Origin of the sequence: Syntrophothermus sp., assembly GCF_013314835.1 — a bacterium.
Taxonomy (GTDB): Bacteria; Bacillota; Syntrophomonadia; order Syntrophomonadales; family Syntrophothermaceae; genus Syntrophothermus; species Syntrophothermus lipocalidus.
Map to the genome: position 1 here is coordinate 1 of NZ_JABUEX010000012.1, position 57671 is coordinate 57671.

The 57671-nt window shown below is 48.2% G+C and carries 63 protein-coding genes and 1 pseudogene (1 of these 64 running past the window's edge); 6 read left to right on the forward strand and 58 right to left on the reverse strand.

Going from position 1 to position 57671, the window contains the following annotated elements; all coding sequences use genetic code 11:
* Window positions 1–153: 153 nt before the first annotated feature.
* From HPY90_RS05480 to HPY90_RS05710, 47 genes are all read right to left on the reverse strand, one after another.
* Window positions 154–480 carry an EamA family transporter gene (locus HPY90_RS05480; protein ID WP_353733641.1) on the reverse strand — a complete coding sequence of 109 codons (327 nt, stop codon included), beginning with the start codon at window positions 478–480 and terminating at the stop codon, window positions 154–156.
* Between the two features lie 6 nt (window positions 481–486).
* The gene (locus HPY90_RS05485) at window positions 487–1089 is read right to left on the reverse strand and encodes a hypothetical protein (RefSeq protein ID WP_287192080.1); all 603 of its coding nucleotides are present in this window, start codon (window positions 1087–1089) and stop codon (window positions 487–489) included.
* Between the two features lie 51 nt (window positions 1090–1140).
* Window positions 1141–2637, reverse strand: coding sequence for a hypothetical protein (locus HPY90_RS05490; protein WP_287192082.1), 1497 nt, complete (start codon window positions 2635–2637; stop codon window positions 1141–1143).
* Complete coding sequence (locus HPY90_RS05495; protein WP_287192084.1) at window positions 2616–3995, reverse strand: hypothetical protein; 1380 nt, start codon at window positions 3993–3995, stop codon at window positions 2616–2618. The genes HPY90_RS05490 and HPY90_RS05495 overlap by 22 nt, the downstream gene beginning before the upstream one ends.
* A 68-nt stretch (window positions 3996–4063) precedes the next feature.
* The gene (locus tag HPY90_RS05500) at window positions 4064–6190 is read right to left on the reverse strand and encodes a glycoside hydrolase family 78 protein (RefSeq protein ID WP_287192086.1); all 2127 of its coding nucleotides are present in this window, start codon (window positions 6188–6190) and stop codon (window positions 4064–4066) included.
* 88 nt (window positions 6191–6278) lie between these two features.
* The gene (locus HPY90_RS05505; RefSeq protein ID WP_287192089.1) at window positions 6279–6947 is read right to left on the reverse strand and encodes a hypothetical protein; all 669 of its coding nucleotides are present in this window, start codon (window positions 6945–6947) and stop codon (window positions 6279–6281) included.
* A complete protein-coding gene (locus HPY90_RS05510) occupies window positions 6886–7293 on the reverse strand; it encodes a hypothetical protein (protein WP_287192092.1) in 408 nt (135 codons plus the stop codon). The genes HPY90_RS05505 and HPY90_RS05510 overlap by 62 nt, the downstream gene beginning before the upstream one ends.
* Window positions 7294–7307: 14 nt before the next feature.
* Window positions 7308–7487 carry a hypothetical protein gene (locus HPY90_RS05515; RefSeq protein ID WP_287192095.1) on the reverse strand — a complete coding sequence of 60 codons (180 nt, stop codon included), beginning with the start codon at window positions 7485–7487 and terminating at the stop codon, window positions 7308–7310.
* Between the two features lie 65 nt (window positions 7488–7552).
* Window positions 7553–7753, reverse strand: a complete 201-nt coding sequence (locus tag HPY90_RS05520; protein ID WP_287192098.1) for a Flp family type IVb pilin — start codon at window positions 7751–7753, stop codon at window positions 7553–7555.
* Between the two features lie 27 nt (window positions 7754–7780).
* Window positions 7781–8542, reverse strand: a complete 762-nt coding sequence (locus HPY90_RS05525) for a hypothetical protein (RefSeq protein WP_287192100.1) — start codon at window positions 8540–8542, stop codon at window positions 7781–7783.
* A gap of 48 nt (window positions 8543–8590) precedes the next feature.
* A complete protein-coding gene (locus HPY90_RS05530; protein ID WP_287192102.1) occupies window positions 8591–9499 on the reverse strand; it encodes a type II secretion system F family protein in 909 nt (302 codons plus the stop codon).
* On the reverse strand, window positions 9487–10821 hold the full coding sequence (locus tag HPY90_RS05535; protein ID WP_287192105.1) for an ATPase, T2SS/T4P/T4SS family: 1335 nt from the start codon (window positions 10819–10821) through the stop codon (window positions 9487–9489). Before HPY90_RS05535 ends, HPY90_RS05530 begins: the two co-directional genes overlap by 13 nt.
* Window positions 10760–11476 carry a CpaB family protein gene (locus HPY90_RS05540; protein ID WP_287192107.1) on the reverse strand — a complete coding sequence of 239 codons (717 nt, stop codon included), beginning with the start codon at window positions 11474–11476 and terminating at the stop codon, window positions 10760–10762. The genes HPY90_RS05535 and HPY90_RS05540 overlap by 62 nt, the downstream gene beginning before the upstream one ends.
* Window positions 11477–11495: 19 nt before the next feature.
* A complete protein-coding gene (locus tag HPY90_RS05545; RefSeq protein WP_287192110.1) occupies window positions 11496–12017 on the reverse strand; it encodes a prepilin peptidase in 522 nt (173 codons plus the stop codon).
* 5 nt (window positions 12018–12022) lie between these two features.
* Window positions 12023–12739 carry a hypothetical protein gene (locus tag HPY90_RS05550; protein ID WP_287192113.1) on the reverse strand — a complete coding sequence of 239 codons (717 nt, stop codon included), beginning with the start codon at window positions 12737–12739 and terminating at the stop codon, window positions 12023–12025.
* 32 nt (window positions 12740–12771) lie between these two features.
* Window positions 12772–13644 carry a ParA family protein gene (locus HPY90_RS05555; RefSeq protein ID WP_287192115.1) on the reverse strand — a complete coding sequence of 291 codons (873 nt, stop codon included), beginning with the start codon at window positions 13642–13644 and terminating at the stop codon, window positions 12772–12774.
* Window positions 13645–13647: 3 nt separating this feature from the next.
* Window positions 13648–15018: a CpaE/TadZ family protein gene (locus HPY90_RS05560; RefSeq protein ID WP_287192117.1), complete on the reverse strand. Its 1371-nt coding sequence runs from the start codon at window positions 15016–15018 to the stop codon at window positions 13648–13650.
* Complete coding sequence (locus HPY90_RS05565) at window positions 14996–15211, reverse strand: hypothetical protein (protein WP_287192120.1); 216 nt, start codon at window positions 15209–15211, stop codon at window positions 14996–14998. The genes HPY90_RS05560 and HPY90_RS05565 overlap by 23 nt, the downstream gene beginning before the upstream one ends.
* Before the next feature lie 21 nt (window positions 15212–15232).
* On the reverse strand, window positions 15233–15865 hold the full coding sequence (locus HPY90_RS05570) for an SAF domain-containing protein (RefSeq protein WP_287192122.1): 633 nt from the start codon (window positions 15863–15865) through the stop codon (window positions 15233–15235).
* Window positions 15862–16428, reverse strand: a complete 567-nt coding sequence (locus tag HPY90_RS05575) for a hypothetical protein (protein ID WP_287192124.1) — start codon at window positions 16426–16428, stop codon at window positions 15862–15864. The genes HPY90_RS05570 and HPY90_RS05575 overlap by 4 nt, the downstream gene beginning before the upstream one ends.
* Window position 16429: 1 nt before the next feature.
* Complete coding sequence (locus HPY90_RS05580) at window positions 16430–16843, reverse strand: hypothetical protein (RefSeq protein WP_287192127.1); 414 nt, start codon at window positions 16841–16843, stop codon at window positions 16430–16432.
* Window positions 16844–17309: 466 nt separating this feature from the next.
* Window positions 17310–19007, reverse strand: coding sequence for an SSO2105 N-terminal domain-containing protein (locus HPY90_RS05585; RefSeq protein WP_287192132.1), 1698 nt, complete (start codon window positions 19005–19007; stop codon window positions 17310–17312).
* Complete coding sequence (locus HPY90_RS05590; RefSeq protein ID WP_287192135.1) at window positions 18979–19635, reverse strand: IS607 family transposase; 657 nt, start codon at window positions 19633–19635, stop codon at window positions 18979–18981. Before HPY90_RS05590 ends, HPY90_RS05585 begins: the two co-directional genes overlap by 29 nt.
* A gap of 280 nt (window positions 19636–19915) precedes the next feature.
* Window positions 19916–20734, reverse strand: a complete 819-nt coding sequence (locus HPY90_RS05595) for a type II secretion system F family protein (protein ID WP_287192138.1) — start codon at window positions 20732–20734, stop codon at window positions 19916–19918.
* A 17-nt stretch (window positions 20735–20751) separates the two neighbouring features.
* Window positions 20752–21537 (reverse strand): type II secretion system F family protein, encoded by a 786-nt coding sequence (locus tag HPY90_RS05600; RefSeq protein WP_287192141.1) that lies wholly within the window; start codon window positions 21535–21537, stop codon window positions 20752–20754.
* A gap of 19 nt (window positions 21538–21556) precedes the next feature.
* On the reverse strand, window positions 21557–22894 hold the full coding sequence (locus HPY90_RS05605) for a CpaF/VirB11 family protein (protein WP_287192144.1): 1338 nt from the start codon (window positions 22892–22894) through the stop codon (window positions 21557–21559).
* A gap of 113 nt (window positions 22895–23007) precedes the next feature.
* Window positions 23008–23316 carry a hypothetical protein gene (locus tag HPY90_RS05610; protein ID WP_287192146.1) on the reverse strand — a complete coding sequence of 103 codons (309 nt, stop codon included), beginning with the start codon at window positions 23314–23316 and terminating at the stop codon, window positions 23008–23010.
* A 132-nt stretch (window positions 23317–23448) separates the two neighbouring features.
* A complete protein-coding gene (locus HPY90_RS05615) occupies window positions 23449–23952 on the reverse strand; it encodes a hypothetical protein (protein ID WP_287192149.1) in 504 nt (167 codons plus the stop codon).
* An 18-nt stretch (window positions 23953–23970) separates the two neighbouring features.
* Window positions 23971–24249, reverse strand: coding sequence for a hypothetical protein (locus HPY90_RS05620; RefSeq protein WP_287192152.1), 279 nt, complete (start codon window positions 24247–24249; stop codon window positions 23971–23973).
* Window positions 24212–25669, reverse strand: a complete 1458-nt coding sequence (locus tag HPY90_RS05625; protein ID WP_287192155.1) for a COG1361 family protein — start codon at window positions 25667–25669, stop codon at window positions 24212–24214. The genes HPY90_RS05620 and HPY90_RS05625 overlap by 38 nt, the downstream gene beginning before the upstream one ends.
* Before the next feature lie 14 nt (window positions 25670–25683).
* Complete coding sequence (locus HPY90_RS05630) at window positions 25684–26655, reverse strand: copper amine oxidase N-terminal domain-containing protein (protein WP_287192158.1); 972 nt, start codon at window positions 26653–26655, stop codon at window positions 25684–25686.
* A gap of 4 nt (window positions 26656–26659) precedes the next feature.
* A complete protein-coding gene (locus HPY90_RS05635; RefSeq protein ID WP_287192161.1) occupies window positions 26660–26884 on the reverse strand; it encodes a hypothetical protein in 225 nt (74 codons plus the stop codon).
* Window positions 26885–26919: 35 nt separating this feature from the next.
* The gene (locus HPY90_RS05640) at window positions 26920–28152 is read right to left on the reverse strand and encodes an RNA-guided endonuclease InsQ/TnpB family protein (RefSeq protein ID WP_287192164.1); all 1233 of its coding nucleotides are present in this window, start codon (window positions 28150–28152) and stop codon (window positions 26920–26922) included.
* 144 nt (window positions 28153–28296) lie between these two features.
* Window positions 28297–29517 (reverse strand): hypothetical protein, encoded by a 1221-nt coding sequence (locus HPY90_RS05645; protein WP_287192166.1) that lies wholly within the window; start codon window positions 29515–29517, stop codon window positions 28297–28299.
* 12 nt (window positions 29518–29529) lie between these two features.
* The gene (locus tag HPY90_RS05650; RefSeq protein WP_287192169.1) at window positions 29530–29718 is read right to left on the reverse strand and encodes a hypothetical protein; all 189 of its coding nucleotides are present in this window, start codon (window positions 29716–29718) and stop codon (window positions 29530–29532) included.
* Window positions 29719–29742: 24 nt separating this feature from the next.
* The gene (locus tag HPY90_RS05655) at window positions 29743–30201 is read right to left on the reverse strand and encodes a hypothetical protein (RefSeq protein WP_287192171.1); all 459 of its coding nucleotides are present in this window, start codon (window positions 30199–30201) and stop codon (window positions 29743–29745) included.
* A gap of 15 nt (window positions 30202–30216) precedes the next feature.
* Window positions 30217–31371, reverse strand: coding sequence for a M23 family metallopeptidase (locus tag HPY90_RS05660; protein ID WP_287192174.1), 1155 nt, complete (start codon window positions 31369–31371; stop codon window positions 30217–30219).
* Window positions 31372–31436: 65 nt separating this feature from the next.
* Window positions 31437–31973, reverse strand: coding sequence for a hypothetical protein (locus HPY90_RS05665; RefSeq protein WP_287192176.1), 537 nt, complete (start codon window positions 31971–31973; stop codon window positions 31437–31439).
* A gap of 18 nt (window positions 31974–31991) precedes the next feature.
* Window positions 31992–32399, reverse strand: a complete 408-nt coding sequence (locus HPY90_RS05670; protein ID WP_287192178.1) for a hypothetical protein — start codon at window positions 32397–32399, stop codon at window positions 31992–31994.
* Between the two features lie 54 nt (window positions 32400–32453).
* The gene (locus tag HPY90_RS05675; RefSeq protein ID WP_287192181.1) at window positions 32454–35153 is read right to left on the reverse strand and encodes a hypothetical protein; all 2700 of its coding nucleotides are present in this window, start codon (window positions 35151–35153) and stop codon (window positions 32454–32456) included.
* A complete protein-coding gene (locus tag HPY90_RS05680; protein WP_287192184.1) occupies window positions 35138–35629 on the reverse strand; it encodes a hypothetical protein in 492 nt (163 codons plus the stop codon). Before HPY90_RS05680 ends, HPY90_RS05675 begins: the two co-directional genes overlap by 16 nt.
* An 18-nt stretch (window positions 35630–35647) precedes the next feature.
* Window positions 35648–37615: a VirB4 family type IV secretion system protein gene (locus HPY90_RS05685; protein ID WP_287192187.1), complete on the reverse strand. Its 1968-nt coding sequence runs from the start codon at window positions 37613–37615 to the stop codon at window positions 35648–35650.
* The gene (locus HPY90_RS05690) at window positions 37615–38463 is read right to left on the reverse strand and encodes a TraC-like domain-containing protein (RefSeq protein WP_287192191.1); all 849 of its coding nucleotides are present in this window, start codon (window positions 38461–38463) and stop codon (window positions 37615–37617) included. The genes HPY90_RS05685 and HPY90_RS05690 overlap by 1 nt, the downstream gene beginning before the upstream one ends.
* Window positions 38456–38806 (reverse strand): PrgI family mobile element protein, encoded by a 351-nt coding sequence (locus HPY90_RS05695; RefSeq protein WP_287192192.1) that lies wholly within the window; start codon window positions 38804–38806, stop codon window positions 38456–38458. The genes HPY90_RS05690 and HPY90_RS05695 overlap by 8 nt, the downstream gene beginning before the upstream one ends.
* Before the next feature lie 12 nt (window positions 38807–38818).
* On the reverse strand, window positions 38819–39187 hold the full coding sequence (locus HPY90_RS05700; protein ID WP_287192193.1) for a TrbC/VirB2 family protein: 369 nt from the start codon (window positions 39185–39187) through the stop codon (window positions 38819–38821).
* Between the two features lie 92 nt (window positions 39188–39279).
* Window positions 39280–39621 carry a hypothetical protein gene (locus HPY90_RS05705; RefSeq protein WP_287192194.1) on the reverse strand — a complete coding sequence of 114 codons (342 nt, stop codon included), beginning with the start codon at window positions 39619–39621 and terminating at the stop codon, window positions 39280–39282.
* An 83-nt stretch (window positions 39622–39704) separates the two neighbouring features.
* Window positions 39705–40781, reverse strand: coding sequence for a LuxR C-terminal-related transcriptional regulator (locus HPY90_RS05710; protein ID WP_287192196.1), 1077 nt, complete (start codon window positions 40779–40781; stop codon window positions 39705–39707).
* 409 nt (window positions 40782–41190) lie between these two features.
* On the opposite strand from HPY90_RS05710, the gene HPY90_RS05715 reads away from it, so the two are divergent.
* The 4 genes from HPY90_RS05715 to HPY90_RS05730 all read left to right on the forward strand — a co-directional run bounded on the left by HPY90_RS05715 (window position 41191) and on the right by HPY90_RS05730 (window position 45240).
* On the forward strand, window positions 41191–41868 hold the full coding sequence (locus tag HPY90_RS05715) for a helix-turn-helix domain-containing protein (protein WP_287192198.1): 678 nt from the start codon (window positions 41191–41193) through the stop codon (window positions 41866–41868).
* A gap of 552 nt (window positions 41869–42420) precedes the next feature.
* Window positions 42421–43503, forward strand: a complete 1083-nt coding sequence (locus tag HPY90_RS05720) for a hypothetical protein (RefSeq protein WP_287192200.1) — start codon at window positions 42421–42423, stop codon at window positions 43501–43503.
* A 49-nt stretch (window positions 43504–43552) separates the two neighbouring features.
* A complete protein-coding gene (locus HPY90_RS05725; RefSeq protein WP_287192202.1) occupies window positions 43553–44341 on the forward strand; it encodes a ParA family protein in 789 nt (262 codons plus the stop codon).
* Window positions 44338–45240 carry a ParB/RepB/Spo0J family partition protein gene (locus tag HPY90_RS05730; RefSeq protein ID WP_287192204.1) on the forward strand — a complete coding sequence of 301 codons (903 nt, stop codon included), beginning with the start codon at window positions 44338–44340 and terminating at the stop codon, window positions 45238–45240. Before HPY90_RS05725 ends, HPY90_RS05730 begins: the two co-directional genes overlap by 4 nt.
* A gap of 28 nt (window positions 45241–45268) precedes the next feature.
* On the opposite strand, the gene hepT is transcribed toward HPY90_RS05730, so the two are convergent.
* Window positions 45269–45592: a type VII toxin-antitoxin system HepT family RNase toxin gene (gene hepT / locus HPY90_RS05735; protein ID WP_287192249.1), complete on the reverse strand. Its 324-nt coding sequence runs from the start codon at window positions 45590–45592 to the stop codon at window positions 45269–45271.
* Between the two features lie 120 nt (window positions 45593–45712).
* Between hepT and HPY90_RS05740 the strand changes: the two genes are divergently transcribed.
* On the forward strand, window positions 45713–47095 hold the full coding sequence (locus HPY90_RS05740) for a zinc ribbon domain-containing protein (RefSeq protein ID WP_287192206.1): 1383 nt from the start codon (window positions 45713–45715) through the stop codon (window positions 47093–47095).
* Between the two features lie 251 nt (window positions 47096–47346).
* Here the strand turns inward: HPY90_RS05740 and HPY90_RS05745 are convergent, their stop codons facing one another.
* The 5 genes and pseudogenes from HPY90_RS05745 to dinB all read right to left on the reverse strand — a co-directional run bounded on the left by HPY90_RS05745 (window position 47347) and on the right by dinB (window position 50407).
* Entirely contained in the window at window positions 47347–48219 is an 873-nt protein-coding gene (locus tag HPY90_RS05745) for a tyrosine-type recombinase/integrase (protein ID WP_287192251.1), read from the reverse strand.
* A 447-nt stretch (window positions 48220–48666) separates the two neighbouring features.
* Window positions 48667–48825 (reverse strand): hypothetical protein, encoded by a 159-nt coding sequence (locus tag HPY90_RS16100; protein WP_353733640.1) that lies wholly within the window; start codon window positions 48823–48825, stop codon window positions 48667–48669.
* A 7-nt stretch (window positions 48826–48832) separates the two neighbouring features.
* Window positions 48833–48943 (reverse strand): annotated as a pseudogene (locus tag HPY90_RS16105) (LexA family protein); the annotation flags it as partial.
* Window positions 48943–49233: a hypothetical protein gene (locus tag HPY90_RS05750; RefSeq protein WP_287192208.1), complete on the reverse strand. Its 291-nt coding sequence runs from the start codon at window positions 49231–49233 to the stop codon at window positions 48943–48945. The gene HPY90_RS05750 and the pseudogene HPY90_RS16105, both read right to left, overlap by 1 nt.
* A complete protein-coding gene (gene dinB / locus HPY90_RS05755; protein ID WP_287192210.1) occupies window positions 49223–50407 on the reverse strand; it encodes a DNA polymerase IV in 1185 nt (394 codons plus the stop codon). Before dinB ends, HPY90_RS05750 begins: the two co-directional genes overlap by 11 nt.
* Window positions 50408–50522: 115 nt before the next feature.
* Here dinB and HPY90_RS05760 point away from each other — a divergent pair, with 115 nt between their 5' ends.
* On the forward strand, window positions 50523–51188 hold the full coding sequence (locus tag HPY90_RS05760) for an SOS response-associated peptidase (RefSeq protein WP_287192212.1): 666 nt from the start codon (window positions 50523–50525) through the stop codon (window positions 51186–51188).
* A gap of 13 nt (window positions 51189–51201) precedes the next feature.
* On the opposite strand, the gene HPY90_RS05765 is transcribed toward HPY90_RS05760, so the two are convergent.
* From HPY90_RS05765 to HPY90_RS05785, 5 genes are all read right to left on the reverse strand, one after another.
* Window positions 51202–53823 (reverse strand): restriction endonuclease, encoded by a 2622-nt coding sequence (locus HPY90_RS05765; protein ID WP_287192213.1) that lies wholly within the window; start codon window positions 53821–53823, stop codon window positions 51202–51204.
* A 13-nt stretch (window positions 53824–53836) separates the two neighbouring features.
* Entirely contained in the window at window positions 53837–55690 is a 1854-nt protein-coding gene (locus tag HPY90_RS05770) for a site-specific DNA-methyltransferase (protein ID WP_287192215.1), read from the reverse strand.
* An 87-nt stretch (window positions 55691–55777) separates the two neighbouring features.
* Window positions 55778–56575 carry an AcrVA2 family anti-CRISPR protein gene (locus HPY90_RS05775; RefSeq protein WP_287192217.1) on the reverse strand — a complete coding sequence of 266 codons (798 nt, stop codon included), beginning with the start codon at window positions 56573–56575 and terminating at the stop codon, window positions 55778–55780.
* Window positions 56547–56837 (reverse strand): hypothetical protein, encoded by a 291-nt coding sequence (locus HPY90_RS05780; protein WP_287192218.1) that lies wholly within the window; start codon window positions 56835–56837, stop codon window positions 56547–56549. Before HPY90_RS05780 ends, HPY90_RS05775 begins: the two co-directional genes overlap by 29 nt.
* Before the next feature lie 7 nt (window positions 56838–56844).
* Window positions 56845–57671: the 3' portion of a nuclease-related domain-containing protein gene (locus HPY90_RS05785; protein ID WP_287192220.1), read on the reverse strand. Its footprint extends 139 nt past the window's final position; the window shows 827 of its 966 coding nt (coding positions 140–966); its start codon lies off the right edge, out of view; its stop codon occupies window positions 56845–56847.

Here is a 57671-nt window from a genome sequence, read left to right on the forward strand (position 1 = left end):
TTGCGATAATAGATAGTATCAAGGCTGTAACAATCATTGTGGAGTGTATGATATGCCAAAATTCATGGTATTTTTGAAAAATTTCATTATTGTTCCTTTGCTTGTTCTTGGCTTTTTCGCTAAAAATCACCAAATCTTTCCTGGTTCTCCTTTCTACTTTGCTAACATCCACACACCTATACCCACTGCAACTATTCCGGTTATCTGCATTGCGGTCAGCGTTTCGCCGCGAAACAGCCAGCCGGCGACTGCCACCAGGGCGTAGGTCAACCCTGCCGCCGGTACTGCTGCTCCAACCGGGCGTGCTGCCAGCCAGGGCAGGAATAATAAAAAACTCAAAAAATAGCAAAAAACCCCTCCGATAATGAAGGGATGAAACAGGGCGGAGATGTTTGCCCCCGCCTGGGTTACGCCTGCTTTTGTAATGAGGTGTCCTGCTGCACCTAAAATGATCGACGCGGCTAGGTATATGTAGGGAATAAGTGCTCACCAACCTTTCTGGTTAAGACTAGAATAATAGGTTTTGTATTTGAACCAGTAATCAACCAACTCGCCTACTGTCTTAACTTCAACGCCATTGCTTGGAGATAAATCACTCATTTCCAGGTTCAGTTTCTCATGCAAAAGTTTAAAGAAGATCCCCCGGGAGTATGGTCCTCTTAAGTAGACTCTTTTAAGCTCTGTCTCAGGAACAATCTCTGCAAGCGGAATGTCCTCATTAAACTGACAAATCTCATCAATGAGGAACTTGGCAAATTCCTTTTGTTCTCTAGTCCCCTCATACCGCCAGTCAAAGCATCGGATATTAAGGTCTGTTTTGAATAACGGCAACTTAGCAAACTTTAAAAGAACGGGCTCTTTTTCACTTCTCTCTATTGTGTCTGTGTTTATGTTCACAGGAAAATACAGAACGAAAAATAAGGCTACAATTCCTAACACTGTTAAGACTAAACTTATAATATCCCGCTCATTAACCACATTACCTTGCATTTGTTTCTGTATAACATAAGCAAATACAAAAATTATTACAGACATAAGAAACCAATCCAATAAAATCTCGACGGTGCTAGTTCCTCTTTGGTTGTTCATTTTTTGACCTCCCAGATCACGATCTTTTCGTTCTCAAAAACAGGTCCCTTCTTAGTTTTTGTTTTCCCAGATTACTATCTCGTCGTTTTCATAAACCGGCTCCCAACTGAGCCGAGGCACGTCTTTATCAACCTGTTTGACCAGCACCGCCCATTTTAACGGAATGTCCGCCTTCCCGTCTCTCAGAAAATACTGCCTGACCTTCTCAACTTTCTCGTCGTAGTTTATCGTTTCAGCTACATGGGCAACCCAAGGCCTGGGGTGTTCTATATATACTGGAATAAATATGCCGGACATCCAGGTGCAAATCACGCCGTCTTCCGGGTTGCTGTTGGCCTCCAGCCATTTCAACCCTTCTACCATTTGGTCGGAGTGATAAGAAGTTGTATCCGGAACGCAAAGTAATGGCACTACAGCCATACCGTAGAATGTACAAAGCAAAACCAGAACAGGCAGCATGTAGTTTCGTTTGGTAGTCGTAATCCGCTCGGAAAACTCAACCAGCCAGGGCGCTGCCAGAACTCCGATCGGGAGAGATAAAAAGAATCCGAACTCTCTTCTGTTCGGTAACGGCGCGAAAATCACCAGCAGCGCCGCCAGAACCATCCATATCCCGCTTACTTTTTCAACCATGCGGCACCTTAAAACTTCATCCAGGGCTTTGTCCCGCCTCATCACCCAGGGAATTCGCGCCCACGCGATTATCCCCGCCAGCCCAAATGAAAGCACCAACCTGAACAGGATCAAATGCCAGGGCATTGGGTAGTATGTCTGTTCCCGCCAGATTTTCAGCCATTCAATTTTCTGGTAAGCCAGATACATAGGCAGGGCAAACGGTAAAGCCCCTACTCCTGCTAGCAAAGCAACGGTAATTGCATCTTTCAGATATTCACGCCTGAACATTAAAGCATGAACCAGTATGATTACTGGAAACAAAATTAAAAGGAACGGGTGAACCATGCTCAATCCAATACCAGCCAATACCGCCAGCCAGTGCCTCATGGAAAGGTACGCTTCAAACAGGGCAAGTATTGCCATAAAGTCGATCGTGTAATGAGTAAACCCTAACAAGCAAGTATAAGCGGCATGACCCTGCACGTACATCTGATGAAAGAACAAGCTGCTACCTGGCTTCACATACCCGAACGAAGCAAATATTCCGATTAAAAACGCTACAACCGGATGCCTGACATGCTTTCGGCAGAACTCCCACCAGAACAGCAGGCACAACGCCCCAAGCACGCTCCGCGCCAGATGGAACACCCACAATAAAGACAGCCCGGTTAATCTGGCGATATGCCCCAACAGCAGGTAAAAGAAATAAATCGGGGCTGGTTCTGTCGGCTCTGTCGTAAACCGGTTGATGTAAGTCCAATGCCCCTGTTCGCCCCACTTCATTTTGGCTATGAACGTCAAATAATCTTCGTACCCGAGCAAATGCCCGGTTGGGACGTACCCTTCGGGCGTTAAGGCTACCTGAATAAGCCAGGGTAAAAGCAGAACTGCAAAAGCCGTTATAAAAAATATCAACCGTTGTTTGTTCGCCAAATTACTACCACCTCGTTCTCAAATGCTGGTGCTTCTTTTAGATGCGGGTAAAGGCCAGTTTTTTTGTTGATAACCGCCCACTGAACAGGCAGGGTTTGTTTACTCTCAAAAAAGAGCTTCGCCTGTTTTTCTTTTTCAGTAAAAAACAAGGTTTCCCGCGAATGGCCGATCCAGGGCCTGGGACAAGTTGCGTACATCGGTAAATAATTGCCTGTCTCCCAACTGCAAACCGCTACATCGTCCGGCAAGCTGTTAGCTTCCAGCCATTTGAAGCCTTCGACCAGCCCTTTGGGGATATACGCCCACTGGGGATCAGGCACAAACACCGACAGCGTGCTGCCGATATTAGGCAAGCACAGCAAAACGACTAACGCAGCCTGCATCAAATACGGTTTGCTTGCCCGATTTGCAAGACTGGCAACAACAGGCGCGGTCAGTATGCCAACCGGCAAGCTCAACAAGGAGGTAAACTCCCGTTTGTTCGGGATTGGCGTCAGTAAAGCCAATGCTACTGCCAGGACAATCCATACGCCTGCCAGTTTTTTTAGTCTGCCGCTTGATTTTAACGCGGTTATCCCCACCAGCAGTAACGCAATCGTGAGGATAACCATATACACAAGTTCAAATCCTGCCAAGCTGAACGGGCAAGCGGTCTGCTCACGCCAGACTTTCAGCCATTCAACCTTCTGATAGGCTATAAACAACGGCAGGACAAACGGGACTGCGCTCAATCCCGCCCATAAACAGCTATGTATGCCTGCTTTAATCTTCCCGGTTATTCCGGCATGGATTAAAACCACCGGCAAAAACAGAGCCAGCAGGAAAGGATGGACAACGCCTAACCCTATTCCTCCGGCATTGCTGTATAATGCCCTTTCTTTAAGGTACCCGCAAAAAAGCATGATGACAGCGATCATGTCAACAATATAGTGCGGCACGGCCAGAAGCCCGGTGTAGCTCATCCTAGTCTGGCCGAAAACTGTCGCCATGTTGCCGAATACCCCAAACCACATCCAGGCTCCCAGCACGAAAGCTGTTTTGGGGTGTTCAGTGAATTCGCAACAGAACTGCCACCACAAGATTAAAGCAACCGCGCCCAGAACGCTTCTTGCCAGATGGAAAACCCAAACGGTCGGCATCCCGGCCCAGGACGCGATATGACCTAAAAGAAGGTAGAACAGGTATATCGGCACCGGTTCGGTTTTTTCCGGAGTGTAGCGATCAATGTACGTCCAGTGCCCCAGCCTGCCCCATTCCATCTTGGCCAGAAAGGTGGAATGGTCTTCCAGGATGCCCCGGCATAAATATACCCGGTTGCGACATAATTGTTTGGAGTTAAGACAACCTGGATCAGCCACGGCGCCAGCAAAACCAGGAACGCTGTTATAAGAAAAACTAAGACTTTTTTGTTCGTTCTACCACCTTCTTAGTTTTTCTCCTTCAATATCACTATCCAGTCGTCCAGTACCGACCCTTCAATCTGCACAACGCCGCTGGCATAAGGCGGCGCGTTCAAGGTCGGATTGCCTTTCGGCGAAACTCCCGACCAGTTCATCTTCACTATCGTACCAGTCGGACAGTTGGCTACATTGTCGTCTGTCCAGAATTCGACCGACCAGCGGTTAACCGCGTTTCCCAGCGGGTATCCTGCCGAAAAGTTATCTGTCGTCGCCTGAGTAGATAGGTACGGGAAAGTTGCGTTTGCCGACATCAGCGGGCCTATGCTGTCGATCAGCAGCCTAACTTTAGCCCCGGCTTTGACTTTCGGCAGCACACTCATCCCCGGTGTGATCACTATATGCGTCGAGGCGGTGTTGGGATCGGGTGCTGTCTGTCCAGCTGGCGGGCTGACGATTTCAGCTATACGCGGGCGCTCAAACCCTACCACACAAAAATAGTTGCCGCCGAACCAGTCGGAAGCCACTCCTTTGGAATCCCAGACACGCCCGTATATCTTGAACTCGTATGTCCCGGCGCTCCAGAGCGGCCCGGACAGGTCGGGCTGGTTGGAAGTCGGGATCGTGTATGATAGGGTGCTGCCGGCAATTTTCCCGCTGTCGAATACTACGGTTGTCCCGTCCAGCTTGCGGACCTGGATCTGGTAAGCGCTCTGGGTGTCGCCGTCCGCATCGGAGAATGTCCAGTTTATCGTCGGCGTTGTTGTGACAAAGCAGCTCCCCGGCAGTCCGCTGAAACTGCCGGTCGGTTTGGAACTGGCTTCCCAGACGACCGCTACGCCGCCCTGAGCTATGATCTTCGGGGTTACGGAAGTGTCGGCAGTTGCCAGTTCTGCTTTCCAGACCACGCTGGTGCCGGCCGCAAGCTGCAACCAGAGTTCAGGTGTGTCTGACGAGGGACTGGCTTTCGTCATGTCGCCGAGCGGCGTCCAGGTTGCCCCGTTGTCGTTGGTGATCTCGCATACCGTTGAGCCGGCTAACCCTCTGACCCGCCACTTTTTGGTCCAAGTAGTCCCACCGTCAGCAGACACGCTCCAGGTCACACTGGTGTTGTTCGGCAGAACGTGGTACGCGCGCACCCGCACGTTGTCGCAGGGGTTGCCGGTGCTTTTGGCCAGCGACTGAACAACAGCCGACGGCGCGTATGAGCCGATACTGCTCAAGCCGGCCACGGTTGCCGAAAGGCTCGGGTTATAAACCAGCTGTGTGCCGTCCCACTGGTAGTATTTTACCTGGTCGCCGTCCACGATCAGCCGGTCGTAACTACCCTTTTTCAGAGCCACACAGGTCGGCGAATTTAAGCCGCTGGTCACCGACAATGCCGCGTTGTAGCTGAACGACGAACCGGCAAATGAATAGTGTTTTACCTGGTTTCCCGCAATAATTGCGATCTCCCCGTCTGCTGTGGCCACCGCTTTTGCGCCAGACAGTCCGGTGATCGCCAAAGCTGGCACTTCTGTCAGACCGGACCCGGTGAACGCAAAGTACCTAGCCCGGTCGGGCTCCAGGACAACGGCGTCATAGCTGTCCTGGCTGAGCGCAAAATCAATTGGGTTGGTCAGCCCCGATGTGATTGACAGTGCTGAAACCTGGGCCATTGAACTGCCCGTAGAAGCGTAATACTTCACCTGACCTTGATCCAGAACGCCTATATCCATGTCCCGGCTGCCGATTGAAACTATCCCGATCATTCCCGACACCGTTAAGACAGGGTTGCTGACCATGCTTGAGCCGGTAAACGAGTAGTGGGTTACTGTGGTCCCGTTGGCTACAATCACGTCTGGATATGGCGCTGACGCAATTCCCGCAACCGGGTTGGTTACGCTGACGCTTAAGATGGTGTTCTCCTGCACTGTCGAGCCGTTGAACGAATAATGGATGATTTTCGTCGGCGACAGCACCACGTAGTCCATTGATTCATCGGTGAAAGACGCGGTTTTCGGCGCACTGCGCGGCAGGATTATCTCATTGTTCGTTGTGTCTATTACCGCTGAGGTTTTGGAGGTATCTATCATAGTTGGCGTGTCTGTGGTGGTTACGCCGTAGCTCCAGGAACCGCCCGCTTGAACAGGGCTTGTCCAAAAAATCGCCCCCAAAAATGCTAGAATTGCCGCCAGGAATGTTTTTCTAATATGAGTAATAGTTTTATACCTATCCTCTTTTTTGGAAGGCTTACAGGTCAATTTAACGGTAATATATTTCTGAAGCCATCCAACGTGTTGATTCAATCGGGTCGTTGCCAATCACCTTCCTTGACTTGGCTTTGATCCAGACTACACAGCCGGGAGCGTTCATTGTAACTGTTGCAACCCCGCTTCCTCCCTGGGTAACATCGCTTTCCGTTATCGCAAAGGTGCAAGGAAAGTTCAAGGCGTTTAGACTGGTCTGGCTGAGGGTTGTCCCGTTGAAGTAATATTTCACTCCCGCCGGGCAGCCCCGGGCGGAATAGCTGTTGTCGCCGTTGTAGACAATAAGGATGTACCGGGGGGCTTCTTTCAGCGGCGAATACTGGGTCGGTGCAAGCGTCACCGGGTCAAGTTTTAACACCTGCGCCAGTATATTTTTAAAAGCTGCATGTGCTCTATCCGCGTGCACTTTCGAGTTTTTCGCCGCCTGCGACGCATCGTCAACCTGATAGTTAGCGGCCCGCACCGCGAAATCCAGCACATCTTTAAGGTTGTAGTCGGCATCGGTAACAGCCTGGGTGATGTCGCTCAAAAATATCCAGCTCATAATCAGTACGGGGATCATAAACATTAAAACCCAGACTATCACCATGCCGCTTTCGTCTCTAAGGATTGACGCGCTCTGAATATACCGTCGTTTCCACTTTGATCCTCCATGTATTATCAACCTGCTGCCCCCCTATCAGACTTCCGATTACAAACGGTTTCTGGGTTGGTTTGCATACCACGCTGATCGTTATCATACTGGCTGTCGGGTTCGACGGGTCGCGCAACACCCTTGCCTGCGGCTCCTTCACTGTTGTTATGCTTTCTACCGGTAATCCAATCTGACTGAACTTATTTACAAACATTGCTTCGTCAGCTGTAGAAAGCCGCCCTTCGTACCTCACCCGGTCAGCCATCTGTTTGAGCAGGTGTTTGGCCGCCTGGTGCTGGCCCATGATCAGGGCGGCATCGGTCGCTTCAAAACTGGCAAAAGCAATAATCGTAAACAGTATCAAAAATTCAACCAAACCGTACCCATGACTTAGTTTCCAGTAATTTTGGTGATGTTGTTGACCATTGCATCGTGTCCTACTTTTAAAGCTGAAGAAAGGTAGTTGCGGCAGACGTAAGCGGTAGCGGCCAGCACTGCTGTCCCGATCAGATACTCGATTGTGCTCCAGCCTTTTTCTTCTTTGAAAAAACAAAGTAACTGGTTCCACACCTCAAACACCTCCAAGTTTATTGGTTTGGAGGGAAGGAAAATCCCTTCCCTCCGCGGCAGGGTTTTTAAGTCCAGCTTGGAGCCATCTTAGCAGTAATGCTGTTGCCTAATCCAGAAGCACCTGACTTAAGCGGCGTGCCAAGGTTGTTAATGGCTACGTAGCATATAGCCGCTACTGCCCCGGCGTAGATCAACCCTTCCACTACAGTCATGCCTTTTTCGTCTTTAACATACTGCACGATAAACTGCCCAAATTTTTTCAGCATTGAAAATTAACCTCCTTTGATTTTTAACTAAAAGTAAAACAGCACTTGATTGAACCATGTCACCAACCTGACTACCAGCGGCCCGATAATCAAACCGCAGGCGCCAACTAATGGAAGCATTCTAAACACACTAAACACCAACGGACGGCCAGCAGCTTGCGATCTAACCAATGCCCGCCGCAAATTCTGCAGGTGGCGAGAGCCTTCGGCCATCGCGCCCTGCATCCGCCCGGGACCGGTTTCCACCACCTGCATGAGTATGGAGATTAAAGCGTCCGCTTCGGGCAGGTTGATTTTTGCCCCTAGATACTCCAACGCTTCATAAGGGTTTGACCATTTCTCCAGGCATCTTTCTATATGTTCCCTTAACACAGGCGTCATGCTGGCCGCTACCCGCAGGCTCTGCGGCAGGTTGTGGTTTGCTTTCAAGCCCAGTTCGACCAGCAAATACAGCAAAGCAGTTTCCCGCAAACGGATTGCCCTGACAGCATATTTTTGTATATAAAGATAAAGTTCTGCTACGCCAAACCCTATAAGCATCCCTAAAATGAGCAATCCCGGCGTGGCTTTGCCCTGCGATATTGCAAAAACTGCCAGCACGCCTCCGGATATGCCAAGCAGTTGGGGTTTGCTTGCATCGTTCTTTCGTTTTTGGTTTTTAGCCAGTTTCATTGTCCAGGACGATATGTCCGGTTTTTGGAAACCAAAACGGAATTTAACACGGCTGGCAATCAGGTAAACAATTAAAAAGGCCAACAGCCCCAGGCTCAAAGACATGATGGCGAGCATCTGAGAAAACCCACCTCCTTTCAGTGAATTTGTTGTTTGTTGCATTTGTTACAAAGGGCTTAACATCCTGTCCAGAAGCACGTTAGCCAGGGGAGCTGCCAGACACAGGCAGGCTACTGCCCTGCCAACCGTGTTTTCCACCAAAAATGGGTACGTCTCCGGCACTAAAGCCAGCATGATGAAAAGGATCGGGAACAGTATAACAATCGAAGCGATGGTCATAACCCTTTCGCCTGCCAGCGAACTCTGTTCGTCCAGAATATCGCTAAGCTGGGCGTTAATCTGCTCTGCCAGCCACCATAGAAGATCCCGCATCTTGTGGTCGTCCGCCACTAATCTTACTGTCTGGACAAACACCCGCCCGTACTCAAAATCCAATTCGGACAACATTTGGGCTAAAACGTCGTCCAGCGGGCGGTTTGCCAGGATACCGTTTCTGGCTTTTTCAAACACTCCACGAAGCGGGTATTCGAGCTTCGGTGTGACTTCGATTATTGCCCGGGTAATCTGTGGAGTACCGGCGTGTTCGGCCGCCAGCATCCGGATCGCGGATCCAAGCTGGGTTAACAGCATGTTTTTTCGTTTGGCAATCTGGTGCCTGACAATGTGTTCAGGAACGATTACTGCTGTCGCTACCAGTATCCCGAACGCCACTAAATTTTTTAATATAACCAATCCGACTAAAAATGCCAGTACCATCAAGACTGACATCAAAGAGATATAATGCACTAACCTGAATCCAATATTGCCGCGCTTCAGCCGTTCTTCGACTTTGTTTGCCCAGTCTTCTGCCCAGTTCGGAAGGACAGCGCCGGCTTTGAGCATAGCTAAGCGTTTTTTTAATGTCTTTTCTCTGGCTTGTTTTTTGTGTTTCTGCCAAATGCTTGCGGCTATATATACCACCCCAAAAATTATAGCGGCAGTGCTGAGGGATAAAAGAACAATTATTTCAGCCACCCCCGTTTCCGGGCTTCTTCCTCGGTCAGCCCGTTCCGTCTCATGCGGTTGAGCAAGTTCTCTGTCGGTGGATTGACAAACTCCCAGTGTCCTTCGTAATAGTCGTGCGGTGACGGGATCCATATGACCAAATCGCGGATCTGCACTTCTTCCCCAGCAGGGATCAGTTCCGCCACCCGGACGATTTTCTTGATCCCTTTGTCCCTTGATGCCGCCATCTGCACGACTATATTAAACGCAGTCGCCACCATGACTTTAGCCATTTTTAAAGGGATGTTCTGCCCTTCCTGCAAAATCATTCTGGCAGTGCCGTCCACCGCCAGCTCCACCGACGAAAAGTGAGCAGTCGCAATCGAGCCGTCACAGCCGCGGGTACAGGCGTTGATCGCTTCAGTCGCTTCGCCGCGTCCGCGGAACTCACCGATAATCAAGGCGTCCGGTGAGTACCGGAGGGCGAATATAAATATCTGTTCCATGCTCGCACCGGACTGTTTGTGTTCCTCAAACTCTATAATGTCCCGATCCGGGTAGTGCTTGGACAAGTTTAATTCCCGGTCGGTCTCTATGCTTACGATCCGCCAGGTTTTTGGCCTTTCATCGACTAACCGCCGCAGAAGGTGAGTTTTCCCTGTCCCGGTGCCGCCGCAAATCAGGGTGTTGACGCCGTACCGTTGAAACGTTGCCAGCCATTCCCACAGCCGTTGGTTCAACGTCCCGTGCTTGATTAAATTTTCCACGGTCATCTCAAATGTATCATGTTTTCTCAGAACAAATGTCCAGTTTTCAGTCATCGGCGGGCAGGACGCGGTGACGCGCGTGCCGTCTTTCCGCATGCTCTCCGCTTTGGGATTAGACTGGTCGATACATACGTTGATGTCGTGCATGAGCATCCGCTGGACGATCTGGCTGATCTCCTGCGGGTTTTGAAAATACTCCGGCGCGGTCGTGCTGACCCCGCGGCGGACGATCTTGATCTTGCCCGGGCCCTCACCGTTAACCCTGATTTCGTCTACCTCCGGGTCGCGGTAGTATTTCTCAATAATCCCTAATCCCCAGTTGTCTTCGTAAAGTTTCACCGCGACTTCATGGGCAGTCATGCCTTCCAGTTCCAAGCCTTCTTCAGTAAGGTATTTCTCCAGTTCGGCGACCAGCTCCAAATGCGCTGTCGGGTGTCCCGCTTGGGTGTCCCTTAATATCTTGCGCCGTTTGTCCAACACTTCTTCAGGCAGGTGGTTGCCGGTATAGTTGTCGCGTACATACTCAACGATTTCCTGGTACGTTCTGGGTTTGTTCTCCTGCGGCTGGCTGCGCTTGAACAACATTTGGCACCCCTCCTGCTGGCTGAGATTCGGCTTGTTTCTTGACTAACGCATACGATTTGTTTTGGTACCCTGACCCACGGACGATTTTGGGCACTTCTTCGGCTTTAACCAGCACCTGAACTACAGCTGGTATTTTGCCGTCAGCTGCTGGTTGCCCGTTTACGTCCCGCACGTCTGCTACCACAGCGTTGCTGGCAACTAGTTCGCCGAGATACGCCCAGCTGGTGTCATCCCTCAGAAGATAGATGTCTGCAAGATCACCCGCTTTAACTAAACCCGACCGGGCTAGGTCTACATTAAGCGCGACGTATTGTTTATCTGTAAAGGCGTCAGCCAGCCGTTCTTTTCTGAACGGCTCGCCTTTGAAAATGTTAGCCGAAGCTATTTTGCCGACTATTTCAGCCTCACTGCCAGCACAGTTATCTGGCATTACCTTGTATGGTTTGTAATCGATATCCTGACTTTCAAGCTGCTTGCCCTGCACTATCAGGTTTTTAGCCACCGGCACCATGATGGTTTGGGATTCTTGAGCCATTTTTTTCTGCAAGAAATAAAATGAGCCAGCAAACACAATTAAGGCAACTGCTATGCCAACAATTATCGGCAGAGGTATTTTGGGAGTTTCTATTTCTTTCATCCGCCACTTTAACGCCATGATTACACCTCTTTTTGGTTTATAGATGCGTGACAGCCCAGACTCCGATAACAATGAACATGCCAAAAGGGATTGCGTTAACTTGCTGCCACGGGTTGTCCGTCTGCAGTCCAGTTTTTAGAAGGGATAAGTCCCTAGTTAACACTAATACTTTCAAGTTTGAACAGAATTTTTTGAGCCACTGCCACAACTGCCCTGTCCAGATCATTTTCACCAACGCCGCAATAATACCCAGTATGCAGGCAATAAGGAAAATCGCCAGCAGTTCCAACGGCTTAAGCCCAAGCCATGCCCCAACTGCGCCCATCAGTTTCCCGTCGCCAGCTCCCATCCAGCCAAACCAAGCTGCTATCATCCCAAAAACAATGCAGACTAAAAACCCTTCTAACGAATTGATGAAACTACCGTGCCAGGCGTTATATATGAGTCCACCTGCCATGACCGGCAGGACAATAATGTTGGGCAGTACCCCTTTAAATAAATCAATAAGCCCGGCAATAGTCAGCGGCACCAAACATGCCAGGTATACGGTTGTTTCCAAGACGATCACCTCATCTCTTTTAGCTTTTTTTCCATCTCAACCCCGTGTGCAATATGAATCCTTCTATCTTCAACCCAAACCAGGCAGGGGATAACTCCAGGATCGAAAGAAGAATAGTATGCCTGCTCAACTCCTGTTTCCTTCAGCTTCAACCTGGTCTGGTTTATGTAATCGTCTTTAAGGTACACACTGATCAGGTACGGCTGTTTCTCCTGCGGTATTGCGCTTATTATCTTCAAGGTTTCTACGCATGGAGTACACCACCACGAAAACATGAGCGCCGGCTTTTGACTTAAGTCCAGACTGACTTCCTGCCCTCTCTCGTCCCATATTTTCATCGCCTCTGTCGGTTGACCAACCCTTGTTTTGTCCCTATCGAAAGATATGCCAAACAGGAACACCAGCAAAACAAGGGAGATAACGCCTGCATATAACTTTCTAACATTAGCAATAGCAATACAAGTCAAAGTTAATGTAACAAACAAAGTACCCAGGCAGGGCAGGCATATTGCTCCCTGCCCGACAGCCCAAAGGTTCAGGCTGGCATGAACAGCCAGCCCGACAAACGATAAAGGTTTGACTATGTTTTGGCTTTCTTTAAAGAACAAAACCGCCATAACACCATAAAACGCCGCACCGTATGCTTCTACCGGCCAGCCAAAGATATAAAGCCTTAGGCATTCGCCCGGACACCAGCCTGAGGCTAAAATTAAAACCAGCACCAACCCGATACTTGAGACAACTACGCCGGCGTTCAGTTTTTGGCAAACAGTTTTCCTAGCAGTCCCGATTGCTTTTCACCACCTAACGGATGCCCGTATATCTGCCCGATCAGCTTTTCTATTTCTGCGTAAATGCGTATCTTTTTTGACGCCAGGCCACCCTGGTATGAAGCGTCGCGCAAAATATGCTGATACTTTTTCGCGTTGATGTTTGTTTGCAACTCATCTATGATCTCTGTGTCTGGCTGTTTAGCGCTGACGCCAACCAGTATTGTGTCTTTATGGGCAGTCAAGTGGTTCAGTTGGTGAAGGCGGTATGTTTCAGACTGCCCAAACGATGTAACCACGAGAATTGTGTTGGCTGCGTTCATGGCTTCTTCGGGTGCTGGGTAAGGTGTGTCGATTATAATTGCGTCCAGTTTTTCCCGCGCTTCAAGAACTATTTCCCGAAGGTTAAAGCTATGATGAAACGGCATGTAGTACAGGTTCTTCTGCAATTCCCTGACTTCCGGCACAGGTTCGCTGCTTTCCAAAGTGTATGGTTCTTCTTTCAGGTAGTCCAGCACATCGCTGACTACAAAAAAATCACTAATGTAACTTGCACATTGGTCGATAATTAAGGTCGGCACATGTTCAGAAATCTGAGCCGCCAGATTAACAACAATAGACGTGCAGCCAATACCGCCTTTTGAGCGACATACGGTTATCACTTTCTGTTTGTACGATGTTTTCTGCAATACAACGATAGATGATTTGCCTTTTTCTTTCCGTTCGGCTTCTACATAAGTGCCGGCCAGTATGCTTTCTACCACTTCTACTTCCACATCACAAGCATTGGCTATCGATTCCAGGTCGTCATAATATTCAGCCATGCGCTTAACAGTTGAAACCAGATCCTTCTTCAAACCTTATCGCCTCCGTTTTAGGAAATCCAGCAAACCTTTCTTCTCTCTTTCAAATCGCACTGGCAGGTTTAAGTCTTCGGCTACTTTCTCCGCAAGCTGTTTCCACGGACTGAACCTGCCTTCGTCGCCAGCTATTTCACCGCGGTATGCCTTTCTGACAAATTCTTCCCAGTCTTCCGGTATCGTGGCAATAACTCTCGGCAAATTTTTCCCTTTTTTGAAACCGTGATTGAAAAACGCTTCCACTTTGCGGATGTTGTGCAGTTTAGGGTTGTACCGGTTGCAGATTATTCGGATGCGGTCCGGCGTTACACCCATCATCACCAGTTTCGGCGCATAGTCTCTTGTTTCTACTTCGGAAAACTTAGACTGATCTACCACTGACAATGCCAGGTCCGCTCGTGGAAACAGCTCTTCCAAGTATTCCTTCGTCCAGAACTCCGGCGGTGTGTCGCAAACAACCACCTGACATTCTTCAGCCAACGCTTCCACTATTTCAGCTATGTCTATCGGTTCAAAGTACGGCATTGTTTTGTTCATTACGCCGGGCAAAATGCGTAATCCATCTTTCTCTACCAGCAGATCGTTAATGTAGTGGCTTAAGTTGCGTTTCCCCTGCAGGCTTTCTATCCCCGGCACATTCTTAATTTCAAAGAATGTAGCTACATCAGGGGCGCCCAAGTCAAGGTCGCACAGTATCGTGTCTATCCCTGCATTGGTTATCGTCAATGCCAGCGATATGGCAACTGTCGTTTTGCCGACACCACCTTTATTGGAGCTGACCAGGATTATTGAACCCTTCTTTCTGGGGCGCTTTTCTATAACCCGGCTACCCGGCATTTTAAAGAATTTGCTGTCATATCTCTCATTTGATGCTGGATCTGTTCTCGGTTCTGGTTTCCTGTATACTGGTTCAGTTAATGCCGGCTCCTGTTTGGCTTCTTCTGTTTCTTCGATAAAATCCTCGCTGAATTCCAGACTCTCGCCCGTTATCTCCAGCAGTTCCTTTCTGGCTTCGGTTAATGCTGCGAATATAGTGTAAGGTTTGTCGCCAGGCAGTTTGCCGGTGACGATGTTCTCCAGCCCCACTTTTTTGGCTGCCCTGACGTACGCTTTCGCTTCTTCGTTCAGCACCCCAACCATCAGCACTATATGGGTGGCTGGGAACATTACCGGCAGTTGAGCTAGCAATTCTGTCGGTTTCTCACCGGGCAAATGCCTGCTTATAAGCAGCACATCGGGCCGTTTTGAGGCATACCGCATCAGCTGGTTGGCATCGGTTGCCACTTCAAACAGCCAGTCCGGGAATTTTCGTTCCAGATTGGTTTTTATGATTTCGCATGACTCTTTTTCAGCCGCAATTACACAGAACATTCCGCGTCACATCCGTCCCTGTTTTTTTGTTTTCTTTGGTTTGGCAAAAGTTCGCCCATACTTGTTGTTCAGTTGCGTTGTTCCATCCAAATACAACTAGGGCAATCCCATGCTGGTAGTCGATGGTAAAGAAGTCGAAACCGGCTGACTCCAGCCGGCTGGCTATATCTTTCGGATCGGCGCGGACTACCATCTCGGTTTGTCCCCCTTTTCTTTAGTTTGCCTTAACCAGATAAACCGCCTTTTTGCTCCCTGCCTGTACTATAGCAGCTGCCGCTTCTTTCGGCACTTCCACGCTTACTGCCGCCGGCACGCGCATGCTCTGCGGGCTGACCGCATCCGCCGCTTCAACTTTCTGCACCGGGCTTATCTCTTTGCCCTGCTGGTCGTAGGAGTGCAGTACCCTTGCCCCACGGTAAATCTCAACCGCTTGCCGGCCTTCTGCGCCCTTATCCACCATATAAATGTCAACTGTGTCACCAGCAGTTACGTTGGCTGACGAGCTTAAATCTACCGGTACACAAACTTCCACCATGTTCGGGTTTTTGGCTTTCCCTTCCGCTGAGTTTAAATAAACATACTGCCCTTCTACCATTGATACTTTAGCTGTTTTGCCTACTATATCGTTTGGGTTTTTCACCAGGTCTTTTGCCAGAGCTTCCGGCACTTTGACTGTTGTTACCTGTTCGGGTTTTATCTCACTGCCTTGAGGTATAAACTGCACTACTTTGACTGCGTCAACTGTTCTTTTTACATCTGCATATTTCTGGTTGGCCGCAAACATTATCCCTAACGTGAAAACTACCGCTAAAACAACCGAAACGATTATCCCAACTTTTCTGCTCATTCAGCATCTCCTTCCCAGATTACTGCCCCAATCCGCGCGTACTTATCTTTTATCCCCAGCGAAGTACCAGGCACCCTGGGAATCGGCCAGCGGCCTTTGACCCAGAAGGCCCGCCCTTCGTTTTTAAGTTGAGCAAAAAGTTTTCTGAACTCGGCTGGGATCGGGGCTGATGTTTCCCAGATATACAGTGTTTTTTTCTTTTGCATCATCAGCTTTAAGTCAGTTTTCAAGGTTTTATAGTACCTATCTTTGGTTATGTTTTCTATATGCACTTCATAGGCTTCAATCCAACAACCGTCCAGGCGGAGCGTTTTTAAGCAAAGCTCTGTAAGATATAAAAGCCCCCTAGCATACCAGGGATAAAGCGGCAACAAAACTACTGCTTTTAAACCAGCTTTTCTGCTTTCTCTCCTGGCTTTCGGCAGATACCAAACATAATAACATCCAAGCCAGCCGGCCATGGAGACTGCTGTCCAGTATGCTGCTGTACTTTCCGTTACGGCTGATATGCCTGCGCAAATTGCAAACAGCCATATTGCTGCGTCTTTCGCTTTTGTCCCCATGCTACCACCGGGGCGAGGTATAGGTTGCACTGTACGCCCCTTCAAGATAGGTGCTGACCGACCACCCTTTGCCGGATATCGGCACGTTGAACGAAATGAGTTTGCCTAACTTAAACGGGTACTGGTACGTTATTTGAGCAGTCACCGGCTGACCCCAGGCAACGGGGCCGCCGGCTGCCGACACCTGAACGTCCAACCGCTGGCGGTCCAGCTTGCGGTCCGATACAAACCGCTGCAGCTCGGCATTGGCTTGTGTAGTGAAACCCCCGTATTTGCCCTGGCTTACCGCAAGAAACTGGGCTTCGTTCTGGATAGCGTACCACTGCCCAATCATTCCAATAAATAGGGCACTTGTAAAGGTCATTAAAAGAATTAAAAATAAGGCGCCGAACACGCCTACTACTTTATCCAGCATCCTTTCTCACCTTTTTTAAAAACCAAAACTGCTTTTAATCCAGTTGGTTGCTGAATTCCAGAACGATGAGGCTGTGGCGGGCGCATATACCATTGCCCCTACTATAATCAGGGCAGTTACAACCGCTGCCCCAACGACCCAGGTCAAGTCTTTCAGGCTTCCTTCTTCGCTTTGAATGTAAGTTTTGATCAAGTCAAACATTGTTTTATAACCTGGTTCAAAAAACTTAACTGTTTTTAATCCAGTTAAGCGGCCTCCCCATGACCAGGCTTTACACCTCCGTTTAAGATATTTCCTGGGGTGACAGGGAGACCTCGGCCCCGGGAGTTCCACCCGGACAGGAGAACTGCACAGAACAGGCGCCTTTCGGCGTTGACTATTCTGCGGCGGGATCTTACCCCAGCGCCTCCCGCGATCTGTTAGATACGGCCTACCGGTTTGTCCGAACTCCGGCTAACGAGGTCACCTACTTAAGCAAAGCCAACTCTTTCAAGTTATGCCAGACGGAATAAAAAGATTCCTGCTTAAAACGGGTCAGGCCGTTGTGAAAGGAGATCTTCTCTTCCAGCCGCTTGAAGAGCCGCTTTGCCTTTCGGGTCATCCCTTTTCCTTCCCCAGGCAAGGAATTAACCTTCTGATTAAGCTCTTCCCTAATAGATTGAATTTTCTGCTTCAACTCTCTGGTTATGTATTCTTTAAAACCGCTCGCCCTTCGAGCGATAACCAAAGCTGCGGCGTGGTGAACGGTTATACCGTACTGCTGCATGTACTTCCACCAGCCGATAGTAGAGGTATGCGCCGGCCAGACCGGCTTTACGCCGATACCTTCCTTGAAAGCCCTCCGTATAACGGCTTCCGTTACTTTGCGGTAGGGAAAGTTGGCGGCCATTCGATTGAATTTCTTATTGGTATCTAATCGGTCTTTGCTGAATTCAAGTTTTTCTAATGCAATAGGCTTGCCTATGGTTTTGGCAATATCTGTTACTACTTTTGCAAGCACACCGGTTAAGTAGATGCGCCGATGTCCGCGTCCGTAAGCAAGTTCGGGTACCGTGAGATAAAGAAACCCGTTTTTATGGATTGTGATCTGAAACTCTCCGGCATATTTGTACAGGGCCTTCGGGTGCGGCACGATAAATCCGTCCGGCCAGGGTTCAGGCTGGCCAAAATAGTTTACATTTGCCAGCGCCACTCCGTCCGGGTTGGTGTCCACTCCCAGATAGCCCTGGTTGGGATGTGTTTGAGTCTTAGGCGATTCTACGGTAAATGTTATGCGGGCTCTGTACCGGCTGTCGCTGCCTTTAATCAGCTCTACGGAATAAGGAGCCCCGGAAAGGAGCAGTTCCAGCACTTTAACCCGGTGTTTTTCCGGCAGCCACAGCTTGCCGCTTGCTTTCGGCGCCCTGGTCATCAGCGGCCTGCCGGCGCTGTCCACTTCTTTCTGCTCCGACAAATGCGAGACGGTTACAGCAAGGTAAAATTCCCCGTTTCGCCAGCTCAGTTTAATGTTCGGGTTGCCCTTCTTTGTTTTATCCCCTCTGGCATAAAGCCGATTTTGCCGGGCATTCTGCCACTCTTTTTTTGTGGCCCTGCCTTTACAGACCCGTTTCCACAAAGAGCGGCCCCCGAAAACTACTTTGGGTATGGCGTTATTGTCCCGGTAGCTTTTTAGTTTCTCCAGTTTGTCGGACAGCTTTTTTACCCTGGCCCTGCGGCCGCGGATGGCAAGTTTGGCTTTTTCGATTCTCACCGGGTCATTTGCTGCAATAGCCTTTTTATAACTGGCTTCCGCTTGTTTAAGTTTCTTCTTGGCCCGGGATAGTTTCGCTTCTGTCTCTTTAATCTCGCGGTTTAGCTGTTCTTTTTGGGAAACGATGATTTCTTTTGCTTTAAGTATGGCGTCGTCGGCAAAACGGGAGTTCAGGCCAAACGTTTTTTGACCCTGCTTTTTGAGTTCTTCCCGCGTATATCCTTCCTGCAGGCGATTAAAGGCCCACCGCATGCAGGCACCAAAAAGCCGCATCTCGGTGTCAAGGGGAGTTTCTTCTCCTCGACTCCATCTTTCGGCGCGGAAAGCCGGGTAAACTTCCGGGAAAAACTCGCCGCAGACGGTGTATCTCATGCCGCTTTTAGGATTAATCAATTCCTTTTTCCGCTTCTTCATCCCGCACCACTTCCGCTATCAGTTCCCGAAACCCTTGCCGAACCTTTTTGCCACCACGAGCGCCATAAAGCCGCGCCGAAAAAGATGTTACTATGGCAAGCAAATCCTGGACCAGTTCCGTATGGGCGTCTTCTGCTTCTTTTTCTGAGGTTGTTTCTATCTGAACCCCACAATATCTTAAATGGCGTTCCAAATACGCATAACTAAACCGCGCCAACCGGTCGGGATATTCGATGAGCAATTTCTTAAACTCGCCCCGCTCGGCACTTTTTAATACGCGCTCCAGTCCTCGACGGTTCTGGTTCAATCCGGAAGCTATATCCGAATACTCTGCCACTATACGATACCCCTTCTCCCGTGCGTATGTCCGCAACCTTTGTATCTGGCGCTCCAGGTTCCCGGCATCTGCTTGTTTCTTTGTAGATACCCGGGCATATATAACAACCGCATCTGACTCTGTTTTCATCCCTCCCATTCCTAAAATGCGGTTAATTTCTTCTGTCGGGTATCTCCGCTGGCCACTTGGTAGCCGCACGGGCTTAATTAACCCCTGTTTTTCCCATGCCCGTAGCCTGTTCGGGTGTACACCCAGTTTTCTTGCTGCTTCTCCAATAGATAAAAGTTCCATATCTTTATGGTAATTCAGATAGTTAAGTATAGTCAAGTACAGTTAAGTTTTTAGAAACTGCTTCAAACCTCCTTGTAATTTTTACAAATTTTTATGGCTCCTGAAAATTGTAAAGTATTGGTGAAACCACCCCCTACAACATCTGTACTTGTGAAAATTAAAATGTCCAGCTTCTTAGAGTGACTGCCCACCATTTGAACCAGAAGGTGATTATTGCTGCAAGTATTGCTATTAATGCTATTGGCACGATTGATGTTAATTTTTTCATGCACCTTCTCCCCTACATCCCGCCAAATACCGAACCTAGCTGCGAGAACAAATACTGCATCCCCGGGTAACCGAACACCAGCACAGCTCCCAGCAGCCCCAGCACGCATACCAGCGCGAATAACCCACTTTTCGCCGCTGTTGCTCTGGTTGCGGCCAGTTCGTGCATGTCGGCGATCTGGTCATTCAAATCGTCAAAGATGTCGGCATTAACTCTGGTGTCCCATGCAGTGTGGATTCGGTATGATATGGCATCTACCAGCGGATGTCTGGCTCGACGGGACAGCTCGTAAAAAGCCCCTTTCACATCTGCTTTGAAGTTTATCTTGGCCATCACCTTGTCCATTTCACTTCTCAGCGGTTCAGGCAAAAACTGCGTTGTTAATTGCAACGCTTCCCGAGGGGTTATGCTTCCCGTTTCCAGAAACGAAGGCATAAAGCTGACCAGCACCGGTATCCCTTCCAGCAGTTTCTCCTGCCAGGTGCGGTACTCGTTTTTTAATACCAGATCAGTTATAAATACTCCGGCAAAAAAGAGAGCTGCTGCTAAAGATACTGCCAGCCAGCCGATCAGTTTCAGCCCGATCACCAGCGCCAGCAATGCCAACCCGCCGCCAACCACCAGACCTGTTTTTAATACTTCGTTGGTCGTTTTTTTCAGCACTTCTAGCGCAGTTTGGTTTGCCTGCCGTTCCAGGTATTCAGACAAACGGTACCGCACATAGTCTGCGGATTTCACCAATGGGCCTACGCTGGTTTCTGTCGGAACTAAAAGGTAGTAGCTGAGCATAAATAAACTGACCAACAATCCTGCTGCTAAAACAAGCGTCAATCCCTGTCCCCCTTTCTTTATGCCAGGTCTTCGGACCCGCCGACTTTTTGGGCCATAAATATAAGCCCGACTATCAGCCACGACGCCAGCCCAAGCACAATTCTCCCGCCCGGTGTTGCGAACATATCCCTCCATACGGTTATGTCCACAACAAGCCCTGCTAATAGCAAAACAATCACGACTACTGCCGCAATCTGGACTTCCATCAGCGATTTGGTCCGTTCGGTTTTCAACCTCTCTTTTTGCCTTAAGGCTTGCCCAAGACGCTTAAAGCCGCGCGCCGCCGCCTGCGGTCCGCCAGCTCGTTCTGAAGCGGCTATTATTGCTGAAATTGCCCGGAACTCGGACAGGTTGTACTTCTGGTACAGCTCTTCAAACATCCGCGGGAACGTTGCCCCGGTCAGGTTGCGTTTCGTCAACATCAAGTCATATTCTGTCGCCAGCGGTTCTTTCATCCGCCCTTTTGCAGTGTTGATTACGTCAGGCGTCACCAATCCGGCGGCATAAAGTCCCGCCGCTGATACGATAAAGTCGCGGATTGATGAACGGTATTGCTCCTGTTTGTGCTGTTTTATGTGTTTAAGTATCCAGCCCGGCAAAAACCAACCGAGAATCCCCCAGGCCAACCCTGCCAGCGGTGTTTTGGTAATAAAGGTTGTCAGCAGAAACACGGCTACTGCGCTGATCATGGGCAGCCCGTACTTTTTCCAGCATTCTCTGAGTGTTTCTTGTTCAGGCAGGCTGCCTCCAGTTAGAATATAAAACAGCGCAAACAGGCTTAGTAAAAGCCCTATTTGCCACACAGCTTCTTCATCTCCCCTGCTACTGCAAATATTTTTCGTGTACTTTTTCGTATTCGGGAATTAATTTTGCCCCCCTGAACGCCAGCATTGACAGCCGTTCTTCTGTGATCGGATTAGTGTAAATCCACCGGCGCTCTCTGCCTCTGCTTTCCGCAAAGGCATGGGCGTCAAACTTGATTATGGTTCTATAGCCTTCGCCGGGGATTACTTCTACCAGCTCCATGAACGTCCGCTTCCGTTCTTCGGTGATTGTTTCTTTATCGACGAAGATCACAAAATGGAACATTGACGCGATCACTTCGTCTAAAAATTCTTTTGGCAGATGGACGTTGCCGTCCATGAACATGCCCCACAGCCTGGTCCGCAGGCTGTTTATGTCCCCTGCATGGCCGGTTGTCCAGAATCCGCCGGATGTGGATGAGGCGATCTGGGAAGCGGCAATGATTTCTTTCGACCGGATCTCGCCGACTATGGCCCGGTCAGGGTTGTTCCGGTTCATCGTCCGGCATAGCTGAGCCATGTCTACGATGGTACGGTCGCCATAAGAGACTTCCACCAAATTTATGCAGTTTTCCAGATGCGGCATGAACATCTCAAAGCTGGTCTCAGCGATAAATGTCCGTTCCTGCGGGTCGATATGCAGCCCTAACGCCCGCAGGAATGTGGTTTTGCCTGAGTCGGTCCGTCCGAAGATGCCCAGGTTGGCATGGCCGTGCACTAAGAGGTTTACCAGCATGTCCGCGACAAACTGCGGTAGCATTTGGTTTTCTACCAGCTTTTCTAGCGGCATCGGCGGTCGGGTTAAAGGCGATTTGCGGATCGTTGCCGCTACGCCCAGAGGCGATGTCTTGAAACCGATTACCGCTATCCGCGACCCGTCTTTGAGCCATGCGTCTACGATACTGGCGTCCTCCGTGAAAGGCCGCCCGACATCGTCGCAGATTTTCTGGCAGTACCGCAGCACTTCTTCGTTGTTCTTGAAGTATTGTTTGGCAGCCGCATATGTTTTGCCCCGCATAGAATAAAACACGCGCGGGCCGTCTTTTGTCGGGTTGATAAATATTTCTGTTATCTCCGATGCCCGCGGTCCGAAAAAGTCCTGTAATACCCCGTAGCCGGTTGCCTGTCCCATAATAACGGTTACCGCTTCTTCTTTTTCCTCCGGCGTAAGGTCGGTTCTAGCCAAAACCGCTTTCCTGATTACTGCTTCCAAATATTTTTTATCGGCAAATATCCCTGTAGAAGAAAGAAAGTCCGGGTGCTTTTGGGCAAGCTCCCGGGCTATGTCTTCGATTATCTTCTCTTTTTGTTTTTCCTCGTGTTCCAGCCAGTCTGTTGACTCAAATTCTAAAGCCATAAACCAATTCCCCCAAAAAATATAAATGTTGCCAGTAATAACGGATAATATCAAGGCTGTGACAAACAAATGCCCCAAACTGTTTCATTGGTACAGTTATGTACTGCGGTCTATTAAGTCTGAACATCTTTAACATTTTCATGAAAAGGTTGCTTGCAGTAAATCGTATCTTCCCAGGTAAGATTTTTGTAATTTTCTCTACATGTCTTACAATTATGACCTATCACTACACATTTTGAAGCATCAAAACCACCAGCCAGCGTATCTCCTATTTGTTCATCACATCGACCGCAATAAACGTAGCCAAAGCACATTGAAACTATTTTGCTATGACCAATGAGGGCACATACTACCTTGTTTCTCTGAGACTCGTCGTTAATACCAAGCGATTCTATCTTTGATATAAGCTCATTTTTTTCCATAAAAAACTCCTTTCATGTGTTGTGTAACATCTTCCAGTGACGTCCTCCCCTCAATAAATTGAGGGGATTACTGCCCCCTCGCGCTCCCCCATTTCTCCTAACAAACCAAAAATCCTTATTCAGCCAAACTGTTTACATTCTTGATGACACAACCGCCCCAAACTGTTTCATCGGCACAGTAATGTACTGCGGCCCGATGAGCGGATATGTCCCGCCCAGCACCGGCACTTCGATTACAGCAACATAGCCAGGCGCCCCTGCTTTCCCGCCAGGCACTGGATCACCCGGCGCTACCGGCTTAAATTCCACCAGCTTTATCGGTCCAGCTATTGCTTTGTTGTTTGGGTTAGGCACAAACTCGGCGCCGTTCCATGCAGTCTCTGTCATTGCTGCCATTGCATACGCAAAGTGTTTCTTGGCCAGGTCTGTTCTAAGTGCTACCTGACTTGTGTCTCCATCCATGTTGGCTGATGCCGCTGCATAGTTCATGGCTTCCCCAAAGTAACCATACACCCTAACCGCAGTAGCTTTTGCCCCAAATGCCAGCCCTGCCAGTATTGCCGTGACCGATAGCGCTATAACCAGGAATACCGAAAGTATTGGTATTGCCATAAAGCCTTTCTCGTCTTTCAGCAAATCTTTCTCCCCTTCTTCCTATTCCGCCAGGCTGTTTACACCTGTCCCGTTTACCAGCAGTTTTCCGGTCGTTGTCCCGCTGGTTGCGCCAGTGCCAGTTTCATAGATCGGGTTGCCGTTTTCGTCGTAGCCCGCGACATACTGGTACTGGTACCACACATTCCAGTTTGCCGTCAGCGTGTAGTATTTCGGGCTTACAGCCATGTATTCGTCTTTGATCATGTTGTAGATGTTGGCTCCGTCCATTGCCCAGTCCTCTTTAAATTCGACTGTCGCTGTATGCCCGTTCGGTTTCATCGAAACTGTTACCGTCCCCTGCGGCGGCAGCGGATCGCCAAACACGAAATCCGGGTGTTTTTTTCGGATAGCTCAGCGTCGCCGATGTGATTTCCCAATATGTTACCCATCCTTTCGGCGGTGTCGGGGTCGGTGCTTTCAAGGTCGCAGTCACCCAGTCTGTCCATTTCGCTGTCCCGGCTGGCCGGCTTTTGCTTCTGTCCTGAGTCACCGCCTGAAACGTCAGGCTCCCCGGCCCGCTTGAACCCTGAACAGGCTGTGACGGCTGCTCTTCTTTCACCTGCACGGTCTTTTTCTTTACGTTGTCCTCGTTGGTCGTCTCCTCATACCTGTCCTCGATCGGCGAAATGTCGATGTACGCTGTCAGCGTCCTTGACCCCGACGGCGGCGCCGATACGGTTGAATCCAACTGCACTACCTGCCCAGGCTCCATGTGGGAGATGTACTGAACGTCCTGGCCGCTTGCGTCCCAAAGCCTTGCCCGCCACTGGTCGTTGAACAGGGCTACGGGGACGTTGTCAAGCGGTACGGTACTGTCGTTCTTGAAGTATACGCTCACGTTGTACCGTTCGTTGGGGTTCGCCTGGCGGCCGTCTACGCTGGTCTCGATTGAGACTACGGAGAGATTGGGCAGAGATTTTATATCCTCAGGCACGTAATATTCCGCCTGAATCGGATAACGGTATTCCAAACCTACTGCCCCGCCGTTTTTAAAAGTCCCCCAGCCAATCCTGATCTGGCTTGAATCATAGTAAGTGATGTTTCCCTTATCATCGCTGACGGCGACTGTTTTTCTTGGCTTTAAATACCCGTTGGAATCGGCAATGTCTCCTGTTTCGATTTCGTTTGTTTGCCCAAGGTGTTTGCCGGTTGTTTTGTCAAAAATCGAGCAGACCATCACGCCGAAGCCGTCTTTGATTCTTGGGACTATGACTTTCATGTTCTCATCCCAGTAGAATGCATCATCTCTCACTGCAAATATTGGCATGAACGATACCGTAAGACCGTTGCTATCGAGTGTGTAACTGGGGGTATTTTTGAAAAATTTAGAAGCAGCCGCGTCGCCAGGTAAAACGAATCTGACTTTTACGTTCTCCAGTTTGCCGCCGTTGTTCAGATACTCTTTAACCTTTTCGGGCAGAGGCGTGGTGATGTTGACGTTATCGTTATAGGGAATCACATTGTCGTATTTAATGGCATTAGCAACATCTTTGTCGTACAGCTTTATCCCGCGTTCCACGCAGCCCCAGTAGCCGCCCGAATAATGCCAGAACTGGATGGAGTAGTATGGTTCTCCAGTTACCAATAAAGTATAGCCGTCCGGAACTGAAGTGTTAAAGTTTATTGTTTCTGCTGACGCCATAGGAACAATAGCCAATATCAGCGTCAGCGCCAGCAGCAGGCTCAGCAGTTTTCTCAAAGCACATCACTCCTTTACATGTCTAAATCTAGATACTGCCCGGTGACCAATTCCAGCGCTTTGGCGCCTTCCGGCCCCATATCCGGCCCGTTTTCTTTCACCAGCCCAACTTTGATAATGCCGAAATCTAACTTATCAAACGGTATACCCGTAATCTCGTAGTGGCCGCCTTTGGTTACTGGTTTGTCTGGGTGAAAATCTCTAAACAAATTGTGGTATTGAGGAATGTTATTCGGGTCCGTCATCCACTTGATGTCAAGCCACCACTCTGTCCCTTTCGGGGCGGTCGGCAGGTCAAGGATGATTTTGCCGTTGGTTCTGTCTATAGTGATATACTTAAAAGCCAGCTCCCCGTATTTGATACAGTCTTCGTAAACTGGCCAGCCTGCATAGTCAAATTTAACCGGCTCATTCTCAAATGTAGGTTGGGCAGTCTGCTGTTTGACATACTCCTTTACAGCCGCTACATCCGGTCTCGGGTCCCCCTTCGGCCAGCAGATCACGGTCCGCGTTTCTGCGTCCCAGTCCACTTCGTACCCCAATCCTTCAGCAACGTATCTTGCCGGCAAATACGTCCGCCAGGCGGGGTTCTGTTTGAGCAGTGGGGCTACATCGATCTCTTTTGTCTCTCCGTTTGTGCTGATTCTCTTCTCCCCGATCACCATCTCCAGTACGGTGCTGCCTCGCTTTAAAGTGGCTTTCTTTTTGTCGTTGTCCCAGGTGATGTCCTCATCCTTCAGTCCCAACGCCCGACCCAGGTATCTTACCGGCACGTATGTCCGGTCGTTCTCGATGAACGCACGCGCGTCCATCTTTATCCCGGGCAGCTGCCCGTTGATGAAGTATTCATCCAGTCCTATCGCAAATACAACGCTTTTGATCAGTTGCTGGTTCTCGTAGACGTCTACCTGTTCGTTGACTGCTAATGCAGGTACGGCTGTCAGTATGAGTGCCAGCAGGGTAAGCAAGGTTATGGCTTTTTTCATGCGCTTAATTCTCCTTTCTTTTGGTTTTTTCGATGACAACGTTTTTATTCTTGATATCGTGGAAAGAGATTGTTTCCCGATACTTTCCAAGATGCACAACTATGAATTTTGATGTGACTTGCTCAACGGTACCGGTATATTTCTTGGCTTCTTTTTTCTCTATGACAGAAAAGACTATGGTATCGCCGCATGAAAGTTCCAAAGTATCTCTCCTTTCCAAAAACTGCACGTGACGTCCTCCCCTCAATAAATTGAGAGGCATCCTCAAGCGGATGCACGCAGGGCTTTATTTCTGCGCTTTGGTTCAGCGACACCGTGCCATCCCAAGAGGAACGACACGACCGCGGGCCGTGTCACCCGGCCACTACTCCCCTTCACGGGAGATACCTGATACACTTTTTCGTAGATGTTCAGGGCACCGTTTATGTCCGCCTGTGCCTTCCACCCGCAGGAACATACGTACAACCCACGATGCTTGCGGTTCGACGAACTGACTGTCCCGCAGGCGTGGCAGGTCTTAGAAGTGTTCTCCTCGTCTATATCGTCGCGGACCGTGATCCCGACCAGCGCACCTTTGTACTTGAGCATGTTGACCAGTTTCCGGTACGGCCAGGTGTGCAAACGCTGGTTCAGCCGGTCTCCATAGTCAATGCCTTCACGGATTCCGTTGAGGTCACCTATGGCTATTTCTTTCACGCCCCGCCGCACGCACTCCGCAATAAAGTGGGACGTGGCTACGTGCAGTAACTGCTCTACCTGCTTCTTCTCCAGGTGCGCTACCTGCTTCCATCTGCGGGAGTTCTGCTGAAGGTTCGCCCGTACCTTCTGCCAGTACCGCCTTATCGCCTTGATCATCCTGCCGGAGTAGAGCAGTACAGTTCCGTCGTCGAAGACACAGGCCATGAGGATAGTTTCGCCCAGGTCTACTGCCACTTTCCCCGTCCCATTGTTCTCGCAGGGTTTCACTTCCACCATCAGACGGGCCTCTATCCGCCCGGAAACCTTGTCGTAGATGATGGAAAGCTCCCGCACGCGGTCGTATTCTACGTCAGGTCGTTGAGATATCCGGAAAGACACCTGCTTTACACCGTCTTCCCGGCCGGTGCCCAGGCTCAGCGTGACCCTGTCTCCATCTATTTTGAACCCGCTCTGCACATACTTGAGCGGAGAGAGACAGCCTTTCCGCCGGAAGCCAGGGGCTTCGTGCTGTTTAATCCCCTTCTTCTTCAGGGCAAAGAAGGACCTGTACGCTTCTCGCACTTCGTCCCGGGTGAGCTGGACCGACATCGAATAGTATCCTTTGGCCCTGGGCAGCTCTTTCAAGATGCGGTTGAGGTTTTTCCGGGAAATATCCACTTTCCCGGTCTCTTCGTACTCTCTGCGCAGGTGCCACAGAAGGCCATTGTAGACTTTGGTGGCGCAAAACATGGCGTCCTTGAGAACGGCTTCGGTCTGAGGGTCGGCGTGGACTTGGGCCTTGAGAGCAATTAATGGCACTCACACACCTCCTTCCCCTGTTTTCTGAGACTCAATGTACCGCCTGACGCTTGTATAAATGCTAGGGTGAGGGGTCCGTGTATCCCCTCAATAAATTGAGGGGGATTACTGCCCCCTCGCACTCCCCCGTTTTTCTAAAATATGCTAATTCTGTCCGGATGAATTGTACGCTTTCGCCTTAAACCCTATTCTTTCAAGCTCAGTCTGTTTTTCCGGATCGTCCGGTACGTATATTACGTCTGCCAGCCGCCACATTATCGGGGTTATCGGGTTGTTTTCGTCGCACGGTATGCTGATTATCAGCCGCATCCCTTCAAAATGCGACAGCATCGCTTTCAGTTCATCTTCGGTAGGAAACTTCCGCACTTTCTGCCCAAAGGTGTTCCCGCAGGGCAGGTAGGCTATGCCGTGCTTGTACCGGTACGCAAACTTGGAGATGTCTGTTTTCTCAAACGGCATGTCCAACACCCGGCAGGTGAGTACTCCTGCGCCGATGTCCCACGGCTTCCAATCCCCTTCCAACTCTTCCATGCCTGGTTTCGGCACGCCCATTATCCTGTCCAGTTTTGGGTTGGTTGTGTCCAGCTCTATTAAAACCGTCCTGCCGTCGTCCAGTTCTTTTGCCAGCGATAAAGCGGTTTCCGCTTTTTTGCCGCCGTGCGAGTTCCAGACCACTATCACTCTTTCGTCTGCTGTTTCCTGCTTTTTGTTTTTGAGGTTGGGCAGGTTCAGTTTTGGTATGTTTGGGATACCTGGTAGTTTCGGTATCTGGACTTTAGGCAGTTCTACCGGCAGTTTGTTAAGTATCCCTTTAAGGACTTGCTTGCTCGGTTTTTCGGTTTCTTCTTTGGGTTCTTCTGTGACAGGTTTGGGTTTAGTCACCTGCTGGCTCTGCACCTTTGGCACAGGCAGCGGCTGGCCTTCTATGCCCAGATACTCGGCTACATCATACCATTCTTTTTTGGTTTCTATCCAGCTTGTTAAGTCGTTTACGTTAAACTCTTCCACAAAGTACAGGTCATGTATGCTGAAACCGGCTAGCGCTTTAATGTACCAGTGGTGATGGCGCTCTTTGCGTTCAGGCGCTAGCAGCATCAGTATCTTGGTTTTCGGCCATGCAAACCGTATCCTGGTTATGCAGTCGATTGACGCTCTGTCGTATTGTATGCTGCCGTCGTTCATCAGTCCTGACACTGGCACTCCATCAAATATGATCAGGCAGTCCGGCGGGCTTTCGGCTGTCTCCGCATACGCTACCGCTGTGTTTAAGCTGTAGTCTATGGTTATCTCTTCGTATTTGCCTGTTTCGTACAACTTGTTCTTTATATCCTCATACCCGGCGTCTACTATGATGTGCACTCTCATGTGGCGTGCTCCTTACCCGTTCAGGTATTTGTCCACTATCTTCAGTCCTTTTCGCAGCATCCGGACCGCTTCCATCAGCTCTTCGTCGTACAGTTCAGGCGTCACGTTCATTTCATCGGCTACGTCGTTAAATACGATTAAAGTTTGCGTTAAATTGATGTACCCCTCCTGTACCATTCCCCTGAATTCTAACCTTGTCATGCTTCCCCTCTCCTTTTTCTTCTTTTAAATCTTTTCTACCAATCGCACAAAGCTGTCAAACAGCGAAAATATAAGTTTTGTTGTTGTCGCCGGGTAGTTGATTAAAAGCAGGCTGACCAGACATACGCCGACCATAATCATGCCCCGGTTTAAAGGGCGCTGGTTGGCATACCCGTACACCCAGCCGGCTAACCCCATCATAAGAAACAGCACAATCAGCGGGTTGCCCAGCTTCTGCGCTTTCCGCACTATTGTTGATGCCGCATAAGCCGAAGTTTTGGTTATTTCTTCTTTCCCAACCGGCTCTATTTCCTTTATCCCGCCGCTCACTTCGGGAAACTCTACCGGCCGGTTGGGATCAAATATGCTCAACTTCTGTTTCACGCCCGATCCGCTCGGCGAATCAAGCGACATCCCGATACCCAATACCACAAACACCAGCAGTATTACTGCTGCGGCTATTACATACCTGTTTTTTGCCATTATGCCATACCACTCCTATTTGAACGGGTTGACAGGTTTCCCGTTCTGCCTTACCTCAAAATGCAGGTGCGGGCCCGTTGACCGTCCCGTGCTGCCGACAAACCCGATTACGTCTCCCTGCGCGATTTCGCCGCCTGTATTACATTTCCTTGCTTGCAAATGGGCATACCATGTCGTCAGCCCGTTTCCGTGATCGATAATGACCAAATTACCCCAAATTGGGGTTGATGAACTGTATATCACTTTACCGTTATATGCGCTTCTAACCGGCGTACCGGCTGGCACTCCAAAATCCACACCGGTGTGGAACCGCTGTTTGCCGGTAAACGGGTCTTTCCGCATTCCGTAGGGCGATGTTACCGGGCTTTCGCCAACAGGCAGCAGCATCTTTTCTCCTTTGCTTCCTGTAAACACGCTCTTGCCCAAATCCACCTGGAAGCCGGCTACCCGCGCGTTGAACACAGACGAATCTACCGCAAAGTTTTCGTCGTACAGTTCAGCAAACTCCAAAACCATCTCCTGATCGAAGCTGTTGGTGACACCTTGTTGCGCCAGATAGGTTTTGAACCTTGCGTAATTAATGTCCGGTATTACGTTTGCTACCACTTCTCTGATGATGGTTTTGCCGCCTTCTTTATATGTCTTCCATTCGTATTCGTAAGTGTATGTGCCTTCAAACGTGTCCGCTTCCACAAGCAGACGGACCCTGGTCCGTGTTTCTTTTTCTTTACCTTCTTCATCTTTTTCTACTGCAATCACCTCGGATTCTTTCCACTTGAAACGCGGAGCTAACGCCTGATAATGTTTTTGAGGGTCGGGTTTGTAGTCCGTCCCGCCGTGGCTCAGCGGATCCCCGAGCAGCCGGTCTATGCCTGCCAGCACCGCCCAGGACATAGCGTGCGGTTCTGCCTGTGCCTGTTCGTCTGGCGTCAAGCCTTCTTTCCATGATTCTGTCAACCTTTTATATTCGGCAATCAGTTTTATGTTCTTCTCTTTGTTCCAGCTGGGGTCATCGTCGCTCAACACGTTGAACACCGGCGGGTCGCTGCCCCAGTATTCCGCTACCGCTTTCGGGTAAGCATAGACCACAATCAGACAAAATAGCGCCAGAACAACCAAAACAGCCGGCACTCCCAAAACTTTCAGCATCAGCACCAGCTGTTTCTTCACTATCTGCCAGACCAGCTCGGCTATTTTCCTGCCTATCCTCTCAAATATCCTTTTGTATCCTTGATCTATCTCGATCGACCTCCTCTAACTCTCCGCCAAAATTCTTCTTCTTTTGCCCGCATTAATTTTTTCATATTCTCCCGCTCGATTTCTTTAATCTCTTTCTTTGCGTCCCATTTAAACAATATCATTACTACAAGCAGTACAAACCCCATCGTCCCCAGAACGTCATTTAACCCTTTCATGTGTTTTAACACCTGTTCCTGCCAGTAATCCCACGAAAAGTTCTGGTACAGGTCGTACAGGTACTGCGGATACCAGATCGGGTTGAAGTATTCAATGTCGTCAACCGTCACCGGATACCCCGGCGCGATGTTTAATGCGGCCAGCAGCATGTAGCAGATTATAGACAGTATCATGTAGTAGTTAATATTCATTTCCTGGTCGTACCGCCAGTGCAGAACGATTATCGCCAGCCACAACAGCATGATCGGCATAGGCAAACACAACAGTATCATGAATGCGATGATTTTAGCCTGCCGGTTGGTTATTGGATATTCGGGGTTCAGCTTGTCCAGAAACGTTTTTAAACTTTTTACCATTTCCCACCTCTCGCCCCCCTATATGAACGTCTGCAGGCTGCCTGCATAGTACGGATCGAAATTAGTATGCATCGCCAAGTATACATGCAGCGAACATATGACAACAAGCGATATGGCCGCAAATGCCGCGGTCCGGTAATCGTGATAATATAAACTTTCCTTTAGCCTTAGAATGATTCCTAGATATATCGCAATCGTCGCGGCTGCAAAACCCAACATCACAAAACACCAAATAAAAAAGTACGGCACAAATATCCATGTTTGCTCTATCTTTCCGATGTCGAAGAAGTACCGGTACCACTGCCCGAAAACTATCCCCGGCATTATGCTGAACTTAAACAGGTACGGGGCCAGAAATTTCCCCACCTTTTCGTTTAGCTGCAACAGGTACACCAGAACAAAAAAATCAACCAGAATCAAGCCCAATGCGCCACCATCCTTTCTTAAAAAAATCAGAAACCGGGCAGCCAGCGCTGCCCGCTACATAATCTGCCCGCCGCTTATCGGTACCCTGTGCTGGCGCAGCTTCTGCATCTCTTCCGCGACAATTCTTGCCCGTTCGCTCAACCGGCTCTGCGCCTGCATGACTTCCATCTGGTTGCTCCTGATCACTGCTTCCACGTCTTCGTACTGCTGCTGGAACGCTTGCCATTCTTCCGGGCCCCTCAATGCAGCTATCTCTGCTGACCGATATTCCGCCAGTAGCTGCTGTTCCCTGGCCGCATAAGCCGCATGCCCCTCGTCCGGGTCTACAAAACTCGAAATGAAGTTTTCCCGGTCACGGCGAAAATCTTCTAACCGAGCCTGCGCTTCACGCGCCTGCACCTTCAGCTGCTGCCAGGCAGTAGAGCCAGGCCCCCACTGCGCCTTTATCGCCTGGTAATGGGCTTTGTAATCGTTGTAGCTCATCGCCGGCGCTTCCGGGTTGGCAAGGTTGACGTTCTTCATCAGATCGTTCAACCGGCGGGCTGCATTTCTGTGTTCGCCATACAGTTCTTTATTTATTTCGTTGTATACTTGCCGGTATGACGGCCCACCTTTTATAGATTTTACTGTATCCGCAAACATCGCACCGTGGCCAACAACGGCACCTGCCATCGCTCCCAGGTAACCTGGTATGCCAGTCCCGCCAAACAGCTGCCGGCCTATCCGTATTGCTTCGCTTGGCTTTGCTAACTGCGCATTGTCATACAGCCCGAAATGCTCTTTTAACGCCTGCCCGTAGCTGTCCAGCCCTTTCTCCTGCATCTCGAATTTGGCGTCACGGAAATTTTGGAGGATGTTCTCTGTCGCCCCGCTTGCGCTGCCTATCGCTTTCCCGCCGATGCTTGCGCCGGCTGCTATTCCCCCTAGACCGCCTAAAGCGCCGCCCAGCATGGAGCCGCCCAGCACGCCAAATGTTGTTGCCGCTGCTCGGATAAGGCGCATCTTGCGGTCCCAACCGGTTGTGTCGCGGAACGGTTTGACCGCGTCTACACCACCACCTATGCCGCTACCTGTGCCTGTAACGCCAGCTCCAGCCACCGCACTGACAGCGTTTCCAGCTCCAGCCGCCGGTTTGCCGCCGCGCACTGTGTCGCCCAGTATCCTTCCTACGCCCATCAAGTGTTCAGCTCCGATAAGACCAGCAGCCAGCGACATGGCTCCGTGCGTCAGCTGCGGCGCACCGAACAGACGCCTGACCAGATCGGCTATCCCGTTTAAACTCATCAGCATTACAAACAGGATAAAGAAGTTGTCTATGGCGTTAAAAGCCAGGAAGAAAAACGCAATCGCCACCGCGTGCCCCAACTGCATGAACATATTGGCACAGAATTCTCTTAGCCAGTGGTTGAGCAGCCCCCGCTGAGTGGGAAACATTGAGACAAATGCGGTAACGGGAAGAAGCATAATCAGGATTCCCAAGCTAACTTTCCGGATAATGTACTGGAAGTTCATAAAACCAATCATTAATATCCCGATCAAGCCCAGAATCAACGCCGACAGACTGAATGATTCGCCGGTGTAGAATTGGTCAATGAATCCCTGGCTTAAGTCAATGCCTGACGATGTCATGAATGAGCCCATATAGTTAACCAGCGTTTGGTTGGCGTTGCCGGCTATTTCCATCAAGGTCGGGCCGAATTTCAGCATCATTACCGCGATCAGGGTGCCGACTATGTAGTCCTTTGCTCCTAACCGCTGTTCGGCTCCCATGTTGGTGAAGATCAGCATAAATCCTGCTAAAACTATTCCGATCAGAAACAGGGTCGGCAACAAGCCGCTGAACAGGTTGTAGACCGCTTTTACTACTTTCTGTTCATTCGGGGTGAATACCCCGAGCCACAGGTTTTTGCCTTCGCTGTCTACCCCGGGGAATCCGTTGCAAAATACCAGTTTCATCGGATCGACAAGCCCCAGCTTTTCTGCCAGCGTTTCAGGTATCCCGCCCAGGATGGCTCCCATAATCTTGTTGATGAAACTCGTTTTCTTTTCCTCTTCCATACTGCTCAAAAACGATTTGCGGGGCTGGGTTGTTCCCGGCGCCACCTGCGGTTGAGTTGGCTCAACTACGGTTTCCGAAAGCGCCGGCGGTTCTTCGCCGGTCCAGGCCTTGTAGTAATACCCTGCTTTGTTCAGGTTTTTGGCGGCTTCCTGGTATGTCTGGTTCGCCTGGTCTGCCGCTTCCTTCTTGGCGTATTCCAACGGCGTCCCTTTTGCCTGGTTGTATGCCGCATCTGCCGCTTCCATCGCCCGTTTCGCTGTCACGTAGTCCCCCCAGGCTGTTTTGTATATTGATGTCGCCTGGGTTCTCAGGTATTCGTTCAACTCTGTTTGGAGTTTCTGCAGTTCCTGCTCTTTCTGGGCAATCAGTTTCGGGTTCTCTTCCAACTTCCGGCCATAGTCGGCAAGGGCTCTTTTTATTTCTTCAATGCGATATTTGTTTAATCCTCTTGTTACCCAGTTTTGCTCTAGTGCCTCCAACTCTTTGGTCAATTTTTCGTATATTTTTGGATCAATCTCTTTTTGCAAATCGTTTATCTCGCGTTTGACCGCGTTTATCTGCTTGAATTTTTCGGCTCGGGCTTTCTCCACGCCGTTTATGGCTGCCGAAAGCGGGCTGTCGGCCGCAAACAGCGGTTGCGCCAATGTAACAAGCAGTATCAGCGCCAGTATTACAGCTGTTAATTTCTTGCCCATTGCTTAAACTTCTCCTTTTGCATAAAATGCACTGCAATTCCCCAATACACAAACAATCCCATCGCTGGATAAAATGTCGAGATAACAAAAAAAGAAAAACCAGATGTATAAGGGAATGTGAAGTGTATCTTAAGCCCAATTAGATCCATGTTGGCTATTTGCCTTAACAAAAATCCTAGAGCTTGAATCCAGTCTACAAGCCCAACTGCATACAACTGCCATGTTACCAGCGATTTGTATATCGGGGATGAACCCTCTATGTGGAATATCACCATGAATCCCAGCAAGATTACACCTGCCGGAATTAAATAATAGTACCATTCCATTTGCGGTTTTCTGAACCACAGATAAATACATATTAACAAGATCGGCAAATCTATCGAGTTGAGCAGCAGCACAGCAATTATAAACCCGATGATTACCCGCCTCTCAAGCGTCCCCATCTGGCTGTATTTTTCTTTTATTCTTTCCAGCAAATTATCTCTCCTTTCTGCCTAAGACGCCCAGCTGATCTGCCGGTTCGTCTGGTTTAGTATCGGGTCGTTCGGGTTGGTGTTAAACAGGACATATTCCTCGGGGAAGTAGTCTATGTATATCTGCGTTGATTCCTGGTCTACCTTGAATATCCCGTGCCCCGGCTCCGTCATCAAAAGGAACTGCGCTTCACCATCCGACAGGTCAAATTCTTTCTTGGCAATCTCGATGTCCCGCGAGTGCTGCCTGAGCAGGAGCTTGGTCGGGCTGTTTTTCAAGATACCCGCTCCCTGGGGGACTCTGGCCATTACTTCAAACCCCTGCGTCACCGCGCACATTGAGGTGTTGAATTTCCGCGCCTGCCGCCAGGCGTTCTCCATCCAGCTTGCGGTTTCTTCATCCTGCATCAAGAGCTGGGCTTCGTCAATGATGATCCGCTTCCGCTGGCGCGGGTTTTTCTTGGCAAACCGTTCCCACAGCCATTTGGTCACGATAAACGACCCAAGCGGTTTCATAATATCCGGGTCTAAATCGTTCAATGAGAACGCAAACATTGGAGCGTTCCGAATATCCACGTTCGTCTCATTGTCAAAGATTGCCTGCGATGGGCTGCTGCCGTACTGCGTGAAGGCTTTGATGAACTCCGCAACCCGCTCGGTTCGCGGGTCTTTTGCCATCAGTTCGTACAGGTCAGACAATACCGGCATTTTCTTTTTGATTCGCTGCATGGAATATCTGCCTTCACCAAGCGTGCGGCTTGATTCATACAAGCTGGACGGATCTCGGGTTATTCCTCTTTCTTCATACAGCCGGGCTATCTGTTCCTGTATGGCAATCTTCACTGTCCCGTTCAGCACTTCCGGGTTCGGGTCGATCGAGCGGATCATCTTGAACACTACCGCTTGCGCCGCTTTGATGGAGCTTTCCAGGTCGAGCGTCACTTTCCCGTCGCTGTCTTCCTGTTCATCCACATCAAAAATGTTGATGCGGTCTTCACTCCTGGGTGAAAGCTCGATGTACGGGCAGCCCATCTGCTTCATGACCGCTTTGTATTCCAAACCAGGGTCATTTATCGCGGTCCTTATTCCTACCACCGCCGACCGCAACGCCAGCTTCTTTACCGTGAACGATTTGCCGTGCCCGGCTTCCCCGAAAACGACCATGTTGTAGTTCGCCAGCACTTTCGGGTCCGGGTGGAACCCGTCAAAGAATACCGGCCGTCCGTAGGGATCCTGACCGATCACTATTCCGCTGGTGTGCGAAATACTGCCCTGCCCGAACGGGAATAAGTCTGCCACGCAGCTCGTTTCCATCGCCCGCGCAAACCCTCTGAAGTCGCCCGTTTTACCTAACGGTGTGATGCTTATCAGGGCGTCCAGCTGTCTGGTGTCGGCTGCTCTTAAATGAATCTGCTGGCCGGCAAACCTCTTCACCAGTGCGTTGCAGTACTGGTACAGCGATTTTTCGCTCAATGCAGAGGCGGTAACTTGAATCGTCACGAAAAAAAGCTGCTCAAACCTTTTTCTAAGCCGGTTCTGCTGTTCCCGCAGGTCATGTATCGCCTGTACTAAAGCGGCACGTTTGTTGTTGTTTTCTTCCCGCAGCAAGTCCGACTCCAGCCCGCTGATTTTCCGGCTCAGCTCAAACATTACCCGGGTCGAATCCGAGGGCCAGACGTGGATAACTGTATCGTTGTCCCCATCGCCAAAATCTCCCAGATACATCTGGTTCAGCATCCCGGCGTAGGTTGAGGCCCCGGTCAGTTGGGCAAAAAAACTGCGGTAGTACCTGACTGGTTCGTTGGTTGCGCCGATTTCAACATGATAAGTCCCGGCTATGCTTTCACCCGGACCGGTTTCTTTTACAACCGACGGCACGATCAGGTCTTTTTCAGTGGGTTTATTGTCGTATATGGGCGGCTGGTCTTTGCCGGGCACCTTTTCTGCCTGTTTTGTTTCTGCTTCCGGTTGTTCGCGCTTCTTAAACATCAATAATCCCGCCTTCCGTATACTGTTTCTGCTTCTGCTGCCGCAAAAATTTCCGGTGTCGCCGACTGTGTGTATGCCGCAAATGCATAGGCGTTGTTGGCGTCTTCAAAAAGCGCCACCGGGCTTAAGTCGCGGTTAAATGCGGCATAAAGCAGTTCGACGATTTCCGGTTTGGTCAGCCGGCTGCTTCTCAGCCCCATGCTGTCTAAGTAACTGCATATCACTTGAGCACAGTTGTCCAGCTCGTTTCGGGCTAGCTTAACAACTTCTTCCCTGGTTAAGCTGGCAGCCGCGTCTTTTTTCAGCCCGCTTATGCTGTCTGCCAATCTCTGTAAAGATTCGTTCTCCAGCACTATCCCGCTGTCTATACTGGAGAGTGCTTTGGCGTCCAGTTTGAGATAGATATAGTACCGGCGGTTTTTTACGCTGGCCTGTTCCGACCACACAGACAGGTGGTTGACTAGCTTCTGACCGTAATCTCTAAGAGCAGGGTATGTCAGCGTCTGCACCTGGTCGCTGAGCTGGGAAAGGTACTGTTTCATGTCCAGGCGCCTCGACTGCACTACTAGAGATATCGGTATGTTGATTGAATGCAGCATGTTGCGGAACGTGTTCCAGATTGCTGCCTGCTCCTCAAAGGAACGGTTGAGCATGTTGATCGGCTGAACAGAAATGACCGCGCAAAACTGGCGGTCGGGAAGGATAATCAGCCCGTCTGAGGTTATTTCTTCGTAGCTGAGCAGGTCCTGGGCTGTTTCGGTTTTCTTTTCGCCGTTCTTTTTATCCGGTTTCCAAAAGTACAGGACTGCTATCGCAACCAGGATTAATAGAATTACTAGGTTATCCAATATTTAGATCACTCCTTTTTTCGGGAAGAATTTTTCTGTTTACCAGGACTCGCCTCCTTTTTTTGAAGCGGTACCAGGACACCAGGTAAGCCCCGATTGATACGCCCTGCGGCATTTTAACGAAAGCAAAAACGGCTGATATGACTAACGGTATCAGCCAGTGGATCATGCTAAAGAGAAACAGGCTGTTCGGCAAAGGCAGCCGGGGAACATACATAGCCATTTTGTGTGATGCCACTAACCCTGCCAGCAACCAGCCGGCCTGGGAAAAGGTTAGTCCGCCCAATATCTGCTCTCCGACTTCTTCGCCGTATGGCAGCGGATGGTATTGACCGTAACTCATTTGCACCACCTTTTATAAGCCGAATTTGTCGCTGATATTGAGCAGCTTGATTATAAACCCTACAATCTTTTCTGCCCCAAAGACAAAGAGCATTGCCACTAAAAACCAGAGAACACGGTCCTTAGCCATAGCCAGCTTCTGCGGGTTGCCGCCCCCTGTCCAGAACAGGTAGCCAGCCCAGACAACGAATATAACTGCCGCAACTGCTGCAATTTGCCTTAACGCATCAACTATTGTGTCGCCCAATTTTTTGGCTTCACCCTTAACCTCCAGAGGAGTTACGTTGTCAATCCCGGCGAATGCCGGCGTAGCTAATGCCAGGGCAAATATGCACAACACTAAAACCGCAACTGTTTTCTGCGCTTTTGCCTGTTTTTTCATAAAAAAACCTCCTCGTATAATTTGATTGGAAATACTTCTTGTCAAAGGGCATACCCTTTGAGAAAATCAACTCAGGTTGATCAGGGTTCCTCTTAAAAGTTCGATGCATTTTTCAGGTATTTCTTTTTGGATCGGGGGATATATCCCAGATTTCTTATATGCTCCTTGTAAGACCAGTTGGCTGTCTTCACATCGCCCAAGACTGTGATCACCATGATTGATTTTGGTTTTTCTAAAACTGCTACGCGTATCCCGCCGACGTCATACTGAGGGTGTTTTTGGTGCATTACCCACTGTTTAACCAGTTTCCTTTTGCCCCAGCTGTTAGCTATATGCTCCGCTGCTTTTTCTACGCTGTCGATTTCGCTGTAACCGTATACCCGCTTGTTCCACTGTTCCCAGGCATGTTTGGTGAAGACTATTGGTTTTTGCAAGAGTTAGAAGCCACCTCCTTTCAGAACAAAAAATAAAACGAACACGGGCGGGATTTTGTCCCGCTTGTTCGTTGCTCTGCACGTTACTTCACGCAAAGTATTTTTCCGGCCATCGTGTGGAAGCCCCTGATGGCCTCCCAGTATTTGCCCAGTTTTTTTGCCAGCGATTCTATGATTGTTACTACTTCGCTGTATTTCTGCTCTATGACTTCTGGAGAAGGCTTTTGGGTTTCTCTTTTAGCCATATGGAACGCTATTTCTTTTTCGCTACAGCCTTCTGTGTACAGCGTCATTATCTGGTATTCTTCTTCGCTGGCTATGTATTTCTTTAATTCGATATTGAGCAGGGTCAGCTGGGCTTCTGTGACTTTATATCTTTTATCTTCCGGGTACTGCGGCCGTTCTTCTCTGATCGGACTTAAGTTCATCGCCTTAAGCACTTTTCCTAACAATACATGGACCCAGGGTTTAATGACAACTATGTTGTAGTGCTTTTTCCCCTGTAACCTGATCAGATTTAACCCTTTTGCCCGCTCTGCTTCAAGGCTGTATGAATTGATCATGCCGTACGTCGCGGCGATCCGCCGGTCTGACAAGGTAAGTTTCTGTCCTTCAAACAGCATGCGGATGATTCGCCGGCACTCAGGGTTTTCCAGAAAGCTTTGGTTTTTTTCCAGGTCAGTTTCTTTCCTGTCAAGGTAACAACACGGCGATTTGTTGAGCGCTTTGGTCTGGTATGCTTTATCTCCCAGCTTCTTCTTTGCGCTGTACAAGTGATTCTTTGCTGTGTCAGCGTCAACATTTAATTCGGTGGCTATTTCTGTATAACTATTGCCCTGTATATACAGCGATAACACTTCAATCTCTCTTGGGGTAAGTTGGGATAATTCTTCTTCCGAAGCAAGCGCCTTTAGGGAATAAACAGCCATTGGGGGCAAATTTCCTAATTTTCTTGTCACCAAACCCCCTGTAGACAGTTCCCTCATTTTTTTTATTTCCCGGCTAACATAACTGTGGTCTAAGTCCAGACATTCGGCAATCTCTTTAACTGTTAACCCTTCTCTAATCAGCTTGTATATGCCAGCCTGACGTTTAGTGAGCGCCGCTTCGTCGAGATCAAAACACTCGATCTGCTTGCGCGGCCTCGGTATACTTAACACCTCCTAAGGCCTCAATTTTTCTCCCAACTCCAATTTCATTATAGTAAGGCAAACTTACACTGTCAATATGTGTTCCTTTTTTATTGACGGCAACTGAATGTTAGTGTATCTTAAACTTGAGTGATATCTCATTTGTATATTCCAAGCAATGCTGATTTCTGACTCCGTTTATTTATTATTAAAAAATTTTTTCTTTGAAAAAATATCACCTGCTTCAAGGCACTTTCATCCCCGGGATAAATTCCGGGTTTTCCCGCGCTAAAATTTTTACGCTAAAATTTTTAAATGTTAGTTATTACTTACAGAATAATGTTGTGATGAAGCTTTCGGGAACTGTCTTCTATTTCGCAATGGGTTGCCCCTGAATTTATTCGGGGAAAAATGTCACTATGCATTTTATGAGGTTTTTATGCAAGAAAACAACAATTTCCTTAGACTTGACGAAGTGAGAGAAAGGTTCAGTAGAAGGTTAAAACAATTGCGCACGATGGCCGGTCTAACCCAACAAGATCTTGCAGATTTGCTGTCGGTTAACCGTGCCTACATTTCCATGTTGGAAAATGGCGATCTACCTTCTATAGAAACCCTCTGTCAGCTCGCGAATATATTCCAATGCTCGACCGACTACCTGCTTGGTTTTGATCGGCGGCGCCGTGCAATCTACGAAACCGAAGTTCCGGTCATTGACGGATACCGTGTCGGTAAGCCTTTAGAAGTACAGAACGTTGTCGGTTCTGTCATAGTCCACAAAGGTCTTAAAGCCGATTTTGGAATCACCATAAAACACAATTGGTATACCAGTAATGGTATCCTCAGAGGTGATGTTGTCCTTATTCGTTTCTCCAACAGGATAAGTGAACGTACAAACATGGTTTTTGCACAAACAACACACTCTGTCAGACCACGTATATTCTTCATTCAGCACAACGAAAATGGATCGATATCGCTAATAAGGCCGCGTGGACGCCCAGAAGCCGCAGAACCGGAGGTAGTTTCAATAAACGATCCAGGTGTTAAAATAGTGGGTGTTCCTGTAGGAATAATCAGGATGTTTGCAGGAAAAAGGCAAAAAGGAGAGGAAGAATAGATGAGAATACATGGTATGTTCTGGAATTATTTTCTCTGGTTGGAGGAATTAAAGAAAATATGTCGAATAGAACATAACAATTGCATAAAATGGTAAAACCACCGCGCCCACGGTGGTTTACCCAAAGTAGCTTAGCTAGCACCTAAGCTATATAACAACATTTTGTAGGGTAAATATATTCTACAAAGGTTGTTAAAAATCCTTCTGTTTATAAAAAATTTTCTTATAAACAGGGAGCTGGCTTTAGGTGCCGGGTCCCTGTTTTTATTAATTATATAAATTTTTAAGCGTCTTAAACGAAATCGGCCCTGGTGTTGGCACCACCAGGGCGATGAGAAATCAAATATACCGCTCCCTTTCAGGATAACGAAATTGGCACCTTCTGTTATCCCGGGCATCCTATTGACATTATTTATGATACCAAATTTTGTGTGGTTTGTAAATACAAAACTTAAGCCAAAACCACACATTTAAATAAAAAAGACAAAAAAAAGAAGCCGTACCGCTCCGTGATCTAGGCCCCGCAAACCCCTACGATCACGAGGGCTAGCTTTGCTCTTGCCTAAATCCATTCTAGCAAGCGGCAAAGCAAAATGCAAGAAAATTTTCTTGAAAGGAGCCGCTTTGACTATGTTTTCAATTGCAGACAAGTATTACAGAGAAAACACTCTTTACAGAGGCCAGGAAGTATTAGAGATTAAGTTTCCCACAGCTCCAAATGGTACAACCACTGACACTAAATACCTCAGAATATGGGAACAAAAGATCGGCATGGGACCAGTTTCCCTTTATGAACTGTTGCTCGATCTTCATGAAAACTACATGGTAAGAATGAGTGTTAGACAACTCGCAGATATTTTAGGAGTATCATTTACAAAGATACGTACCTGGCTGGAATTACTAGAAGACTATCACTTCATCCTTCGTTTCCGTTACGTCGTAGGTAAACGCGAACTTACCCCGTTAATAATCATTCGGAACTGTATCCCCCTCTTGGGGCCGGATGATCTTTTGGAACTCCATCCTCACTGGCAGAATCTGCACCGCATGATTACACATGACAAGGTTGATGATAATTGTTCACCTTATAAGGTATCCCAAAATACGACACGTAGTAACTTAGATCATTTATGTATAAAAGGTAATATTACTCATGTAAGCAAACAAAGTAACACTGTTAACATAGACAACCAGAGAATCAAAAGAATTGAGAACCTGTGCTGGTTATTCTCTGCTCTTTACTATCCTGCCCAAGACAATGATAATCTTAAAGCCCTTTTCGAGCTTGAAATTAAGAACAAGGGATACAAAAATCTGCTCTCTGACATAAACAAGGAAATCGACCGTGTTGTAATGCCGATTCTTGATGAAGCAAAAAAGCTGGGTTATCACTTTGAAAGAAAAGATATTGTTAAGCTGCTGGTTGACCTTGGCCGCGGCCGCGAGGGTGCCGCAACTATTCTCTGTGTTATTAAAAGCCTACCTAACTTTTCAAACCTGGTTAGTCCAATTGCTGCGTTGCGTTCTGCTGCTCTTAGAGGAATTGTATATACTCCAAAATATATTTACCAATACAAAAAAAATAAATTTGTCAAAGAGAACAGTTTAGATTACAGGAAATCTTACTTAAGATAAAGAATCATGTATCAAAATAGCAAATAGTGCACGATTGGGGGTTTTATTAATGGCAGTCGTTATTTCTGTTCTTGCCAACAAAGGAGGTGTAGGCAAAACAGTCACCGCTACCAGCATTGCCGCAATATTAAGCCAGCAGTCTAAAAAAGTTCTACTCATTGACGTAGACCACCAGGGTTCGGCAAGTCTTACATTCGGTTTTGACCCGGATAAATTTAAAATCACTACCTTTGACGTAATGGTTAATAAAAATAAAATCAAAACAGCTAACGCAGCGATATTTACAACAGAAATAGAAAACCTTTACATAATGCCAGCCAACGATGATATGACTGGATTAGAATTTGAAGTATTGACGAAATTAAATGAAAAATATCCTAACCCTTTTTGTTTGTTGCGGGATGGTATTGCACCAATTAGGGATACCTATGATTATATTGTCATTGATACGCCACCTTCGCTTGGTTTAGCGCAAGGCAACGCACTGGTAGCTTCAAATAAAGCTTTAGTGGTTTTTCAAACAGACTACCTTCCCATAAGATCGACTTTGAAGATGATTGAGAACATAAAGATGTTCATAAAACATCAAAAGCTTGATCTCGAAGTTATGGGCATTTTAGGTACCATGTATGATTCACGTGTGAGAATATGTAACCAGTCTATTGATGAATTAAAGAAAACTGCAAACGATATCAGGCTTTTTAAAACATTAATTCCACGTACAACACTATTTTCGAGCATGCCTGCTTATTACGGAAAACCAGCTGTATTAGTTGAGCCCAACAATCATTTAGTAAATGCATACTATGAATTTATAAAGGAGGCTGAACTAAATTGAGTAAAATAAAAAAGAATTTTATTAGCCTTGGCAGTCCGGATACGGCAAATTTTGATGATAACTTATTGTATGATGAAGAAGAGACACAGAAAGACGTTGAAAGGATAACCGAAAAAGAAATTCATAACTATGATGAGACAAAAAAAATACCAATTGGTGATATCATTCCAAATCCTTATCAACCCAGGAAAAATATACCGATAGAGGAAGCTAGTTTAGTGTGGGATTATCTCAAACGCAAGTATCCTAATCCGGAAATAATGATTTATGACGTAACTGAAGCAAAGAGCATTGAAAAAATTAAGAACCTGGTTGGAGATAAAGATGAAAATATAATCAAATTTGGCAACAACCTGATCAATCCAAAAGTTGCACGTTTGCTCGCATTGGCTGCTTCAATAAAAGTATTAGGATTAATTCAACCGATAGTGGTTCGGCCTTATGGGCAAAGATATTATTTAATTGCTGGAGAAAGGAGATTGGCAGCTCATAAAATATTAGGTGAGAGTTTTATTGAAGCAGTAATAAAAAATATATCTGAGGATGAAATGAAAATAATGGCAGTTGCAGAAAATACTGCGCGTGAAGACCTGGATATAAACGAAAAGAAGGCTGTAATAAAGAGCCTGTTAGATCAGAACAAATCGTATCGTGAGATTGCTGCACAATTAGGTATTTCATTAACACATACAACAAGGCTGATTCATGAAATAAAAAATAGGAGTAAAGACTTTGAGAAAACATATAAGGTTGGAGGAGTGTCAGATCGAAGGAAACTAAGAATTTTCAACTGCGAAACACCCGAAGAAAGGATAGCATTTCTCGAAGAAGTTATCAAAAAGATAAGAGAAGAAGAAATGACCGTTCCGGCCGGAACACCCCTTGAAGGTGATGGGTAGGTGTTCCGGCCGGAACACCTCGCGGCAGCTATTTTTCGCAAACGGTACGGGTAAATTCCTGTAAATTCCCCAACCATTCTTTCACTGCTTTAAAAATAAGTTCGGGATTGACCGGGGTGCATTGAAGAAGAACATCATAGAGCTCAACAATTTCTTCAAAAGCAGGCAACAAGTCCTGTGACAAAACACCATTTTCTACCATGACGGTAAATATATCCTTGTTATTATCAGGCTCCCGCCAGTTGTTTTCAGAAATCATATGACTTCCAATATCCAGGCAAGTTTCGATTGCTAGTTGCAGCGTCCGTTCAACATAACGGCGTAATTTTTTATCTGCTTGAAACTCATCTATTGAGAAGTTAGCCGCCGCATCCTTCCCATTTTAATGGGGAGTCAAGGCGGCCAGATTTTTAAGAACACTTGTTTTCGTAATTTCTACCATGGTACAATAAAACTATGGTAGGTGAAGAAAATGCCCGTGCTCAAAAACGTAATTTCAAGCAGACAGCGTATTAAGAGATTTATTACCGGCACTCCTGAGATGATCCGGCAGACGGAAGAAATCTACCGGGCAGTTTTGGGCTTTTACCTGAACGTCATTCACGACAACCTTGATAAGCTGCCCGAATGGGACAGGAATTCCGGCACGAGGGCGCTGGAAAAACTGACCGTCAGGACCGAACCCCGCACGAATAGGAAGACTGGAGAAAAGTTCGGCGGCAACCCCAACCCGCTTTATCCGATAGATACTGTTTGTCCTAAGTTTCCCGCATATTTGCGCCGGGCGATCATCGCCAAAGCTATCGGGATGGCGAAGAGTTGGTATTCCAACTACCAGCGGTGGCTCAGGAAAAAAGAAAGGATGAAGGCCAGAAACGAAAGGCGTGTCGCCGAAGGCAAAAAGCCAATATCTTTCGATGAGCGCCCGCCAAAGTACCCTGCGGCGGGGAACGTTGATATAACCTTTTACAAGGGCGATTTTAAAAACCTTTCGCTGAAAACTAACACCATCCAGCTGAAAGTCTGGGACGGTAGTGACTGGCGGTTCATCACCGTGGAGGTGAAGCCCACCAGTCACTCTCGAAAGCTCCATCTGGATGATTCTTGGGAGATGACCGTGCCTTCCATTTACGAAAAAGAGGGCATCTTCTACCTGGTGACCGCTTTCGAGAAAAAAACCAACGTCATTAAGTTTGCCGATTACTACCTGTCCAAGAACCCGAAGGTGCTGGCCGTGGACTTGAACCTGGGCCGCAAGAACCGGGCGGTGTGCGCCCTAGTGGGCAAGGACGGTACGGTTCACAAAGTCAGGCACATCGGCCTGGCGGCGTGTAATACGACAGATGTCCACCATCTGCTGGGGCTCATTGCCCGGAACGTGAGCGGTCTGGGGATAGTCCCGAAGGGTCACCGGCCCTGCAAGAAACTCTGGCGTAAGGTTCACGCGGCGAACGACAATTACGCCCACCACTTGAGCAAACGACTGGTTGATCTTGCTGTGGAGTGGGGTGCGGGGGTCATCGTCTTCGAGAATTTGAAACGCTTCAGGCCGGACAGAAACAAGCACGGTTCGGCCAGGATGCGCCAGAAGGTTGGTTACTGGCTGCACCGGAGGGTGATTAAGTACACCATGTACAAGGCGAAAGCGCGGGGCATACTGGTTGCCCTTGTTCCTCCGAGGGACACCAGCAACCGGTGCTCTTTGTGCGGTTCACTGGAAACTGTGCGTAATGGCAGCGTTCTGAAGTGCAAGAACTGCGATACTCTGCACAACAGCCATATAAACGCCGCCATTAATATCGGGAGGGCCTGGTTCATCCGGGAGGAAAAGCGGTTGCGACAAAAAATCGCTTAACTATTTTGCGAAAGCCTGCGGCTCCCGAAAGGGAGGGGTCGCCGCCGGGACGACGTTCCCAGTTGGTGTCCGGGAATCCAGGAACCCGTCCAGCCTAAGGGGTCAGGCAAGCCTGGGTGGCAGCCCCGCTGCCGGATGCCGAGGCTTCGCCCGTGCCTATGGATGGATGCCCTCCAATTTATTGGAGGGAGGATTCACGTCAAGAATATACTCACCCAGTTGGCCAATTTTTGTTCTAAGTAAATATTGCATCATCGATTACCTTCCTCTCTGGTCTTCCCTTCCATCGCCCAGGCCAGGTCGTCGAAACTCGGGCTGGTGTAGACCATAGTAGTGTTCAGGTTTTTGTGCCCCAACAGTGCGGCCACTTTGACCAAATCCATCCCTTTGTTCAGGTAGTATGTTGCGCAGGTGTGCCGCAGGACGTGCGGACTTAAGTTTTCAATTTTGGCGGCGTAAGCATATTTCTTCAACATCTGCTGTACACCAAGCACGGTTAACGGCCCGCGCTGGCCTAAGAACAGCTCCTGGTATCTGTCTTTTCTTTCGGTCAGGTAGTCGCGCAGGGCTTCGCGCACTTCGTGGGGCACAGGGACTTCTCGTGTCTTGTTACCCTTGCCCCGCACAGTTATTTTACCTGCTCTTTCTTTAAGTTCGAGATCGCTAATCTTCAACGACACCAACTCGCTGACCCGCAGGCCGCAGTACATCAAGGTCATTATAATTGCCAGATCCCGTTTGTTGCCTTCCTGCATGACCGCGCGCAGGAGAGCGTTCATTTCATTTCGTTTAAGAGCCCTGGGCGCAAGTTTAACCCTAGACACGCCTTTGGGGAATTTTGGCACCTGCTTGATTATGTTTTCCTCTGCCGCCCATTTGAGATATTTCCTGAGTGCCGCCATCCGGCGGTTGATCGAAGCGGGCTTAAAGTCGCGAGTCGCAAGGTACTGCTGGTATTCGGCAAGGTCCAAACTGGTGATCCGGTCAGGCGTGGCTTCTTCCCCGATTGTTTCCAGATACCATTGGGCGAAATGTTCCAGATCGATCTGGTAGTTCTTGATGGTGTTTTTACTCATACCCGCAGAGTGGAGGGAGAGCAAAAATGGGGCAAAAAGATTATACATTGAGTTTTTGGTAGGATCCGACACTTTTTTGTTACCTCCCCGGCAAGTGATAAAAATAGCCGCCGAAGCCTTGATAATTCTTGCCCGGCGGCATATTGAGCTTCTATCTTCAGTTTAACACAGCTGGGAGGCAAGTCAATACATAATGACCATTATGCGTTTAGTTTATATATTGAGTATAAAAATAACTTATAAAAGATTCCACTGCAAAAAGTACCTTTTTATGATCTCACGCGCTGTTTATAGTAGTCAATTCTAACAAATCACACTATATGTAGACAATTTGAGGTGAAAATAAGGGTTATTGCAGTGAAATCATGAACGAATCTCAAAATCAACTAGATTGCATAATCACTTTTTTCAAAGAAAAGCAGGAAGCTGTAAGGTTTTACGAAGAGCATGGCATGGGCACTATTGATAATCCTGTCGATGTTATATTGTGCGAGATTAAAAATTATAAGGAACATCATTAGCATTGATTAAAGTTGGTTGATAATAGCGCAATATCCTTATTCCGCGTGGAATGCTAGGATCTCTTTGAATGTAGCCTAAGTCTTCCAACTGCCTGAGAAGCAAAAATGTTGTAGCCGTAGATCGTAGCCCCAATTTTTTGCCTATTTCTCTTGATCGTCGGTGGGTAACCTTTTGTCTTCAGGTGTTCCTGGATAACGGCCAATATAGCCCATTGCTTTGGAGAAATGCCTTCCAAGGAATATCCCTCCATTACTTTTGTCTGAATTGGCTACAGGCTTGGCTTAATGAACATCCACGACTGATGATTTTCATAAGTCCTTCTTTCCCGACAAGTCGTATAATATCAAGCGCGTGAATACGTTGTGGTACTCTTCTCTCCAGGCTCCCATACCGGGGAATGCTGACCACGCACCCAAACCGGGTTTCTTCGCGGCCCTGGATCTCAACAAAAAACCGGCACTCGCCACAGGTGTGGGCCGCTTTTTCCCGCATCTCGGGCAGGATTATACGGTGGCTTTCCCATAACTTGTTACTGCTCATTTATGACACCAGCCCTGGTCAGCGAGCTTGCCCTCATGATTGTCCCTTTCCCCCAGCGACAGTTGATCCGGTCGCAGGCTTCTTCAAGCCGGCGGACCTTCTCCCGATCGACGAACAGTTGGAGTTGATCGGGCGCCTCTTTTCTCAGCTCCCCCAGCCCTACCCCGACCATCCGTACCCGCCAACCAGGTGACCAGTGCTTTCGCCACAGGTAAACTGCCGCCTCATATATGTCTGCCGCCAAATCAGTGTAATGCGGCAGGGTTTTAACCCGGCGCAGAAAAGCCAGGTTGGAGTCGCGCAGGGTTATTGCCACCGTCCTTCCCTTGTAGCCGTGTTCCCGGGCCCGGGCGGCCACGTACTCGGATAGCTCCAGGAGCGGGACCAGGACTTCTTCTCCGACGTAATCCCGGGGCAGGGTGATCTGGTTGCCCATGTTTTTGTATTCATCCAGGGTGTTTGGGTCAACCGGGCTGTGGTCGATCCCATTGGCACAATACCAGAGGATTTCTCCATACATGCCGAACCGCCGGTGCAGTTTCTCTTTTGATGTCCTGGCCAGCGTTCCAATGGTGGTAATGCCCATGTTTTTGAGGTGCCGTTCGTAGCGCGGCCCCACCCCGAACAGCTCCCGTACCGGCAGCGGCCAGAGTTTTGTCGGCACGTCCTCCATCGTTAAGACCGTCAGGCCGTCGGGTTTTTGCAACTCGGCTGCCATTTTGGCCAGCAGTTTGTTCGGCGCGATCCCGATGCTGCAGGTGATGTCCAGTTCCTCGCGGATCTGCTGTTTTATTTTCCTGGCAATCTCCACCGGCGGGCCGAACAGCTTCTCGCAGCCGGTTACATCCAGAAAGGCTTCATCAATAGAAAACGGTTCGACCAGGGGAGTGAATTCACGGAAAATCGCCAGGACACGGGTGGAATACTGGACATATTTAGGGTAGTCAGAGACGCGGAATATCCCCTGGGGACAGGCACCTTTCGCCTCGGAGACCAGCATCCCGGTTTTCACGCCGTATTTCTTCGCTTCGTATGAGGCCGCGATGACGATCCCCCGTCGCTTGTCGGGGTCGCCGGTGACGATCACCGGTTTCCCTTTCAGCTCGGGCTCCAGGGACTGGTGCACAGAGGCGAAAAAAGCGTTCAGGTCGCAGAGCAGGATTGAGCGGGCCACAGCAAACACCCCGTACACACGTTCTGGTAAAATTATTATATAACGAACATTTGTGCGGATCAATGGGATGGGTTATAATATTAACAGGAAATGGGTTGTTAGGGAGGTTTTATTGGTGTGCGGAAGGTTTACTTTAACGGCTGACCGCGAAACGATCGCGGACCATTTTCATGTTGACGTGAGCGAGATTGAGCACCAGCCGCGTTACAATATTGCGCCCGGCCAGCCGGTACCTGTTATTTCTGGCACCGCTAGGGAACGCAAAATTACTATGATGCGGTGGGGTCTGATCCCTCGCTGGGCGAAAGACGTTTCCATCGGGAACAAACTGATCAACGCCAGAGCGGAAACAATTGATAAAAAACCGGCATTCAGGGAGTCATTTCTTCGCCAGCGCTGTCTGGTCCCTGCCGACGGCTTCTTTGAATGGAAAAAAGACGATGGGAATAAGAAAATACCTTTCAGAATAGTCCTTCCAGACAGAAAGTTGTTTGCCTTCGCAGGGATCTGGGATTCGTGGGTATCACCAACCGGTATCAAAGTAGATTCGTTCAGTGTTATCACCGTTGAAGCCAGCGGTGATATGGTCTCGATCCACGAACGGATGCCGGCAATCCTGGCCGATGAAGAAATGCAGGCACTGTGGCTGAACTACCGGAACGCTGTTGAATTGAAACGGCTGCTTGTGCCTTACGCCGGCCAGCTGAAAGCATATAAAGTGAGCCCGCTGGTCAACTCGCCGGTGGTTGATGATCCGAGATGTGTTGCTATTGTGCAGTAGTAGTGACAGAACTTTAAGGCAATAATTCGTCTATGTTGTTAGCTATCTTATAGTTCACTCCTAGAGTTTCAAAATGTTTTTCCCCACAGTCTACTTTACGCCGTTCTTTGGGAGTAAGCTCGTTACGGTTTGAAGTTCCTTTTGTTTCTCTGACGAGATAAAGTCTTTTTTCTATTTCGTCAAACTGATTTTTTTCTTCTACAACTATAGCCCAGTCAGGGTTATAATCACCAACGGGGGTTGGTACCGTGAACCAACCTGGAAGTTTGACGTAAAGCTTTACATCTTTTCTCTGTTCTAGCCCTTTGGCAAACTGTTTTTCTATGTCAGATTCATAAATAACATGGTCGTATATAGATTTTTCTGCCGGGATAAGATATTGCTGATTCTTTTCAATGTCTTGGAACAGCTCCATCATGTAATAATCGTTAATTTTGGTGTATTGAATGCCGTTCACCAAATGGTCGGCGAGCTTTTCTTTGATAATCCGAATTACAGTTATGGCAAACTCATGCGGGTTTTTAACAGCCGCATCCTTTTGTTTCGTCCTTCTGAGAATTTCCAGGACAGTGGGACGCGTAAGCTTTGTCTCATCCTTAATCCATTCTACTATGTTTGGCAGCGGGTAACGGCCACTCAAGTCTTCTGCCGCGCCGCCGCCGATATAGCGGGCCTGGATATTGGTTTCATCAATCATATCCACCTGCGCCTTTTGAATCACAATCTGCGGAGAACGGATAACGGCCTTATCTAATTCTTTCACACAGTCGTCAATTAACCGCTTTGTATCGACCTTAACAGCATAGCAGGTTTTATGTTTAATCTTTTCCCAAAGCTCTTTGAATTCCGGTGTGAGCATATATTCCTTACGCAGCCTGGCAATTCCCTTTTTCCGTGCATCCGGTGGAGGCGGCGGGACATCTCCAGGACCGTACTCTTCCAGGTATTCCGTTTGCAACTTGGACACATAGTCTTTGTAACTCTCGTTGGCAACAACAGTAAGTATGTTAACCTGCTCATCCCTTATCCGCTCGCCTTCCTGATTTACAGCAAGGCGCACGCCCCGGCCTATTTCCTGTCGCTTCTTGATGTTAGAAGCTGTTTGGTTCAAAGTGCAAATAATAAATACGTTGGGGTTATCCCAGCCTTCTCTAAGGGCGGAATGAGAAAAGATGAAACGGGTAGGCTCACTAAATGACAAAAGCCGTTCCTTGTCGCGCATAATCAAATCAAAAACAGCTTTATCGTTTTCCATTGATTTTTCGGTCTTATATTCAGAGAAATAACTGCCCTGCACCGCTTCCGGGTCAACGTCTTCCCATTCCCTATACTTTACCTTAAGCCGGTTAAACTCTTCGACGAAGAGACGGCGAATGATACCGTCAGGTGACAAATAATTCTCCACCCGGTCGATGAAAAACAAAGAGAGAACTTTAATTCCCTGGTCCCGCAGGCGGCGCTGAGTGCGGAAGTGTTGTTCGATAGTATAGGCTATTTGCGCCCGGAAAATAGCCTCCCGGTTGTCTCCCCGGGCTTCACCTGTTTTCATCTCCACGCCGTTGCTGAAAACAATAGTACTGGTCCCCGGGTTTATCTCTTCTACTACAAATGATTCATACTCCTGCCGGCCTGTTTTGTCTTTCAGGTTGTCGCCGGGTTTAACCGTAACAGTTGCTTCTTTTACGGTCCCATTTGCCATCTGCTTATGCACTTTAACCTTGGCGCTAATACGGCTTTTCTGGACGTGGATTTCTTCCAGTTGGACAAAAACATGGTTGTAATTGTTCTCCTCAATAACAGAGGCAACTTCAATGCGTTTAACAAGACCTTCCTGATATGCCTGGGCTGGAGTAAGCCGGTAAACCGGGTTATACGGGTTACGATGGGTGGCACTATAACGCAAGGCAAACAATGGGTTTAACCGGGTCAGTGCTGACCTGGCAATGTCGCTTTCCATGTTTTGTGGTTCATCTAAGATTAAAATGGGCCGGGTAGCTTGAATCAAATAGATTGGCGTTTCCCCCTGAAGCCGGTCGGTTGCCTGATTGATGACATTAGAATCCTTGTTAAAAGAATCAATTGTCATCACCATAATTTCAACCTGGTTGCTCAGAGAAAATTGACGTACCTGGCTTAAATTTTCAGATTGGTATTCGTAGTAGCGGTAAGGTTGGTTATGATACAGCTCCCTAAAATGCTGCTCGGTAATCTTCAGGGTTTTGAGAACGCCCTCCCGAATAGCTACAGACGGCACGACAATAATAAACTTAAGAAAGCCATACTGCTTGTTTAGTTCCAGCAAGGTTCGCAGATAAACGTAGGTCTTACCTGTTCCCGTTTCCATCTCCACAGAAAAATTGGGGAAGCAAACTACCTGCAAACCACTGGCTGTTTGAATCTCCCCCTCTATGTATTTAAGCTCGCTATCTGCTGGAATTCCATTGGCTTGCTGCACTTTTTTGAGGTTGTCCAACAAAAAAGCTTCGCTAATTTCTAACCTATTTGGAACAGCCGGCAAACCGCCCATCTCGAAACCAAGGTCCGAACTTACGAATTTATGTCCTTCAAATAACCTGGTAACAGCTTCAATTGCCCTTAATTGATAATCTTGATTAGCATCAAATTTGAACTTCATCGAGCCACCCCCGTTATATAGTCTTCAGGCGGCATTGAAGGGCCAAATTCGCCTTTGTAGTGTCGTCCAGAGCTGTATCCAGACAGATAAACAGGTCATCTTCTTTAAGGGAAAGAGGTTCAAGGGCCTCTAAGTGTATCTGTTTATCCAGGCAAAGGTAGAAAAACTGGTCACGAACTGGGTCTGTAATGCGAAAGACGGTGTTTCCGGTAACATTTTCTACCTGTTCAATCTGGGAATTTAGGTCGTAACCCTCTTTGAGTATCACTTCGTATATAACGTCAATATTGCGGTAACCATCTACTAAGGTAGTCTGGAATAATGATAGTTGTTCCAGGTATTCGTCGGGATTGTTGCCGGTATAATCCTCCCATTGCTTGAAGTTGGAGGGAGCCAGTTTAAAGACTTTGAAGCCCACGCCTTCCATTGGTTTTGGGTCATCACCATAGCCGCGAATAACCCGGCGGATGCGTTCTTTGCTAATACTAGCAATTGTGGGAAAGCTCGGGTTTCCAGTAGGTTCAGGGATTTGAACACAAATAAACTTTCGATTTCCTTTATCCTCCAAATTAAGTTCTAATACCGCTTGTGCAATTGAACACGAACCCGCAAAAAAGTCGAGAACAATATCGTGACCTTCCGGATTAGTTGAAAGTTGAAGTATTCGCTTTAGCAAACGAACAGGTTTAGGAGTATCAAAAACAGTCTCTACGCCTTCCATGATTTTTTTTAATTCTTGTTTTGCTTCTTGATTATCACCATATTCTTTACGAGTCCACCAAGTTACAGGTACAACTCCTTCCTGTACTTCGGCTAAAAATCTTTTTAACCTAGGAACATTATTTCCTTCAGGACCAAACCAAATACGGTTATCGACCACAAGTTCACGAAAAGTTTCTTGTGGAATACTCCAACTTCTTCCTTCTGGGGGGTAAACAACTCTCCCAGAAGGAGTAGTTATTGGGTAGTCGTAAGCAGCAGAATAGGTTTTGGCTGATAAATCACTAGAAGTCCAAGGACCACGGGAGTCGTTATCAGGATTGCTATACCGAGTGTTTTGTTCTTCAGTACGTGGTAGCAACCTTCTCGACCAACCTATTGGGTCATCTTTAGTAGTTTTAGCTCTTCTTGCATAAACTAAAATGTAATCATGCATATCGGAAAAATAGGTTGCGTCATTTTGCGGCGATTGCTTTTTTTGCCATACGATACTTGCAATAAAATTTTCTTCTCCAAATACCTCGTTCATCAGCATACGCAAATTATGAACCTCATTATCGTCTATGCTGATAAAAATGACACCATCCTCGCGTAAAAGTTGACGAGCTAAAAACAATCTGGGATACATCATTGAAAGCCAAGTCGAATGATAACGCCCATTAGTTTCTAATTTACTGGTCATGTGATTGCCGTTCCCGTCTATTTGACCGGTTTGTTTTAAATATGCATCAAGAGGTTGTTTATAATCATCGTGATAAATAAATTCTCCACCTCTGTTATACGGAGGGTCTATGTATATCGTCTTTACACGGCCAAAATACGGCTTCAAAAGCAGTTTCAAAACCTCCAGGTTCTCTCCTTCAATGAAAATATGATTTGCCTTCTCAAAGTCAATAGACTCCTCAGGACATGGAATCAGGGTAGCCCAACTGGAAGTTTGTAGGCTTTTTATAGCTTCCGTCTTTCCTGCCCAGGTGAAAAGATAGCGTTCTGGGCGGTCGTCTACTAAATCACCGAGAGTAGCTCGCAATTTGGTAAGGTCTATCTTTTCTTCGGTAAAAACTTCGGGAAATAATTCTTTTAGTTTTTGGCACCGTTCCTGAATTAAATTAAATGATTCCCTGCTTATATGTTCTGGCTTTAACATTAAATGCGCCTCCATGTGCAAGAGATTTTATGATGTGTTAGTATATTCTCTAATTTTAGTTTACCTGTTTGTTTATTTTTGGCTAGATTATTCTTTATCTTTTTCTTGTTTTGGCTTTAATGGAATAAGAGTTATCGGCAACGTATCTATGTCATCAATGTTTACCGGGATCGGCGGCAGCCACTTGAGGATCAATTGGCGTTTTTCAGGCTCCGCCTTCGGCCCGGTCCAAAAGTGGTGCCAGTGCGCCCGGCGGACGTGCGGCCGCGGGCTGGAGTGCGTCCGGCCTTCACTTACGCCAGCTTCACGATTTGTCTTTTGCGCTTCAGCATACTTCCGCATCGCTGCGCCTACCCGAATGCCAACGTCCCAGACTCGGACCTCGTCTGCGGCGGTGTCTTTCTTCTTTTTGGGCTGTCTGGCAGCTGGGTGCTGCGGCCGCGGACCGTTAAAGTCGGCGTTCGCCGAGCAAATATATAAAACGAGATTGATTACCGGCACCAGGGCGGTTTTGATCTGCTCTATACTGTTGTATAAATCATCGACTGCTTCCCTAGTTCCAGAGAATATGTCGACATTACGTTCGCTTTCGGCAACCATTCGCCGGATAGACTCATCAAGGTCCCACGGACCAAGGTGGATGGCAAACGGAAAACAAACAAGATCGGGGCAGACAAAGACAAACCGGAGTTCCTGCCGGAAATCGTTTGGGTCGTATTCCAGACTGATAAACACACCGTCAACAGACCGATCTGCCCAGGAAAGACCAGGCGTCTGGATGTATACGCACCACTCAGGAAGTTGCAGGAAGATTTCCGAAGGCAGGTTTCCTTCCAGCGGAGTGCTGCAGAGATCGTTAAAGAGTGACTCGTCGAAACGGTACAAAACGGTACACTCCTTTTGTCCGGCGCCAGGCAGCCAGGGCAGTCAGCACCGCCGGCGGATACTCCTGCATTTTTATAAATTCTTGGCAGCCAATACCCGACGACCCTTCGGTGACAATCGCCAGCGCCCCGGCGATCGGACAGTAGCACCAGTCCGGCCAGAAAGGGAGTTCTTTTCCGCGACCACGCCTCATGTCTTCGATTATTTTCCAGGCTTTGGGGAAAGACTGGCTGTATTTGCGCAAAAGTTCCGCTGGGAGCATTTGAGGATTACTCCTTTTCTGGTTTTTTGGAGAGCACAGGTGAATCTGTATAATAAAAGAACCATGCATTTGGCGAAAACTTATCAACGCTGAGCTGACCGGGATTTTTCCCTTCTTCTTTATAACGTTCCCAAACCTGGCGTGCCTCTTCTTCGTTCCCCAATATTTTTACGAATAAACGGCCGTTTTTTGTTTTTCCTGATTGTACCTGTATTTTGTTATCGGTATCGGTGTTGTTTTCTTTGGGCTCGGGTAGTTCGGATTGAATTGTTGTAAATGGTTTAGCATTGATAATAGCGTCGGCAATATTATCGATCTGATCGAGGCTTAGAACGTTTACTTTTGTTTTGCTCCGGATATACAGGGAAAGAGCAATCACACTGTCAAAAACCGGCATTGAGCAGTCTTCGACCCTGAGCCATTTTGCATGGGTGAAAAGCACAACAGGAAATAATATCTGTTCTGATGCAGCAGGATAAAGTTTATGGTCTTCCATCCACTTTTTGAATAGTCTGGCATGGCGTTCATTTTGCTGGGTTGGGCTGCCGCAACGCACCCATGTATTACCTTGCTTGCGTTTCCATTTGTCTTTGTGACCCTGGAAAGCGCCGTCCCAGGTTTTGGTTTCAATTAAAAACACGCCTGGGGGCCCTATAAGTACATGATCAATTTGGGCAAATTCTTCGGGTTCGGGTTCTAATACAACATCATTTATCAATATCCATTCCTTTGGCAGTATAGTCCAAAAGCCCAGAATTGCCTTGCTTTCGCCTGTATCCCCTTTTTCAATGTCGCTGTTATGCCGTAAATCGAAAACAATACCGGCCAATGGTT

Coding starts and splice junctions, on each gene's coding strand:
- HPY90_RS05485 (WP_287192080.1), bottom strand. CDS start 1,089: ATGAACAACCAAAGAGGAACTAGCACCGTCGAGATTTTATTGGATTGG.
- HPY90_RS05520 (WP_287192098.1), bottom strand. CDS start 7,753: ATGCTGAAAAAATTTGGGCAGTTTATCGTGCAGTATGTTAAAGACGAA.
- HPY90_RS05525 (WP_287192100.1), bottom strand. CDS start 8,542: ATGCTCGCCATCATGTCTTTGAGCCTGGGGCTGTTGGCCTTTTTAATT.
- HPY90_RS05535 (WP_287192105.1), bottom strand. CDS start 10,821: ATGTTGTTCAAGCGCAGCCAGCCGCAGGAGAACAAACCCAGAACGTAC.
- HPY90_RS05540 (WP_287192107.1), bottom strand. CDS start 11,476: ATGGCGTTAAAGTGGCGGATGAAAGAAATAGAAACTCCCAAAATACCT.
- HPY90_RS05560 (WP_287192117.1), bottom strand. CDS start 15,018: ATGTTCTGTGTAATTGCGGCTGAAAAAGAGTCATGCGAAATCATAAAA.
- HPY90_RS05565 (WP_287192120.1), bottom strand. CDS start 15,211: ATGGTAGTCCGCGCCGATCCGAAAGATATAGCCAGCCGGCTGGAGTCA.
- HPY90_RS05570 (WP_287192122.1), bottom strand. CDS start 15,865: ATGAGCAGAAAAGTTGGGATAATCGTTTCGGTTGTTTTAGCGGTAGTT.
- HPY90_RS05575 (WP_287192124.1), bottom strand. CDS start 16,428: ATGGGGACAAAAGCGAAAGACGCAGCAATATGGCTGTTTGCAATTTGC.
- HPY90_RS05580 (WP_287192127.1), bottom strand. CDS start 16,843: ATGCTGGATAAAGTAGTAGGCGTGTTCGGCGCCTTATTTTTAATTCTT.
- HPY90_RS05585 (WP_287192132.1), bottom strand. CDS start 19,007: ATGAAGAAGCGGAAAAAGGAATTGATTAATCCTAAAAGCGGCATGAGA.
- HPY90_RS05590 (WP_287192135.1), bottom strand. CDS start 19,635: ATGGAACTTTTATCTATTGGAGAAGCAGCAAGAAAACTGGGTGTACAC.
- HPY90_RS05605 (WP_287192144.1), bottom strand. CDS start 22,894: ATGGCTTTAGAATTTGAGTCAACAGACTGGCTGGAACACGAGGAAAAA.
- HPY90_RS05610 (WP_287192146.1), bottom strand. CDS start 23,316: ATGGAAAAAAATGAGCTTATATCAAAGATAGAATCGCTTGGTATTAAC.
- HPY90_RS05620 (WP_287192152.1), bottom strand. CDS start 24,249: ATGAAACCGAACGGGCATACAGCGACAGTCGAATTTAAAGAGGACTGG.
- HPY90_RS05630 (WP_287192158.1), bottom strand. CDS start 26,655: ATGAAAAAAGCCATAACCTTGCTTACCCTGCTGGCACTCATACTGACA.
- HPY90_RS05645 (WP_287192166.1), bottom strand. CDS start 29,517: ATGAGAGTGCACATCATAGTAGACGCCGGGTATGAGGATATAAAGAAC.
- HPY90_RS05650 (WP_287192169.1), bottom strand. CDS start 29,718: ATGACAAGGTTAGAATTCAGGGGAATGGTACAGGAGGGGTACATCAAT.
- HPY90_RS05655 (WP_287192171.1), bottom strand. CDS start 30,201: ATGGCAAAAAACAGGTATGTAATAGCCGCAGCAGTAATACTGCTGGTG.
- HPY90_RS05665 (WP_287192176.1), bottom strand. CDS start 31,973: ATGGTAAAAAGTTTAAAAACGTTTCTGGACAAGCTGAACCCCGAATAT.
- HPY90_RS05675 (WP_287192181.1), bottom strand. CDS start 35,153: ATGGGCAAGAAATTAACAGCTGTAATACTGGCGCTGATACTGCTTGTT.
- HPY90_RS05685 (WP_287192187.1), bottom strand. CDS start 37,615: ATGTTTAAGAAGCGCGAACAACCGGAAGCAGAAACAAAACAGGCAGAA.
- HPY90_RS05695 (WP_287192192.1), bottom strand. CDS start 38,806: ATGAGTTACGGTCAATACCATCCGCTGCCATACGGCGAAGAAGTCGGA.
- HPY90_RS05700 (WP_287192193.1), bottom strand. CDS start 39,187: ATGAAAAAACAGGCAAAAGCGCAGAAAACAGTTGCGGTTTTAGTGTTG.
- HPY90_RS05715 (WP_287192198.1), top strand. CDS start 41,191: ATGCAAGAAAACAACAATTTCCTTAGACTTGACGAAGTGAGAGAAAGG.
- HPY90_RS05725 (WP_287192202.1), top strand. CDS start 43,553: ATGGCAGTCGTTATTTCTGTTCTTGCCAACAAAGGAGGTGTAGGCAAA.
- HPY90_RS05740 (WP_287192206.1), top strand. CDS start 45,713: ATGCCCGTGCTCAAAAACGTAATTTCAAGCAGACAGCGTATTAAGAGA.
- HPY90_RS05745 (WP_287192251.1), bottom strand. CDS start 48,219: ATGTATAATCTTTTTGCCCCATTTTTGCTCTCCCTCCACTCTGCGGGT.
- HPY90_RS05750 (WP_287192208.1), bottom strand. CDS start 49,233: ATGAGCAGTAACAAGTTATGGGAAAGCCACCGTATAATCCTGCCCGAG.
- HPY90_RS05765 (WP_287192213.1), bottom strand. CDS start 53,823: ATGAAGTTCAAATTTGATGCTAATCAAGATTATCAATTAAGGGCAATT.
- HPY90_RS05770 (WP_287192215.1), bottom strand. CDS start 55,690: ATGTTAAAGCCAGAACATATAAGCAGGGAATCATTTAATTTAATTCAG.
- HPY90_RS05780 (WP_287192218.1), bottom strand. CDS start 56,837: ATGCTCCCAGCGGAACTTTTGCGCAAATACAGCCAGTCTTTCCCCAAA.